52 protein-coding genes are annotated in these 57,671 nt (G+C 43.1%); 26 read left to right on the top strand and 26 right to left on the bottom strand.

Going from position 1 to position 57,671, the window contains the following annotated elements:
* Nucleotides 1-531: 531 nt before the first annotated feature.
* The 5 genes from Vgang_RS12260 to Vgang_RS12240 form a co-directional block, all read right to left on the bottom strand.
* Nucleotides 532-1,113, bottom strand: coding sequence for an AAA family ATPase (locus tag Vgang_RS12260; protein ID WP_105901142.1), 582 nt, complete (start codon nt 1,111-1,113; stop codon nt 532-534).
* A gap of 3 nt (nt 1,114-1,116) precedes the next feature.
* The gene (locus Vgang_RS12255; RefSeq protein ID WP_211293958.1) at nt 1,117-3,987 is read right to left on the bottom strand and encodes an alkaline phosphatase family protein; all 2,871 of its coding nucleotides are present in this window, start codon (nt 3,985-3,987) and stop codon (nt 1,117-1,119) included.
* A 221-nt stretch (nt 3,988-4,208) separates the two neighbouring features.
* On the bottom strand, nt 4,209-5,342 hold the full coding sequence (gene gcvT, locus Vgang_RS12250) for a glycine cleavage system aminomethyltransferase GcvT (RefSeq protein WP_105901140.1): 1,134 nt from the start codon (nt 5,340-5,342) through the stop codon (nt 4,209-4,211).
* Between the two features lie 42 nt (nt 5,343-5,384).
* Entirely contained in the window at nt 5,385-6,746 is a 1,362-nt protein-coding gene (locus Vgang_RS12245; RefSeq protein ID WP_105901139.1) for an alanine/glycine:cation symporter family protein, read from the bottom strand.
* Nucleotides 6,747-6,985: 239 nt separating this feature from the next.
* On the bottom strand, nt 6,986-7,591 hold the full coding sequence (locus Vgang_RS12240; RefSeq protein ID WP_105901784.1) for a helix-turn-helix domain-containing protein: 606 nt from the start codon (nt 7,589-7,591) through the stop codon (nt 6,986-6,988).
* 466 nt (nt 7,592-8,057) lie between these two features.
* Between Vgang_RS12240 and gcvH the strand changes: the two genes are divergently transcribed.
* Nucleotides 8,058-8,438 carry a glycine cleavage system protein GcvH gene (gene gcvH / locus Vgang_RS12235; RefSeq protein WP_105901138.1) on the top strand — a complete coding sequence of 127 codons (381 nt, stop codon included), beginning with the start codon at nt 8,058-8,060 and terminating at the stop codon, nt 8,436-8,438.
* 169 nt (nt 8,439-8,607) lie between these two features.
* A complete protein-coding gene (gene gcvP / locus Vgang_RS12230) occupies nt 8,608-11,487 on the top strand; it encodes an aminomethyl-transferring glycine dehydrogenase (protein ID WP_105901137.1) in 2,880 nt (959 codons plus the stop codon).
* A gap of 110 nt (nt 11,488-11,597) precedes the next feature.
* On the opposite strand, the gene Vgang_RS12225 is transcribed toward gcvP, so the two are convergent.
* The 6 genes from Vgang_RS12225 to Vgang_RS12200 all read right to left on the bottom strand — a co-directional run bounded on the left by Vgang_RS12225 (nt 11,598) and on the right by Vgang_RS12200 (nt 15,820).
* Nucleotides 11,598-12,464: a patatin-like phospholipase family protein gene (locus Vgang_RS12225; protein ID WP_105901136.1), complete on the bottom strand. Its 867-nt coding sequence runs from the start codon at nt 12,462-12,464 to the stop codon at nt 11,598-11,600.
* 249 nt (nt 12,465-12,713) lie between these two features.
* Nucleotides 12,714-13,097 (bottom strand): cytochrome b562, encoded by a 384-nt coding sequence (locus Vgang_RS12220; RefSeq protein ID WP_105901135.1) that lies wholly within the window; start codon nt 13,095-13,097, stop codon nt 12,714-12,716.
* Between the two features lie 202 nt (nt 13,098-13,299).
* On the bottom strand, nt 13,300-13,731 hold the full coding sequence (locus Vgang_RS12215) for a GNAT family N-acetyltransferase (RefSeq protein ID WP_105901134.1): 432 nt from the start codon (nt 13,729-13,731) through the stop codon (nt 13,300-13,302).
* Nucleotides 13,728-14,267, bottom strand: coding sequence for a DUF2937 family protein (locus Vgang_RS12210; RefSeq protein ID WP_105901133.1), 540 nt, complete (start codon nt 14,265-14,267; stop codon nt 13,728-13,730). Before Vgang_RS12210 ends, Vgang_RS12215 begins: the two co-directional genes overlap by 4 nt.
* Nucleotides 14,268-14,289: 22 nt before the next feature.
* Nucleotides 14,290-14,784, bottom strand: a complete 495-nt coding sequence (locus tag Vgang_RS12205; protein ID WP_105901132.1) for a GNAT family N-acetyltransferase — start codon at nt 14,782-14,784, stop codon at nt 14,290-14,292.
* A gap of 247 nt (nt 14,785-15,031) precedes the next feature.
* Entirely contained in the window at nt 15,032-15,820 is a 789-nt protein-coding gene (locus Vgang_RS12200; RefSeq protein WP_105901783.1) for a MetQ/NlpA family ABC transporter substrate-binding protein, read from the bottom strand.
* 281 nt (nt 15,821-16,101) lie between these two features.
* Here Vgang_RS12200 and Vgang_RS12195 point away from each other — a divergent pair, with 281 nt between their 5' ends.
* From Vgang_RS12195 to Vgang_RS12180, 4 genes are all read left to right on the top strand, one after another.
* Complete coding sequence (locus tag Vgang_RS12195; protein WP_105901131.1) at nt 16,102-16,371, top strand: hypothetical protein; 270 nt, start codon at nt 16,102-16,104, stop codon at nt 16,369-16,371.
* Between the two features lie 420 nt (nt 16,372-16,791).
* Nucleotides 16,792-17,814, top strand: a complete 1,023-nt coding sequence (locus tag Vgang_RS12190) for a TRAP transporter substrate-binding protein (protein WP_105901130.1) — start codon at nt 16,792-16,794, stop codon at nt 17,812-17,814.
* 183 nt (nt 17,815-17,997) lie between these two features.
* Nucleotides 17,998-18,573, top strand: a complete 576-nt coding sequence (locus tag Vgang_RS12185) for a TRAP transporter small permease (RefSeq protein ID WP_105901129.1) — start codon at nt 17,998-18,000, stop codon at nt 18,571-18,573.
* 13 nt (nt 18,574-18,586) lie between these two features.
* Nucleotides 18,587-19,873, top strand: a complete 1,287-nt coding sequence (locus Vgang_RS12180) for a TRAP transporter large permease (protein WP_105901128.1) — start codon at nt 18,587-18,589, stop codon at nt 19,871-19,873.
* A 170-nt stretch (nt 19,874-20,043) separates the two neighbouring features.
* Here the strand turns inward: Vgang_RS12180 and Vgang_RS12175 are convergent, their stop codons facing one another.
* Nucleotides 20,044-20,472, bottom strand: a complete 429-nt coding sequence (locus Vgang_RS12175; protein ID WP_105901127.1) for an organic hydroperoxide resistance protein — start codon at nt 20,470-20,472, stop codon at nt 20,044-20,046.
* Nucleotides 20,473-20,607: 135 nt separating this feature from the next.
* Between Vgang_RS12175 and Vgang_RS12170 the strand changes: the two genes are divergently transcribed.
* The 5 genes from Vgang_RS12170 to vctC all read left to right on the top strand — a co-directional run bounded on the left by Vgang_RS12170 (nt 20,608) and on the right by vctC (nt 24,855).
* A complete protein-coding gene (locus tag Vgang_RS12170) occupies nt 20,608-21,042 on the top strand; it encodes a MarR family winged helix-turn-helix transcriptional regulator (RefSeq protein WP_245879871.1) in 435 nt (144 codons plus the stop codon).
* A 101-nt stretch (nt 21,043-21,143) separates the two neighbouring features.
* The gene (locus Vgang_RS12165) at nt 21,144-22,106 is read left to right on the top strand and encodes a siderophore ABC transporter substrate-binding protein (RefSeq protein ID WP_281256440.1); all 963 of its coding nucleotides are present in this window, start codon (nt 21,144-21,146) and stop codon (nt 22,104-22,106) included.
* A 16-nt stretch (nt 22,107-22,122) separates the two neighbouring features.
* Entirely contained in the window at nt 22,123-23,061 is a 939-nt protein-coding gene (gene vctD, locus Vgang_RS12160; RefSeq protein ID WP_105901125.1) for an iron chelate uptake ABC transporter permease subunit VctD, read from the top strand.
* 79 nt (nt 23,062-23,140) lie between these two features.
* Nucleotides 23,141-24,094, top strand: a complete 954-nt coding sequence (locus tag Vgang_RS12155) for an iron chelate uptake ABC transporter family permease subunit (RefSeq protein WP_105901781.1) — start codon at nt 23,141-23,143, stop codon at nt 24,092-24,094.
* A gap of 2 nt (nt 24,095-24,096) precedes the next feature.
* On the top strand, nt 24,097-24,855 hold the full coding sequence (vctC, locus tag Vgang_RS12150; RefSeq protein ID WP_105901124.1) for an iron chelate ABC transporter ATP-binding protein VctC: 759 nt from the start codon (nt 24,097-24,099) through the stop codon (nt 24,853-24,855).
* On the opposite strand, the gene Vgang_RS12145 is transcribed toward vctC, so the two are convergent.
* On the bottom strand, nt 24,792-25,790 hold the full coding sequence (locus tag Vgang_RS12145; protein WP_170066812.1) for a LysR family transcriptional regulator: 999 nt from the start codon (nt 25,788-25,790) through the stop codon (nt 24,792-24,794). The two genes, vctC and Vgang_RS12145, sit on opposite strands and share 64 nt — an antisense overlap.
* Nucleotides 25,791-25,902: 112 nt before the next feature.
* Here Vgang_RS12145 and Vgang_RS12140 point away from each other — a divergent pair, with 112 nt between their 5' ends.
* The 8 genes from Vgang_RS12140 to Vgang_RS12105 all read left to right on the top strand — a co-directional run bounded on the left by Vgang_RS12140 (nt 25,903) and on the right by Vgang_RS12105 (nt 35,530).
* Nucleotides 25,903-27,846 carry a ligand-gated channel protein gene (locus Vgang_RS12140; protein ID WP_105901122.1) on the top strand — a complete coding sequence of 648 codons (1,944 nt, stop codon included), beginning with the start codon at nt 25,903-25,905 and terminating at the stop codon, nt 27,844-27,846.
* Nucleotides 27,847-28,127: 281 nt separating this feature from the next.
* Nucleotides 28,128-28,730: a transcriptional regulator BetI gene (gene betI / locus Vgang_RS12135; protein WP_105901121.1), complete on the top strand. Its 603-nt coding sequence runs from the start codon at nt 28,128-28,130 to the stop codon at nt 28,728-28,730.
* Between the two features lie 21 nt (nt 28,731-28,751).
* Entirely contained in the window at nt 28,752-30,212 is a 1,461-nt protein-coding gene (gene betB, locus Vgang_RS12130; RefSeq protein WP_105901120.1) for a betaine-aldehyde dehydrogenase, read from the top strand.
* 88 nt (nt 30,213-30,300) lie between these two features.
* Nucleotides 30,301-32,001 (top strand): choline dehydrogenase, encoded by a 1,701-nt coding sequence (gene betA, locus Vgang_RS12125; RefSeq protein ID WP_105901119.1) that lies wholly within the window; start codon nt 30,301-30,303, stop codon nt 31,999-32,001.
* A 50-nt stretch (nt 32,002-32,051) separates the two neighbouring features.
* Nucleotides 32,052-32,999 (top strand): choline ABC transporter substrate-binding protein, encoded by a 948-nt coding sequence (locus Vgang_RS12120; protein ID WP_105901118.1) that lies wholly within the window; start codon nt 32,052-32,054, stop codon nt 32,997-32,999.
* Between the two features lie 73 nt (nt 33,000-33,072).
* Nucleotides 33,073-33,918 carry a choline ABC transporter permease subunit gene (gene choW, locus Vgang_RS12115; RefSeq protein WP_105901117.1) on the top strand — a complete coding sequence of 282 codons (846 nt, stop codon included), beginning with the start codon at nt 33,073-33,075 and terminating at the stop codon, nt 33,916-33,918.
* A 2-nt stretch (nt 33,919-33,920) separates the two neighbouring features.
* Nucleotides 33,921-35,132, top strand: a complete 1,212-nt coding sequence (choV, locus tag Vgang_RS12110) for a choline ABC transporter ATP-binding protein (protein WP_105901116.1) — start codon at nt 33,921-33,923, stop codon at nt 35,130-35,132.
* A gap of 149 nt (nt 35,133-35,281) precedes the next feature.
* Entirely contained in the window at nt 35,282-35,530 is a 249-nt protein-coding gene (locus Vgang_RS12105) for a hypothetical protein (RefSeq protein ID WP_105901115.1), read from the top strand.
* A gap of 70 nt (nt 35,531-35,600) precedes the next feature.
* Here the strand turns inward: Vgang_RS12105 and Vgang_RS12100 are convergent, their stop codons facing one another.
* Together Vgang_RS12100 and Vgang_RS12095 are read right to left on the bottom strand one after the other, a co-directional pair.
* Nucleotides 35,601-36,782, bottom strand: a complete 1,182-nt coding sequence (locus Vgang_RS12100; protein ID WP_105901114.1) for a dienelactone hydrolase family protein — start codon at nt 36,780-36,782, stop codon at nt 35,601-35,603.
* Between the two features lie 201 nt (nt 36,783-36,983).
* Nucleotides 36,984-38,600 (bottom strand): ABC transporter substrate-binding protein, encoded by a 1,617-nt coding sequence (locus tag Vgang_RS12095; RefSeq protein WP_105901113.1) that lies wholly within the window; start codon nt 38,598-38,600, stop codon nt 36,984-36,986.
* Between the two features lie 172 nt (nt 38,601-38,772).
* On the opposite strand from Vgang_RS12095, the gene mpaA reads away from it, so the two are divergent.
* A complete protein-coding gene (gene mpaA, locus Vgang_RS12090; RefSeq protein ID WP_105901112.1) occupies nt 38,773-39,489 on the top strand; it encodes a murein tripeptide amidase MpaA in 717 nt (238 codons plus the stop codon).
* On the opposite strand, the gene dgcA is transcribed toward mpaA, so the two are convergent.
* From dgcA to Vgang_RS12075, 3 genes are all read right to left on the bottom strand, one after another.
* Nucleotides 39,473-40,444, bottom strand: coding sequence for an N-acetyl-D-Glu racemase DgcA (gene dgcA / locus Vgang_RS12085; protein WP_105901111.1), 972 nt, complete (start codon nt 40,442-40,444; stop codon nt 39,473-39,475). The two genes, mpaA and dgcA, sit on opposite strands and share 17 nt — an antisense overlap.
* A gap of 35 nt (nt 40,445-40,479) precedes the next feature.
* Entirely contained in the window at nt 40,480-41,103 is a 624-nt protein-coding gene (locus tag Vgang_RS12080; protein ID WP_105901110.1) for a YdcF family protein, read from the bottom strand.
* A 130-nt stretch (nt 41,104-41,233) separates the two neighbouring features.
* Complete coding sequence (locus Vgang_RS12075; protein WP_105901109.1) at nt 41,234-41,458, bottom strand: hypothetical protein; 225 nt, start codon at nt 41,456-41,458, stop codon at nt 41,234-41,236.
* 349 nt (nt 41,459-41,807) lie between these two features.
* Between Vgang_RS12075 and gltS the strand changes: the two genes are divergently transcribed.
* The 3 genes from gltS (at nt 41,808) to Vgang_RS12060 (ending at nt 45,436) form a co-directional block, all read left to right on the top strand.
* The gene (gltS, locus tag Vgang_RS12070) at nt 41,808-43,031 is read left to right on the top strand and encodes a sodium/glutamate symporter (protein WP_105901108.1); all 1,224 of its coding nucleotides are present in this window, start codon (nt 41,808-41,810) and stop codon (nt 43,029-43,031) included.
* Nucleotides 43,032-43,100: 69 nt separating this feature from the next.
* Nucleotides 43,101-44,498, top strand: coding sequence for an MDR family MFS transporter (locus Vgang_RS12065; protein WP_105901107.1), 1,398 nt, complete (start codon nt 43,101-43,103; stop codon nt 44,496-44,498).
* Nucleotides 44,499-44,530: 32 nt separating this feature from the next.
* A complete protein-coding gene (locus Vgang_RS12060) occupies nt 44,531-45,436 on the top strand; it encodes a 1,4-dihydroxy-2-naphthoyl-CoA synthase (protein WP_105901106.1) in 906 nt (301 codons plus the stop codon).
* Between the two features lie 134 nt (nt 45,437-45,570).
* Here Vgang_RS12060 and Vgang_RS12055 read toward each other — a convergent pair whose 3' ends face one another.
* The 4 genes from Vgang_RS12055 to Vgang_RS12040 all read right to left on the bottom strand — a co-directional run bounded on the left by Vgang_RS12055 (nt 45,571) and on the right by Vgang_RS12040 (nt 49,643).
* Nucleotides 45,571-46,548, bottom strand: a complete 978-nt coding sequence (locus Vgang_RS12055; RefSeq protein ID WP_105901105.1) for an ArsA family ATPase — start codon at nt 46,546-46,548, stop codon at nt 45,571-45,573.
* A 9-nt stretch (nt 46,549-46,557) separates the two neighbouring features.
* Nucleotides 46,558-46,821, bottom strand: a complete 264-nt coding sequence (locus tag Vgang_RS12050; RefSeq protein WP_105901104.1) for a cory-CC-star protein — start codon at nt 46,819-46,821, stop codon at nt 46,558-46,560.
* 1 nt (nt 46,822) lies between these two features.
* The gene (locus Vgang_RS12045) at nt 46,823-48,502 is read right to left on the bottom strand and encodes a carbon starvation CstA family protein (protein ID WP_105901103.1); all 1,680 of its coding nucleotides are present in this window, start codon (nt 48,500-48,502) and stop codon (nt 46,823-46,825) included.
* A 253-nt stretch (nt 48,503-48,755) separates the two neighbouring features.
* The gene (locus Vgang_RS12040) at nt 48,756-49,643 is read right to left on the bottom strand and encodes a helix-turn-helix transcriptional regulator (protein ID WP_105901102.1); all 888 of its coding nucleotides are present in this window, start codon (nt 49,641-49,643) and stop codon (nt 48,756-48,758) included.
* Nucleotides 49,644-49,705: 62 nt separating this feature from the next.
* Here Vgang_RS12040 and Vgang_RS12035 point away from each other — a divergent pair, with 62 nt between their 5' ends.
* Together Vgang_RS12035 and Vgang_RS12030 are read left to right on the top strand one after the other, a co-directional pair.
* Entirely contained in the window at nt 49,706-51,100 is a 1,395-nt protein-coding gene (locus Vgang_RS12035) for an MATE family efflux transporter (RefSeq protein WP_105901101.1), read from the top strand.
* A 144-nt stretch (nt 51,101-51,244) separates the two neighbouring features.
* Complete coding sequence (locus Vgang_RS12030) at nt 51,245-51,541, top strand: hypothetical protein (RefSeq protein ID WP_157945993.1); 297 nt, start codon at nt 51,245-51,247, stop codon at nt 51,539-51,541.
* 95 nt (nt 51,542-51,636) lie between these two features.
* On the opposite strand, the gene Vgang_RS12025 is transcribed toward Vgang_RS12030, so the two are convergent.
* The 3 genes from Vgang_RS12025 to Vgang_RS12015 all read right to left on the bottom strand — a co-directional run bounded on the left by Vgang_RS12025 (nt 51,637) and on the right by Vgang_RS12015 (nt 53,041).
* A complete protein-coding gene (locus Vgang_RS12025) occupies nt 51,637-52,359 on the bottom strand; it encodes a YebC/PmpR family DNA-binding transcriptional regulator (protein WP_105901099.1) in 723 nt (240 codons plus the stop codon).
* A 111-nt stretch (nt 52,360-52,470) separates the two neighbouring features.
* Nucleotides 52,471-52,680 carry a DUF3283 family protein gene (locus Vgang_RS12020; RefSeq protein ID WP_105901098.1) on the bottom strand — a complete coding sequence of 70 codons (210 nt, stop codon included), beginning with the start codon at nt 52,678-52,680 and terminating at the stop codon, nt 52,471-52,473.
* Between the two features lie 163 nt (nt 52,681-52,843).
* Complete coding sequence (locus Vgang_RS12015) at nt 52,844-53,041, bottom strand: hypothetical protein (protein WP_105901097.1); 198 nt, start codon at nt 53,039-53,041, stop codon at nt 52,844-52,846.
* A gap of 672 nt (nt 53,042-53,713) precedes the next feature.
* Between Vgang_RS12015 and Vgang_RS12010 the strand changes: the two genes are divergently transcribed.
* Complete coding sequence (locus tag Vgang_RS12010; RefSeq protein WP_105901096.1) at nt 53,714-54,151, top strand: hypothetical protein; 438 nt, start codon at nt 53,714-53,716, stop codon at nt 54,149-54,151.
* An 89-nt stretch (nt 54,152-54,240) separates the two neighbouring features.
* On the opposite strand, the gene Vgang_RS12005 is transcribed toward Vgang_RS12010, so the two are convergent.
* Nucleotides 54,241-56,217 carry a replication initiator protein RctB domain-containing protein gene (locus Vgang_RS12005; RefSeq protein ID WP_105901095.1) on the bottom strand — a complete coding sequence of 659 codons (1,977 nt, stop codon included), beginning with the start codon at nt 56,215-56,217 and terminating at the stop codon, nt 54,241-54,243.
* Nucleotides 56,218-57,671: the final 1,454 nt, after the last annotated feature.

Genomic DNA, 57,671 nt, shown 5'->3' with positions numbered 1-57,671 from the left:
ATTGCTTCCATGATGGAGGTCGACATCACTCCTTACAAAACATTTGCCGACATTAAGAGCCGCCAATATTGTGAGCTTATTACCACCATCGAACGAAAATATATGTCTTTCAGAGCCCTTACTTGGCATTCCGTATACCCCATCTACTTTGCTTAGAACATGTTAATGTTAGCCATTAGGAAAAATAGGTCAGTCTGTCGACAGTACTTCGCTGATGCTCCTAGCTCAAAATCATTTTGGGGCAAAAACAAGTTACCCACATCAACCCTCCCCAGCCCTCCCTTGGCTTTAAATATTACTGCCAAGTTATTTTCACTGGCAAAGGGAGGAAGTTGTTCGAACGCGCTTTCTGTTTAGCCGCATGTATTGAAAAGGCAGCAGTTCAAGGTTTTCTATATTCAGAGCGTGGTCAGTAAATTCCTGCTCTCGCCTTGGCTCGGCGGGAATGACGGCTAATAATATGCGGTGAATTTTGGATAAGCATTGAAACTAAATGCGGCAAAGTTCAGCTCTTCCCCTTGATAGATGAAGTCACTTGGCAGAAGAAGTCGATATAAGGGGAAGTTGGATGGGGTTCGTTACTCGAGCCAAAACAAACTGCACCCTATCTTGAACGGAAGCCTTCGGTACTTCCACCAAGTCATAACCGAGTTCTTGATACACTTGCTTCATCATTTCATAGGTAGCGATTGCTGTCGAAAAATCTTGTTTTCTTTCACTATCATTCACATAAATTTCCTGCCATGGCGGGAAGATGAAAACTTGCTTTGCATAACGATATGTTTTGCAGCAATGCATAAGTTCAGCGGAAATTGGCAAGCTCTCGAGTTTTGAATAACCGTAACTATCCATTATGCCGCGGTCAAAAAACACGGGCTCATTTAGGTGTGAATAATGCTGATACAGACGTTTATCTTCCTCTAGCATCGCGTCTCTAAATTTCACTTTATCCACCCAAGGTAAGGCTTCGCCGCCGTCCGCCATTTGCTGCTTGATCACAGCGCGCCCCGATTCTGGCGCACAAACATACCCTAAGCGTTTAAGCTCACTGATCACCGATGATTTGCCCGAACCTGGCCCACCCGTGAATACATAATAAAATAACGAGGACATAATTTAATCACTTTGTAATTGATTCAAAACAGAAGGATATCCCCAACCATTTTTACCTACCTCGACTTTCTCTCCGGTGAGATATTGATATAACGTCGGCGCTAAAGAACCATTATCGACCGTACCTAGTCGCGTTTTAGGTGCGATTGGTTCACCCCAAAATCCCACAAAGGCATCTTTTTCTAAATAGGTTTCGCCAGCATGACGCCCTGGCACTAAGGTGTTATAACCAAAGCCATTTTTAGGAAATAAGTTCACGGTGCCAGCGCGATCATCTTCGTATAAATGCACCAGTTGCATCACCGAATCGGGCCTTGGCGTCATCGAGGTCAGCTCTCGCCATTCAGATGCGCGGCAAGCCTGAGCTTGAGATTGATCAGATAGACATTGATTCAACAGCTGATCTTTACGCTGTTGTTGTTTGGAAGATAAAGGAGGTTGGTAAGGGTTGGTTTGAGCTACCGATAATAATTCAGGTTGCCCTTTGCCATCAACCGCTTGGTAGAAAATTTTATCGCCTTGTCGACGGATCACTTCATGACGCAACTGACCATGACGATAACCAACAACCCGTACCGCGCACGATTCAGGCGTACAATCGGTTTCTCTCACCACAAGATAATCCAGTGACTCTTGTAAGCGAGATGCGATTTCATCAACCATATCAATGTTCTTTCCACCGGCTAAAGGCACAAAGTCGGTGAGTTCTTGGTAGACAGGCTGTACTTTCCAGCCCCGTTTGGAGTTAAAAAAGTCCATCATATAATTACCACCAGCGGTCGAGGCAATCACCACATCAGCGCCTTTGTTACTCGGGTAGTTCAGCGCATTGGTGATTTTCGGCCCTTCCCCTTCATCAGAAGAAATCTTCAAAATGTTAAGTTTGATGCCTTGTTGTTTCAATAGATCAAAGACGGCATGTTCGGGACTAATGGTGTGATAAACCGGTGAAAGGCCATGATCGCCCGCCATGCCCCACAAGGTTTGAGGGTAAATTCCTGCTTGACGATAGGTGTCATCGAGCTTACTTAACCAAAAATCTAAGCGATTGAGCTCACCAGTCGGATTAATGATTTCATCACCAAATGGACCTTTAAAATGGGCAAAGTGATCCGGCCACGGGTTATACATGAGTAGGTAGTCTGGCATGGCTTGTTCATTTAATTGAGCCAGTTCCTCAATATGCTTATCAATCACTTGCTCTTGCGTCAGCTTAGTTAATAAACGCCATGAGCTGAGTGCTTGATAGGCTTGCACTTCCTCAATCAACTGCTGGCGTTTTTCACCCACTTGCGGCTCAACTTTCGCGCGTTTTTGTAATTCAAGTAAGCAACGTTGTTCGCCAAAATCACGAATCGCTTCCCCTAAGCCTAGATTGACTAAGGCATCAAAACTGAGCTGCGCATTCCAGTCATATTGCGCATTGCAATTGATGGTTTTTAAATAGCTCAAACGATCAAACATGGTTTTCATGCCTCGCGCTTGAGTTAATGATTCAAGTTGGAGCGCGTCATTGCCAAAGAAATAATAGGCGCGGTCTTGAGTACGATCGACAAAATGAAAGTTCGGTATCCCCGTTCCTCCCGGCCCAGAAACCGCAGCACCGGTTTTAGCAATTGGAAGATTTCGAACGCTAATAGTGGGCGTTGATGATAAGCCGCCAATGGCAATGCCATTACCATGCTGCGCATAGAGTTGTTTGAAAAATGGTAGATAGTGAGGATTGGGCTCACCTTGCTTAAGTAACACATCAAGAAATTGCTGCTTTGGAAGATGCTCGGGTTCACCGTATTGCTGGCGTAATTTCATGCTCGTCAACAGGTTATCTTCTTTCGCCACTTGACGCAGATACGGACTGTTCGGCGCTTGTACTAACCCTTCCATTAAACCTTGGCTTAATCCATCGACCACAATTTGTACCGCTCGCGGGCGCTGTTGTCGTGATTGTAAATAATCGATCAGTTGTTGCGGATCCTCATCGAGCTTTTGTTGCATCCATTTCGAAAAGGTTTCAGCTCTTTGTGTTGGTTGCACATATTGACGATAAGCCTTTAATACATTCATGCGCACGAAATCAATTAAAGTGATGGTCAGCGCTTGCGCTTTGTTATTCACTTTGTCGCGGTTTTGCGGTTGCCCATCCTCAATAATGGCATCCATCGCCGCTTTCATATCACCCGCAGGCATGGTTTGGGCGTACTTGGTGAGTTCAGACATAATCAAAGCTTGCACGTGTTCAATCGTGGCTTGATCTTTCTTGGACGTGGTGAGGTATTGATAATGATCGGGCAGATTTCGTGCTAACTCCCATTCATCGTTATTGAATAGCTCATCATAAATACTGACCAACATGGCGAAAAACTGGCGATTCATTGCAAAGCCTTCGCGTCTTTCAACTTCTGAATCTTTTGGCGCTTCTATATCTTTCTGTTCGATTGGTTCAAAGTCGAGTAACGAGTGCTGCCATTGCTTAAGCTGCTCTGGCGTGAAGTTTTGCGTTAGGTATTGTTTAAATTGGTCGCTATTGTCGGATTGAGTGTATTGATCATAAAACACATACAAAAAGTGCCCAAGAGTGATGCTATAAAAGGGATTAGAAAGGCGAGCGATCACTCTGTTTTTGGTTTTGGCATCGAGCGGCAACGTTAAAATGTACGCATCTAAACTCATACCTGCGATGGTAAATACCGCCACATCTCGGCTCAATTCGGTGGTGGTGGTGAAATGCTCAAGGATATTGTTTTTGATCACAGCACCGCTGTAATAAATCGGTGCAATAACCGGTATTTTAGCAATGCTCTCTGCTTGCACGCTCGGCGATGACATTCCATAACATCCGGCTAAGAGCGCCAGATAATTAAATTTCTTTTGCATCCTTTCGTTCATCCCTTTTCTTCACTTTTATCTTCACTAAAAACCACGCTTTATCATGACACTCTAAAATGAAACAAGCTGCCTAGGTTTTATAATACCGCTCTACATTTAAGCAAAAAAATGAAACTCTATAAAAAAGCCAGTGAACCTCTTATTAATTTAAGGTCACTGGCTTAGGTTTCATTATTTATCTAACTTGACCCGACAGGGTAAATTATCAATTACACACCACGATAATAACGTTGCGGTACAAACGGCATTTTTTCGACCGTCATTGGCAATTTTTTACCACGGACATCGGCGAAAATTTCCGTGCCAATCGCGGCGAACTCAGTCGCCACATAGGCCATGGAAACGGGTTTACCCGCCGTTGGGCCAGCTGTGCCACTAGTAACAATGCCGATTTCGTTATCGTTGGCATCAAACAGTTTGCAGCCTTCACGCACCGGCGCTTTGGTTTGCCCCACTAAGCCAACACGCTTACGCACCACATCTTTGGTTTCGATTTGCTTTAAGATGATGTCGGCACCAGGGAAGCCACCAGCACGCTCACCATCTGCACGACGCGGTTTGCTGATCGCCCACAACAGGCTCGCTTCCACTGGCGTGGTGGTGGTATCAAGATCATGACCATATAAACACAAGCCACATTCTAAACGCAATGAATCACGTGCGCCCAAACCAATCCATTCCACTTCTTCACACGCGGTGAGCTTGTTAGCAAGTACCGCAGCGTGTTGATTAGGAACCGAAATTTCATAGCCATCTTCACCTGTGTAACCCGAGCGGCTGACAATGCATTCAATGCCATCAATGTCGATCACTTGCACGTCCATAAACAGCATCTCTGCCACTTGTGATTGGAAACGCGCTAACACCTCAGCGGCTTTTGGGCCTTGCAAGGCGAGCAAAGCGCGATCGTCAATCACTTCAAGCTCAACACCTTGTGGTAAGTTAGCTTGCAAATGTGCAATGTCTTGCGCCTTACAAGCGGCGTTGACCACCACAAACAAATGATCACCTAGGTTGGCGACCATAAGATCGTCCATGATGCCGCCTTGCTCGTTAGTAAAGAACGCATAACGCTGCTTGCCTGATGGCAGATCAATAATATCGACTGGCACTAATGCCTCTAATGCTGCCGCCGCACCTTCACCTTTTAGGCGCAGTTGCCCCATGTGTGAAACATCAAAAAGACCGGCTGCATCACGGGTATGCAAGTGCTCTTTTTTCACGCCAAGTGGATACTGAACTGGCATGTTATAACCAGCGAATGGCACCATTTTTGCGCCCGCTTGTACATGAACATCATACAGCGGGGTATTAAGCAAAGGTTGAGTCGATTGTTCTGTCATTTATCCTCCATCAGGCTCGCGCCTATACAACAGAAATAAGCACTATTCCGTTGTTTCTTTGATTGTGACGTCTTTTCCTGAGAAATAGTCACGGGTTAGTTTGAACACTACAGGGCTGAGTAATACCAAGGCAATCAAGTTAGGAATCGCCATCATGGCATTCATGGTATCGGCCAGTAGCCAAATAAAGTTAAGTGAACTCATTGCACCAACAGGCACAGCAAGCACCCACACAATGCGGAACGGTTTAATCGCTTTGGCACCGAATAGGAACTGAACACATTTTTCGCAGTAGAAGCTCCAGCCCAAAATAGTGGTGAAAGCAAAAATCGCCAGTGCAATCGCGACGATGATGTGGCCGAATGAGAAGGTGCTGGAGAATGCGCTTGATGTTAATGTCGCTCCCGTTTCACCAGATACCCATTCGCCTGACAAGATAATGGCAAAACCGGTTATTGAACACACGATGATGGTGTCAATAAACGTACCTAGCATGGCGACCAGGCCTTGTTTCACTGGGTTTTTCGTTTTTGCTGCTGCGTGCGCAATCGGCGCAGAACCAAGACCAGCTTCGTTCGAGAACACACCACGCGCCACACCAAAACGAATCGCTGCCCACACTGCTGCCCCCGCAAAACCACCTTGCGCCGCGACTGGGCTAAATGCACTTTCGAAGATCAAAGCAAAGGCGGCTGGGATTTCAGTGATATTAGCCAATACCACACCTAAACCGGCAACAATGTAAAATACCGCCATGAATGGCACCAACTTACCCGCGACATCGGAAATACGTTTAATACCACCGACCAGTACCAGGCCAACCAGAATCATCAATACAATTCCTGTGACAACCGGTGAAATGCCAAAGTTACTGTTTAGCGCATCGGCGACTGAGTTTGCTTGCACCCCATTACCAATACCGAAGCCGGCAATCGCACCGAAAATGGCAAATAACGTCCCTAGCCAAGCCCACTTTTTCGATAGGCCGTTTTTGATGTAATACATTGGGCCGCCAACGTAGTTACCGTTTTCATCTTTTTCACGGTAAGTCACGGCGCACACAGCTTCTGAATACTTAGTCGCCATGCCCACTAATGCGGTGCACCACATCCAAAATAGTGCACCCGGGCCACCTAACGCGATCGCGGTTGCAACACCGGCGATGTTACCTGTACCGATTGTGGCTGAAAGTGAGGTCATCAATGCGTTAAAAGGCGTAATGTCACCTTCTGAAGAACTGCTGCGCCCGCTCCACAATAATTTGAACCCTTGCGGCAGTTTCAAAATTGGCATGAATCTCAAACCGAGCATCAAAAATAGCCCGACACCTAAGATCATCACCAACATTGGGACGCCCCAAACCACCCCATTAATCGCTGAAACAAAATTGGTTAATGCTTCCATATATGAAGTCCTTTTCCTTTGTCATTATGATTTCTCTTCAACCATGTTAAGAGCTTGAGGCTTACCCTAGCCAAAACATGAATAGAACCAGACACATGCAAAAACTACTCCATGAAGCATGTTCTGAATAACTTCATCATAAGCATGAAAAAGCATCACACCTAGTTACAATTGCAAAAATGTGAAAAAAGCCTCGTTTCAATAACAAATTAATAACAATTCTGTTTTTAAATAGTGGATTATTTTGCTGTAACCCATAAAATCAGAGCATCTTCCTCACTAACAGAGATCAACGTGTGACCCATGCTGGCATCGTAGTACACGCTATCTCCTTCTTTCAGCTCCACCGGTTGATAAAACTCAGAATAAAATCGAACCTTACCTTCCAACACAAGTAAAAATTCTTCCCCATCGTGGCGAATCCATTCTTGGTAATCATCAAAACTGCGCGAACGAATTCGGCTTTTAAACGGCACCATCTTTTTATTCGATAGCTGGGTTGCTAGCAGTTCGTGCTCATACGTTGTGGTCGGGTGCGGTTTGCCTTCTCCTGCGCGGGTAATATCACGACGCCCAACTGCACTGGCTTGCTTAGGTGGCTCAAAAATTTGAGGAATAGGCATATCTAAGCCAGTGGCAAGCTTCTGCAGGGCTTGGAAAGTGGGCGAAATCTGCTCATTTTCGATTTTAGATAAGGTAGAACGCGCCAAGCCTGTACGCTTACTGGCTTCTTCCAGCGTTAACCCCATCTGCAAACGGATGTCTTTTAAACGCTGACCGAGATTGAGTGGCGTGAGCGATTGATCTGCGTCTTCCGTTTGAAAACTGATGGATTGCGTTGGTATAAATTGATTCTCTGCGCTCACTGGTAGATTCCTTTCGTCCTGATCCCTGATGATTGTTGCTCTTTTATTGGATGATTGTCGTTTCCATACTCAAACCATCAAGCAAACGTTTGCTATTGCATATTACCGATTCAAAAAGGCAGATTAAAGGGAAACCATTTCCTAAAAGGTGCGGTAGATAACAAAAATGGAAATCTTGTTTCTTATAGGAAACTTTTGGTTGAATAATCAACTTATGAAAAGTATGTTATGAGAATCTTATTAAGGTGTGTCGTGGGGCATCTCATTTCACACCGAGCCTAATGTTTACCAGCCTATTGATGGCAGCGGCAAATGTTAGAGCGATTCTTTTGTATTTCACACTCAATGACTAAACTGGAAAATGCTTTCGTTTTTCAACATAAAGGCAAACGATTGCGTAATAACTCATTGATTAACAAACTTTCTCTTTTTAGGAGTAAACAGAATGGACATGACTCTAAAATTTACTGAAAGCCACGAGTGGGTTCGTGACAATGGTGATGGCACTGTGACCATTGGTATTTCTGAGCACGCACAAGAAATGCTAGGCGATGTAGTGTTTGTTGACCTACCAGAAGTCGGCGACACCATTGATGCAGGCGACAGCTTTTCACTGGTTGAGTCAGTAAAAGCAGCGTCAGACATTTATGCTCCGGTCACTGGCGAAATTGTTGAAATCAACGAAGAGCTTGAAGACAGCCCTGAACTCATCAACAGCGAGTCATACGAAGGCGGTTGGATTGTGAAAGTGAAACTCGACGATCCATCTGAACTGGATAATCTACAAGATGCGGAAGAGTATCTTGCGAGTATTGAAGAAGACTAAAAACGTTACTCGTCGCTAGGTCGCTACGCTTCTGCTTCTCGTCACTCGAAAAAGACGGATCTTCTAGTCAATCAATCGTATCGGGAAACGAGCAGCGTAGCGCCCGAGAACCTATCACCGCCTACAAAGTCAGCCATTCGCTGGCTTTTCATTTAGTTCAGGTAACACTATGACCAATCTAATCAATGAGTTAAGCAACAATCAAGAATTTATTGGCCGCCACAATGGCCCGAGCCACGCCGATCAACAAGCGATGCTCGACATCATCAACGAGCTCAGCGACAGCAAAGCCACCAGCCTTGATGATCTTATTGCTCAAACTGTTCCAGCTAAAATTCGCTTAGATAATGCTATGGCACTGGATGCACCAATGAGCGAAGCGGATATGCTGGCTAAAATGAAAACTTTCGCCAACATGAACACGGTGCAACGCACTTTCATTGGCCAAGGTTACTACAACACTTTCACGCCAAACGTCATCTTACGCAATGTGCTAGAAAACCCAGGTTGGTACACCGCTTACACGCCTTATCAGCCAGAGATCTCACAAGGTCGTTTGGAATCATTGTTGAACTATCAACAAATGGTGATTGACCTAACGGGCATGGACATTGCGAACGCTTCTCTTCTAGATGAAGCAACGGCGGCCGGTGAAGCGATGACGCTGTGTCAACGTGCAGGCAAAAGCAAAAGTAACGTATTCTTTGTTGCTGACGATGTACACCCACAAACCATTGAAGTGGTCAAAACACGCGCAGAATTTATCGGTTTTGAAGTGATCGTCGGCGATATCGACAGCTTGCCGCAACAAGACGTGTTTGGCGCTCTATTGCAATACCCAAGCACGACCGGTGAAGTGCGTGATTTAACTGATATCATCGCGGCGGCTCAAGCCAATAAAACACTGGTGACGGTGGCAACCGACCTACTTGCTTCTACCCTACTAAAACCAGCTGGAGAAATGGGCGCAGATGTCGTGATTGGCTCGGCGCAACGTTTCGGCGTACCTATGGGTTACGGTGGCCCACACGCGGCATTTATGGCAACGCGAGACAAACACAAGCGTACTATGCCAGGTCGCGTGATTGGCGTGTCGGTTGATAGCAAAGGCAACCAAGCACTGCGCATGGCGATGCAAACTCGTGAGCAACATATTCGCCGCGAAAAAGCGACCTCGAACATTTGTACCGCCCAGGCGCTACTTGCCAACATGGCATCTTTCTACGCGGTGTATCACGGCGCAGAAGGCTTACGCACCATTGCTCGTCGTACTCATCACTTTACCGCTATTTTGGCAGCAGGCTTAAAATCCGCCGGTCACAAGTTAGTACATGATACGTTCTTCGATACCATCAGCATTGATAGCCAAGAGCAAACCGAACGTTTATACCAAGCGGCTCAACAAGCTGGCATCAACCTACGCAAACTGCCGTCACAAATTGGTATCAGCCTAGATGAAACTACGAAGGCTGAAGACATCGAAGCGCTGTTTGCCGTGTTCTCTGTTGAAGGTAATGTCGATACTTATTCAAACGACATCGCAGCCAACGAATTTGCCGCAATTCCTGTGACTTGCCAACGCAGCTCTGAGTTTTTAACTCATCCAGTATTCAATACGTATCGTAGCGAAACTCAAATGATGCGTTATTTGAAAAAGCTGGAAAACAAAGATTTCTCATTAACGCACGGCATGATCCCGCTGGGCAGCTGTACCATGAAGCTCAACGCCGCTGCGGAGATGATCCCAGTGACTTGGCCAGAATTTGGTTCCATCCACCCATTCGCACCAATGGAGCAAGCCGCAGGCTACAGCGCACTGGCGGATTCATTGAAAAAACAATTGTGTGAAATCACCGGCTACGATGAATTTTCATTACAACCTAACTCAGGTGCATCCGGTGAGTACGCAGGATTAATCGCGATTCAACGTTACCACCAAAGCCGTGGCGAAGGTCACCGTAATGTGTGTTTGATCCCAAGCTCTGCGCACGGCACTAACCCTGCGACAGCCTCTATGGTGTCCATGAAAGTCGTTGTGGTGATGTGTGATGAATACGGCAATATCGACTTACAAGATCTGGCCGCGAAAATCGACAAGCACCACAGCAACCTGTCTAGCATTATGATCACCTACCCATCGACTCACGGTGTCTATGAAGAGCAAGTGCAAAAAGTGTGTGACATGGTGCATGCCGCTGGCGGTCAAGTTTACCTCGATGGCGCAAACATGAACGCGCAAGTTGGCTTAACTAACCCAGGCGTGATTGGCGGTGATGTATCACACTTAAACCTACACAAAACGTTCTGTATTCCACACGGCGGTGGTGGCCCAGGCATGGGTCCTATCGGGGTGAAATCGCACCTTGCGCCTTTCCTACCAGGCCATATTGAAAATGGTGTAGAAGGTAATGACTATGCGGTTTCTGCTGCCGATCTTGGTAGTGCCTCGATTCTGCCTATCTCTTGGGCTTACATCACTATGATGGGTGGCCAAGGACTGACTGAAGCGACCAAAGTTGCTATTCTAAACGCCAACTACATCATGGAACGCTTACGTCCGCACTACCCGGTACTTTACCGTGGTCACAATGGTCGTGTGGCGCATGAATGTATTATCGACATTCGCCCACTCAAAGAGGCGACAGGCATCAGCGAAGAAGACATTGCCAAGCGTTTAATGGACTACGGTTTCCACGCGCCAACCATGTCATTCCCAGTTGCTGGCACGCTGATGGTGGAACCAACCGAATCAGAAGATAAAGCCGAACTGGATCGCTTCTGTGACGCAATGATCGCGATTCGCCAAGAGATGGACAAAGTACAGCAAGGTGAATGGCCGCTCGACAACAACCCACTGGTCAACGCGCCACACACTCAAGTCGATTTGATGAGTGAAACATGGGATCGCCCATACACTCGCGAAGAGGCTTGCTTCCCATCGACACAAGCGAAAGCCGCTAAATACTGGCCAACCGTCAACCGTGTCGATAACGTCTACGGTGACCGTAACCTAGTATGTTCTTGCCCAAGTATTGAGAATTATCAGTAAGGGTTAGAAAGCTGAAATGAGAAAGCGAGCTCTGTAAGGGGCTCGCTTTTTTGTTTATAAAATGAAAACACGCTAAAAAGGAAACTAAAGAGGCTTTAAGTCTTCTAATCTTAAACTTTCATATTCTCGGATCTTTTCATATTTATCGAGCGATGAGTAAGATGCAGTAATCCTGATTTTAATCCCATCTTATAACCGCTTTCTAATATCTGCTTCTTCATCGTCAAACGCTTTACTGAAAAACTTGGAGGTGGCGCAATTACTCTTATTACAGCGTCGTCAGGGAAATTACGAATAAAATCAAGAGTTCTATTATAGTTCCTCGCTCTTAACAGCATTGAGCGGGCAATATGAGGATGACGCGCAAATAGCTTCTTAGTAAACCACTTTACTTTAGGAGGGTGCATTTCATAACTCAGTGGGTGAGACAAAATAACAGTAATATCTCGAGCACCACGGCGATAAGCTTCAATAACAGGAATGGAATCAGACACTCCACCATCGGTATAGCATTCACCAGAGAAACAAGGCGTTTGTTTATAGGCTATCGGTAAAGCTGCCGTAGCCTCTAAGATTTTAACTTGATTATCTTCTGTCAATTGATAGTAATCGGCTCGTCCTGTTTCAATATTGGTTGCAGCGGCAAAAAAAGGCGTTTGGTTGAAAGTTTTGTGGCTATCAATAGGAAACTGGTGGTTAGACTCATCAATCAACCACTTTACATCCACTAAGCTTCCTCCTTTAAGAAAACGAAGTGGATCAAAGAACTCTCGTCGAGTCGCTAACTCGGTGATCACACGGAAACTGCGCTCAGGTTGTTGTGCTAAATAGCCAACTAAATTCGATGCACCTGCCGATACACCAATAACAAAATCAAAGGGATTATAGTCATGGGCTAAAAAGCTATCGAGAACACCACTTGCGAAAATCCCTCTCATCGCCCCGCCTTCAACCACCAATGCTTTTTTCATCACCATATCCTCACAAAACCAATCATAGATAAACACCTATTTCTGTTATCTACTCAGAATTTTACGGTAATGCTCATTATGTAACAGAATATTTTACAGATATCACCAATAGGTAAAATCTATTGAACCTTGTTTATCATTCTCAGTGTCTCTTTTCCGATCACAACAAATAACTTATTAATAGCCAGGTGAAACAAAAAACGAGCCCCATCGTGCTCGTTTTGATAAAAATAATCAGATACCTAAACAGGCTAATCAACCAAACAACTTACTCCAAATGCTTGGATTGCGTTTGTCGTGGTACTCCTTGCGTAAATCATCCACCTGGCGTAACTCTTGCTTGGCTTCATCAAAATTACCGGCCTCTAAACTGCTTTCGACGCTATCAAGCGTAACGGTGAGTTTGTTAAAGCCTTCTAAGTACACGCCTTGCTTTTCTGGTGGATAAGAACCTTGCTTGGCGTTATTCACTAACTCTTTAAGTTTGACCACAGGCTCTTTCATTTCGTCAATTGTTTGAGCTTCAGCGGCCTGTTTAAATTCCAACTTCATCTCTTTCATGGTGGCTTTAAGATCAGAGCCTGCCGCATACACATTGGCAGTAACCAATAAGGCAATCAGGGGAATGATTTTTTTCATAGCAAAACGTACCTGTCTGTTAAGTGATAATCGCAGTGTAACCAAGGCGATTAAGAAGCCAAAATAGAACTTGTATTGAGTTGTTACAAGAAACTAGTGCTGCTTTACCGCTATTCGCCTCAAAATATGAGGCAAATAACCACTCCATTCAACTCACAAAATGAAGCGAATAGCCTTACTTATCACCTCACTAACTAACACCTTAATCCAGCTCTTTGTGAAATAAGATCTTACCATCACTTTGTGACTCATCTTGTTCATCGCCGATTATTTGATAACCACTCGATATCAACAAGCGCAGCATATTGGGATAACGGTTCATGGATTTCACTTGAATGCTGGTATAGCCGGATTGCTTAGCCCACGCTTCTTGATATAGACGCAATGCAGTGGCGATACCTTGTTGGCGATATTGTGGCAGCACGCCGCCCAGCCAACTGTAAAATTCGCGCTCATTGAGCTGATAACCCAATTTATAGCCGGCTAATGCTCCATCCACTTTGGCGATAAGAATCAAGTGAGGAAGATCAGATAAACGCTGAGTCAGTTTTTGCTGCGTGTTTCTACCATCAAACTCAGGCATTTGAGTATCGATGGCTAAGACATCATTAATGCTGCCAATTTCAATTTTCATGCATGCCTTCTTTTACTCTTGCGGATGAACGCCCGACGCCATAGAGCAATGGCGACAAATAAGGTGAATTCGAGCAAGGCTAAAAGCAGTAAGCCACAGCAGAGCCCAACCACGATGGCACTGACATTAAGCACCACTTGATAATCATAATTAGCCCAAACTTGAGCGCGAATTTCGTCAATTGGAGAGGTCAAGACATGGACATAAGGACTATAAAATGTTTGGTGAAAAGATTGCTGAGCATTCACTAACTGTTGATTGCGCGCAACCAAAACCTCAATGCTTTGTCCACCTGATACCATAACGGGGTCATTTTTTTGGGCATAGTGCGCAATCAGTTTATCTAAATCGCCATGAAAGTATTTATCAGCATCATCTTGAAATTGAGCGACGTTGCGAGACGATTCCGCCACACGTGCATCCAAATTATGCCCATATTGCTCGACAAAGCTAGGTACTTGGACACCAATTAACAACCCGATTAACAAAATGCTCAGTTTTAAATAGTCGCCCAACTTGGTTATTAACATCATCATGTCTGTTATCCACCTAATTCAATCAAACACCATTTAGTGCAAGCAGCATAATATGCTGCGGCCCAACTGGCCCACCGTGATACAAATTTTGGGTATCTTCAAAACCACTTTTTAAATAGCACTGATAGGCAGCCGTATTACGACAATTAACAGTGAGGTATGCACTTACTTTGTATGTATCTCCTGAAGATAGATAGTTTTCAGATAAATAGCTTGGCAAAGTAAGCAAAGCCTTTTTCGCGATACCTTGACCTTGAAAACTCTGATCGATTAATAAGGACCGAATACCAATAGATTGAGGTGGGCAAAAATCATAATGCTGCCCAAAGTCGGTATCGAGAATAAAAAAGCCTACCACTTGCTCATCGAACATAATCAAATGCGGATGCTCATGCGCTTGTAAACGGGTAATCACTTGAGCAACATTATCAATGATAAACTCGCTTTGCTCAGGCTTTACTGATAACTGCGCGACTTGCTCTGAGTAATGCTGCTGATACTGTTCAATGCTAACCATAACGTCCTAGTTTATGTTGATATCCCACATCCAAGTTAACTAAGCAAAACTGATTCGTCTATCGCTGGCTTGCCAATTTAAGAGTTTATTAGTCAGATTAAGAGCTTCTAGGCAGATTGAAATCAGCCCATAGTTAATAAAAGTGGACAATAAAAAACACTAAAAAACAAAACGGGCACCTTAAAATAAGGTACCCGTGGTTATATGAACCGTTAGATAAATGACTTGATGAGCTCAAGCAAAACGCTTAAAACGCTGGCTCAATCGTGCCATTAAACGTTTTATCGATAAAATCTGTCACCGCTGGTGAATGGTAGATAGCCGCAATCTTTTTATAGGTTTCGTTATCTTTATCTTGAGCTCGCGCGGCGATCACCATCACTGCTAATTTCGCATCTTTAGGCTCAAGAAAGATACCTTGTTTTTTCGGATCTAGGCCAGATGACATCACGTAATTCATCGTGATCACAGAAGCCGCTGCATCACTTAATGTACGTGGTAATTGCGCAGCGTCCATTTCAATAAATTGCAGATTTTTTGGGTTATCGATGACATCAAAAACGGTCACTTTATCACCTAAACCCGGCTTTAACTTAATCACACCCGCCTCTTCAAGAAGAAGTAGTCCACGTCCACCATTGGTTGGATCGTTTGGGATAGTGATAGTTGACCCATCAGGAATATCAGCAACAGATTGATATTTATCCGAATAAATACCCATGCGCATTAAGATTGAACGGCCAATAGAAACCAACTGCTTGTCATGATTAGCGTTGTAGTTGTCTAAGAAAGGTTGATGCTGATAACTATTAAGATCAATGGTGCCATCAGCCAACGCCGCATTCGGTGTGATGTAATCCGAAAAAGTCACCACTTCAATATGCAAACCTTGCTTGGCCGCCTCATCTGCGACCGCTTCTACCACTTGTGCGTGTGGCCCTGCTGTTGCCCCAATTTTAATCACTGCATCTTCTTTATCATTACAAGCGGTTAAGCCTAGTAACAGAGGCAAAGCGAAAAGTAACTTAATGATCATATTGCTTGTTTTCTTAATAAATTTCTTCTTAATACACGGTTTCATAATATCCCTCTTATAAATTAGCCGTATAGACATCTATAAAAGACAATACAGGGAAATTGACAATAAAGATAATCACTTAAAATTCGGTGTCTATAACTGTTGGTTATAAAAGAGTGAGTTATAAAAGAATCGGCTGTAAAAACATCAAACATATACCTCTAAGGAAGAATACAGCCCGCAGGTATCATGATATAAATTAACCGTATTAAATAAATGGATTTAGGGATAACAAGCTCATGAAACCCACCCGAACTCAAGCGATGCAACAAATTATCGATGAAGCAAAAGCGACTTTTCCACTTTATGAACAAGACACCTTTGTATGCGGAACAGAAGGGAACTGTATTGGTTGCCCAAAGAAATTAATGGAATTAGTCGATTCCGAATTATCGTACTGGGAAAGTGCGTTGAAACGAGGAGTCACACCTCAATTTGATGAAATCCGCCGCTTCGGGAAGCTATGTAAAAATGTAAAACGTGGCTTAATTCGTAATAAAATCCTATAAACATTCTCTTCTATTTACCGCCATCCATTCCATCCTCTCGACTTGTAATTTATCTGTAGTGTTCTAATGTTTATATAGTAAAAAAGCATATATGAAGTTGACGAGAGAGCGAATTTTCTTCATTTTTACACTAATGCAAACAAAATCCAGCCATAAAAATACATTGAACTCTAAATAAATGGCATGAAAAATGTAAAAATTCATGCCAAATTGGATTCTTATTTTTGTGACAAAGATCAATATATAGGCGTATAGCGAACACAATGAAGTGATCCAGATCACACACAAATAATACCCGCACTTTATTCATGTGTTTTAACGAAATGGGATGTGAAAACATGAATAGGTCAATCTAATTAATAGGTTTATGCAATTAATAGCAAAACATTAATTATGAAATCACCAAGGAAAGGAGAAACAATGTTTACTCGAACTAGCCTAAAAAAACTCGCCACACTGTCATGTGTCGCTGCCAGTATTGGGTTTTCAAGCTTCGCTAGCGCCGATACTTGGCGATATGCCCATGAAGAATATGAAAATGATGTGCAAGATGTATATGCACAGCAATTCAAAAAGTACATCGAAGATAATTCAGATCATACCCTTCAAGTATACCGTTTCGGTGAGCTAGGTGAATCTGATGACATTATGGAGCAAACCCAGAACGGTATCTTACAATTCGTGAACCAATCACCGGGTTTTACTGGCTCACTGATTCCAGAGGCACAAATTTTCTTTATTCCTTATCTGATGCCAACTGATATCCAAGATGTGATTAAGTTTTTCGACACCAGTAAAGCCATTAATGAGGATTTTCCTAAGCTCTACGCACAACAAGGTTTAGAGCTTCTGAAAATGTACCCTGAAGGTGAAATGGTACTGACGACTGATGAACCAGTGACCTCGCCAGAAGAATTAAAAGGTAAGAAAATTCGTGTCATGACCAACCCACTGTTGTCTTCAACCTATGAAGCTTTTGGGGCAACACCAACACCATTACCGTGGGGGGAAGTCTATGGCGCCCTACAAACCAATATGATCCAAGGTCAAGAAAACCCGATTTTCTGGATTGAATCTGGTCATTTATATGAAGTATCACCGAACCTTATCTTCACTCACCATGGTTGGTTTACTACCGCTTCAATGGCCAACAAGAAATTCTACGATGGTTTGCCAGATGAAGATAAAGAGCTGATCCATAAAGCGGCTGATTATGCTTACGATGCCACCATTAAGCACATTACTGGCTTGGCCGAAAAATCGCTGGAAAAAATCCAAGCAAGCAGCGACAAAGTGACGGTCACTCGCTTAACGGATGAGCAAATAGCGAAATTTAAAGCGAAAGCGCCTCAAGTGGAGAAAACCTTCATTGAAATGACTGGCGACAGTGGTAAAGCCTTACTCGACCAATTTAAGGCTGACTTAAAAGCTTCACAAAAATAATCAATGTAGGACTGAGGCACGCTTATCCAACTGATTGAATGTGTAGCAACGCTTGCCCCAGCAGTTTAAGTATTAAGCACTTAAATATTAGGAACTTAAATACTAGCTTGTTGGGGCTACTGAGCCATTTGCCAGCGATTCAACCAATGGGATACACGGTGCCCTTTATTGAGGGAAGCTCCCATGCCCAACTCCGATAGATTAGACTATCATTCAGAACTCCCCGGTGTACTAGGCACCATCGATAACTTTTTCAGTAAAGTAGAAGCCATTATGCTCGCAACAGGCGTGTTATTAATGGCTTTAAATACCTGTATCAATGTGGTAGCTCGTTTTGTCTTTGGTGAAGGCTTGTTCTTTGCTGGCGAAATCAACCGTATTCTTATCATTCTTATCACCTTTGCCGGTATTGGATTTGCCGCACGTCTTGGCCGTCATATTCGCATGTCTGCCTTTTTCGATATGCTGCCGGCTAAAGGGAGAAAGTGGGTAATGATTGTTGTCTCCATCATCACCGCTCTTATCATGCTCGCGTTAGCTTATTTTTCTTTCCAATACATCACTTCAGTGTATGAACGTGGCCGAATTTTACCCGCGTTAGGCTTCGAAATTTGGTGGATTTATATCTGGGTACCGCTCGGATTTGCTATTACCGCACTGCAATACTTTCTGACGGCCTATAAAAACCTCATCAGTGATGACGTTTACCTCTCCAGTGGTGTTGTCGATGGCTACACCGATCACGAACACGATATCTAAAAGGCATTGATTTATGGCTATGACTTTAATGCTGATCATGCTGGTGCTACTGCTGATCGGTTTTCCTATGATGATCCCGTTAACTGCCGCCGCACTAACTGGGTTTTACATGATGTTTGGCGGCATGAGTCAAATGGATACCTTTATCCAACAAGTATTAGGTGGGATTCGCCCGTCTTCACTCATTGCCGTGCCAATGTTTATCCTCGCCGCCGATATTATGACGCGTGGACAATCAGCAAACCGCTTAATCAATATGGTGATGACTTTTATCGGCCACATCAAAGGTGGGCTGGCAATCAGTACCGCCACCTCCTGTACTTTATTTGGCGCGGTATCTGGCTCAACTCAGGCAACCGTAGTCGCAGTTGGTTCTGCGCTACGTCCAAAATTGCTTAAAGCCGGTTACAGTGATTCTTTTTCATTAGCTCTGATTATTAACGCCAGTGATATCGCGTTTTTGATCCCACCAAGCATCGGCATGATTATTTATGGCGTGATTTCAGAAACTTCGATTGCTGAACTTTTCATTGCCGGTATTGGCCCAGGCTTGTTGATCTTAGTGATGTTTTCACTCTACTGCCTAATTTATGCCACGGTAAAAAATGTCCCGACTGAAGAAAAAGCCTCATGGTCAGAACGATTTGAAGCCTCTAAGCGTGCTCTTTGGCCTTTGATGTTCCCTGTCATTATTGTTGGCGGTATTTATGGCGGTATTTTCAGCCCAACCGAAGCTGCTGCGGTGTGCGTGCTGTATGCCATTATCTTAGAATTCATCATCTTCCGTTCATTAACTTCAGAAGATATTTATGTGATCGCGAAATCAACTGGCTTGATCACGGCGGTGGTATTTATCCTAGTGGGTGTCGGTAATGGTTTTTCTTGGATTATCTCTTTTGCCCAAGTACCACAAACCATTTTAGATGCGATTGGTATTGATGAAATGGGGCCGCTCGGTGTGTTAACTGCAATTTCTGTGGCGTTCTTTGTCGCATGTATGTTCGTTGACCCGATTGTGGTGATTCTCGTCTTAACCCCAATCTTTGCCCCTGCCATTGAAGCGACAGGCTTAGATCCCGTACATGTCGGTATCATCATTACCTTGCAAGTGGCTATTGGTTCGGCAACGCCACCCTTTGGCTGTGACATATTTACCGCCATCGCGATCTTTAAACGCCCTTATTGGGAAGTGGTAAGAGGCACAGGACCCTTTATTTTGATCTTGCTGAGTGCCGCAGCGCTTTTGATCTTCTTCCCTGATATTGCTTTATTCTTACGTGATATTGCTTTTGCAGAATAAGGCATTGGCAGAATAACTGCTTTAAGGAATACCTTGTCTGAATAACAATTGGGTAATATTGAATCAAATGATTTAAAAAATAAACACATACGATAAAAAACAGCCCTCAGTTCAAATGAAGTGAGGGCTGTTTGGAGTTTAGCTAGTTAGAAAATCGAACCGAATTTTAATTAAGCAACCGTCAGCTCAATCGCAATATTACCGCGAGTAGCGTTTGAATATGGGCAAACTTCGTGCGCTTTATTAACAAGATCTTGCGCGGTTGCCTTGTCTAAATCACCCACATTCACTTCTAATTTAACGGCAATACCAAAACCGCCTTCAATTGGGCCAATAGAGACTTCAGAGTTAATATGTGTGTCTGCGGGTAATGCTACTTTAGCTTGACCCGCAACTAATTTAAGTGCGCCAATAAAACAGGCTGCATAACCGGCTGCAAATAGTTGCTCAGGGTTAGTACCTTGACCATCATCCCCCCCCAAGCCTTTTGGTGTAGAAAGTTTCACATCCAAACGACCATCATCTGATTTAGCAGAACCTTCACGTCCACCTGTTGCGGTTGCTTTTGCTGTATACGCGACACTTTGTAATGTTTTCATTCTTCACTCCTAGTTGAACTTCATATTTAGTTTGCATGCAAAATATTAGTTCAGGAAAATGATAATTGCAAATAGTTTGCATACAAAATAAAATATACACACAAAGTTAGTGGAAAATAATGTGAATAGAAAATAATGATGAAACACCCTCAACTCAAACTTGATAACCAGATTTGTCATCGACTGTATATGGCGTCGAACGGCATTACCCGAAGCTATCGAGAAGCTCTCGATCGATTAAATCTCACCTACCCTCAATACGTTGTGATGATGGCGCTGTGGGAAAAAGACGAAATAACTATAGCAGAACTGGTGGAAAAAACGGCGATAGATGGCAGCGCCATGACGCAAATCCTCAAGAAGATGAGTGATAAACAACTACTGAATATCATCAAAGATAAGCACGATGGCCGTAAGCGTGTCATTAAACTGCTCACTCAAGGTAAAGACATGCAAACGGATGCCGCTTGTATTCCAGAGCAAATTCGTTGCCAATTTCCGAGCTTAAATACAGATGAAGCTCAACAACTTACCGCGTTACTCGATAAAGTTATTCAAGACTTAAATTAGCGGCAAACTTTAACTAACTTTACATTCCGGCTATTGATTTATTGATTTTGCTCGATATAGTAACCGAAATGATAACAATTATCGATTGCAAGGATTAAGGAATGAAATCAGTAAGAAAAATGGCGCTTGTGGTTTCTGGGTTACTCGCTACCTCAGTATTAAGTGCTCTGCCTGCTAGTGCAAAAACCATCACTCTCGATCATATAATGGGTTCAACCACACTAGAAACTGAACCAGAGCGTGTAGTCGTGATCGGCATGGGTGCACTTGATGCTGTTGATGCACTTGGCATTAAGCTGGTTGCGGTTTCAAAAGGTGTGACCTTCCCTGACTATTTAGCCAAATACGATGGCAAAGATTACGCTTCTGCCGGCACCATTTTTGAACCTAATTTCGAATCCATTTATACCCAGAAGCCTGATCTGATTATCGTTGGTCCTCGCAGCTCTAAACAATTTAAAGAGCTGTCAAAAATTGCCCCTACTTTCGTTTTTGCCGTTGAAAATGGCACTGACTATTGGAAAAGCACACAAACACTTTGGCATGACTTAGGTGAAATTTTCGAAAAGCAAGATATGGTCAATGCTAAGATCGATAACCTCAACCAACGTTTTGCGGCAATCAAAAACTACAACCAGCAACATGACATGGACGCACTGATGTTAATGAGTTCTGGCGGTAACATTGCCTCGTTTGGTGAAGGTTCTCGTTTTTCTGTTCTATTCCAAGATTTTGGCTTTAAACCTAGCCTTGAAGTCAAAAACGCGAATGCTGCTAAAAAGAGCAAGTCAGAAAAAACAGGTGGCCACGGTCAACTGGTTTCTTATGAATTGGTTAGCCAAGAAAACCCGTCAACACTACTTATACTAGACCGCGATAAATTGGTGAATAAAGGTAAAAGCACCACTCGCCAAGATTTTGATAATGACTTAGTAAAATCAACTAACGCATACAAAAACAACCGCGTGATCTACCTTGATATCCCAGCTTGGTACGTTGCAAGCTCGGGTATTACCGCCACAGAAACCATGGTGAGCGACATCGAATCCCTCACTAAAAACTAATCACTCTGAGGTTGCTGTGACTAAATTGCTGTTTATTTTAGTCTGCCTAAGTATTGCTTCATTGTTTGTTGGGGTGGGTAACGTATCGGTTGCCCACCTTTTTGCAGGTGATGCCAGTGCTTGGCAATTATTTATTTCTAGCCGTATTCCTCGTTTACTGGCTATTTTATTGGCCGGTGGTGGGTTAAGTATTGCGGGCCTTATTATGCAACAAATCAGCCAAAACCGATTTGCGGCCCCTTCCACATCAGGCACGATTGAGTGCGCCATGCTCGGCTTTGTGCTGAGTTTAGTTATTTTTGGCAACGGTGATCAATTGTGGCTCATTTTTGCGACCTCAATGGCGGGTACCCTATTCTTTGTGCAGTTGATTCAGCGCATTCAGTTTAAGAATGCGGTATTCGTTCCTCTGATTGGCATCATTTTTGGCAATATCATCTCTTCCGTCGCCACTTTTATTGCTTACAAATACGACGCACTACAGAACTTATCTAGCTGGGCTGTCGCTAATTTCGCGACCATTCTATCCGGTAACTTTGAGCTACTTTATATTGCGCTACCAATGGCGATTTTTAGCTATCTCTACGCCACCCGAATTTCCGCAGTCGGTATGGGCAAAGACTTTGCCATTAATCTTGGCCTCAATTACCAACAGGTTATGACTATCGGGGTAGCGCTCGTCTCTATCATGTCGGCAACCGTGGTCATGATTGTCGGCCAATTGCCATTTTTGGGATTGATTGTTCCAAATTTGGTCAACCGCTTTTATGGTGACAATTTACGCAAGAACATTCCCCGTACTGCTATTTTAGGCGCCATCTTTGTATTGGCATGCGATGTGGTTGGACGGATTCTTATCTTCCCTTATGAAATCCCAATTTCAATGGTGATCAGCCTACTTGGCGGCAGCGTGTTTATTTTGCTGGTATTAAAGGGGATGAAAAATGAGCAGTAATAGATCGATGAAAAGCCATTTTTTGACCAAGCACCTTTCACTCAAAGCGATGTTTACAAAAGCGACGTCGACAAAAGCCATGTTTACCGATAAATCCAAAATATGGCTATTACTGATCATAAGTGTCGTGATGGCGGCGTTGTTTATCGGCTACGGCTTAAACGCCGATAACTATGAATACTTTTTATCTCGACGTATTCCTAAAGTGCTTTCGATGGTAATTGCAGGATTTGCCATTGGCTTGTCTTCTTTTTGTTTTCAAACCATCACCAATAATCGGATATTGACGCCAAGTATTATGGGGTTTGACTCCCTTTATATGCTCATCCAAGTTTTGGTTGTGACTGTATTTGGTGGGCTTAGTGTGATGATGACCAATTCTGTACTGAACTTTTCCATTTCAGTCGTGTTAATGATGGCATTTTCATTGGTGCTGTTTTTACTGTATTTCCGTTATTCCGCCAGTAACATCATTTCCCTATTATTACTCGGTGTGATTTTCGGACAATTATTCCAGAGTGGCTCATCATTCTTAACCATGCTTATGGACCCCGATGAGTTTGCTAGCGTTCAATCCAACATGTTTGCCAGTTTTAATAACATTCATGTCGAACTGGTCTACTGGACACTTCCTGCTTTAGCCATCGTTACCACCTGGTTATTTAAATTGCATCGAACTTTAGATGTTTATCTATTAGACCGGGATAACGCCACCAGCTTAGGTGTCGATATTAAACGTACCACTCGTACGATTTTATTACTCTCATCGGTACTGATAGCCATTTCCACCGCGCTCATCGGCCCCATTATGTTCTTTGGTTTATTGATCACAAATCTCACCCGAGAATGGTTGCGAACCTACCAACATAAGTACTTACTTACTGCCTGTGGCTTGATGTCTGTAGCAACCTTGCTGACTGGACAATGGGTAGTTGAAAAAGCCTTTGGTTTTGAAACCACCCTTAGTGTCATCATTAATTTTGTCGGTGGTCTGTATTTCTTATATTTATTACTACGCAACAAAGTGGTGTAAGCATGATCGAATTAAAACAATTAACAAAATATTTTGGCGAACATCCTGTTGTACAAAATGCCAGTGCCGAGTTTGAAAAAGGCAAAGTCACCGCCATTATCGGCCCGAATGGAGCAGGAAAAAGCACCTTACTCTCGATGGCAGGCCGTTTATTAAGACGAGATCAGGGCGAAGTTTGGATTGAGGGCAAAGAGCTAGTGGAATGGGACACCAAAGCATTAGCAAAACGTTTATCCGTTCTTAGACAAGCTAATACCGTATCACTACGCTTTACCGTACGTGAGCTGATTTCTTTTGGCCGCTTTCCTTACTGCCAAGGCAATTTAAAAGCCGAAGATAATCAAGTGATTGATACTGCCATTGAATACCTAGATTTAGGCAAGATCCAGTATCAATATCTCGATGAACTCAGTGGTGGACAAAGACAACTCGCCTTTATTGCTATGGTAATGGCGCAAGATACTGACTATGTATTTTTAGATGAACCGCTCAATAACTTGGACATCAAGCACTCGTTGCAGATCATGGCTACCATCCGCCGTCTCGCTCATGAACTGAACAAAGCCGTAGTGATTGTGATCCATGACATCAATTTTGCTTCTTGTTACGCCGACACCATCATCGCACTCAAAAAAGGTGAAATCGTGGCAAAAGGCGCAACCGCACAAGTCATAGACGCCCAAGTACTCTCAGAGATTTATGAAACCCCATTCAATGTCATCGAAGTCGATGGCAAACGCATGTGTTTGTATTTCTCTTGATTTGAGTCGCTTCGTGTTGCCTTATTATTAAAAGGCTCCAACCACTCTTTAGGTGTATTATCATTTAAGGCTTTTATCAAAGTTTGAACCCTCAATGGCAATACACCTGCCGCAAAGTAACAGACTATCGGTCTTGCCGCGCTGTACCAATCAGTCAAGCAAGGCTCAATATTGCCTGGATGAGCGCGTAAATAATTATTTGCCGTCCAAGTTGGAAGTAACCCAATACCACTTCCACTCGATATCGACTCCAGTTGCATCATAAGATTGTCACTGGTTAACCGGCTTATTGGCGGCATAACGACGCAATGTTCTTGCCCATTTGATAAACAAATACTGTGGCTCTGCTCAGGTTCATAAGGCAACCATTGATGCAGATTCAACTGCTGAGGATGGGTGAGTTTTTCATGCTGCTTGAGATATTCTGGAGAGGCATACAGTCCGAATTGCCAATATCCAAGCGTTTTTTTACGCCAGGTTCCGGTTAATTTCTTCTCACCAATGGATAACACAATATCCGGCTCTTGCTGCAAATACTCATCACGATACTCTGTCAGTAAACGTATATTGACCTGAGAATGTTGCTCTAGAAAACGTTGCAATTCTTTACGTAACCAGCCTCGAACTAGGCTTTGTGGCGCCAGAATCGTCACTTCGCCACTGACACTTTGCTTTAACGATTGCAGCGCATTTTGCGACTCTTCCGCCATCATCAATAAACGTTCGCAATAATCTGCAAACACTTCACCTGCTCTTGTGAGCATCAAACGTGATCCCTGTTTAATAAACAAAGACTGTCCAAGCTCCGACTCTAGTTGCGCCAAACGGCGACTTAAGGTGGATTTTGGTTGATTTAACGCCTTAGCTGCAGCCGTCACACTGTGATAACGACTTAACGCCGCAAAAGCTCGAATGCCTTGTAGTTCAGTTTTCATCTCAATCCCATTATTGGAACGCCCTGTTCCACTCATTGATCTATTCAATAACCCACAATATCGCAATAATCGCTAATGAATTTAAGAATCATTATCATTTAAAGGAATAATAATGTCTAGCTACCGTTTACCGCTCTCTACTTTGGCGGGTTCTATTTTATTGGCCACAAGCGCACACGCTGCGCCCTCATCAGAATCAACAGAAACCATGGTTGTTACGGCTTCAGGCTATGAACAAACCCAAATGAAAGCCCCTGCGAGTATCAGTGTGATCTCGCGAGATGAGCTTGATAGTAAATATTATCGAGATGTAACAGACGCACTGAAAAGTGTCCCCGGCGTTACCGTGACCGGTGGCGGCGATAACAAAGACATCAGTATCCGCGGTATGGGCTCTCAGTACACGTTGATTTTGGTCGATGGTAAACGTCAATCTTCACGTCAAACTCGTCCAAACAGTGACGGCCCAGGTATTGAAGCAGGTTGGTTACCTCCTTTAGAAGCGATTGAGCGTATTGAGGTCATCCGAGGCCCGATGTCGACGCTTTATGGCTCAGATGCGATTGGTGGTGTGATCAACATTATCACTCGTAAAGATAGCCAACAGTGGCATGGTAATGTGCAACTTGGCACTACAATTCAGGAAGACCGTGATTCAGGAGACGAGCGCAGTGCAAACTTCTTTGTAACAGGTCCTCTAACAAAAAAGCTGACCGCGCAATTTAACGGACAAACCACGGTTCGTGATGAAGATAACATCGTGAACGGCTATGAAGATAAAGAGCTCAACAGCTTCAACTCTAAACTGATTTATCACCTTAATGACGACCATGAACTCTCATTAGAAGCAGGCATCAGTGAACAATCTCGTGCTGGCACAGTCGGAAAATCAGTTGCAACGGAAGGTTGTCGTGGTGGATGTGAAGATTCTTTAGATGAGTACAAACGCACCAACTATGCAATTGCACACGAAGGTAACTGGGGCGTAATAGGCACGTCAAATACGTACCTACAGTATGAAGATTCAGAAAACAAAACCCGTGAAATGGAAAGCATGAACACGGTATTCAAAACTAGCCTTGTCACCCCTATTTATTCTCATACTTTGACATCAGGTTTTGAATACACATACGAAAAACTAGAAGATTACACTTCTAACAGTGCTTCCGATTTAACTGAGCTTGATAATTACCGTTATGCCTTCTTCTTAGAAGATGAATGGGCAATTGTCGATTCATTTAGCTTAACCGTCGGCGCGCGTTTAGATGACGATGAAAACTACGGTACACACGTCAGCCCACGTGCATACGGTGTGTGGAGCATTACACCAAACTGGGTATTAAAAGGTGGTGTATCAACCGGTTATCGCGCCCCAACTTTACGTGAAACTTCTGCGGATTGGGCTCAAGGTAGCCGAGGTGGTGATATTTATGGCGACCCGGATCTAAAACCAGAAACCTCAGTAAACCAAGAAATTAGCTTAAACTATCAGGCTGATTTTGGCTTAACTTCATCCGTCACTGTTTTCCATAACGACTTTAAAGATAAAATTACTCGTGTCGCCTGCCCAAGTTGTGGCCCAATCAATAGCAGCGGTAACGTCGCAACTAAACGCACAAACGTAGATAAGGCCGAGACACAAGGGGTGGAATTTGCTCTAGGTACGCCACTAGGTGACAGCTTATTCTGGAATGCTAGCTATACCTTTAATGACTCTGAGCAAAAATCAGGCGAATACAAAGGTCAACCTTTAGTTCAATTGCCGAAACACTTATTCAGTACCGATCTTTCATGGCAAGCCACAGCAGACTTAGAAGCTTGGACACAAGTCACTTATCGTGGTGAAGAAATGAACCCGACAACAGGCCCATCCTCTAGCAGCCTAATCGCACCGTCTTACACCTTCTGGGATATGGGTGTGAGTTATCAGTTAACCAGCAACGTTTCGGTTAATGCCGCGGTTTACAACTTGCTCGATGAAGAAGTGACCTATGAAGAATACGGTTATGTCGAAGACGGCCGCCGTTACTGGGTCGGCATGAATGTAGGCTTTTAATCACGCCGATTCACCTTCAAGTTAATCTCAACAATGCCAACCAGCCCTATCTGGTTGGCATTTTTTCGCTTACACCACCTCAAATAACTCATTACATCCGTAACTAAATTCATTCAATTAAAACCCCTTCAATAATCATAACCAACTGATAAACAATACAATATTATTAAACCATTTCAACACCACTACAAAAAAGCCACTCAATTAATTTGAACTCTAAACATTAAGCATGTAACATTATTGTTAATTAACCGTTCAATAAAAAATAAATGGGTTCAAAAATGCCGAAAGTTGGAATGCCAGATATTAGAAAACCTCAGCTTGTCAAAGCCACAATGGCGGTGATTGAAAGAGTCGGATTACACAGCGCGAGCATTTCACTCATCAGTAAAGAAGCAGGGGTGTCAACGGGCATCATTAACCATTATTTCGGTGGCAAACATGGGCTATTAGAAGAAACCATGCGAGCCATTCTCAGAGAGCTATCAAACACGGTAAAAATCGAACTCAGTGGGTTACCAAAAAACGCCCATCAACAGCGTATTATTGGAATAGTTAATGCCAACTTTGAAGGCTTTCAGGCTGAAAATAAAGTAGCAAAAACCTGGTTGGCATTTTGGTCTTATTCTATGCATGACGCCCAATTGAAAAGGCTTCAGCGCGTGAATGAACAGCGTTTGCTTTCCCATTTAAGAATCGAATTAAAAGCGCTTTTACCTACAGAGCAAGCCCACTTAGTCGCCCACGGAATTGCCTCTTTAATTGATGGTATTTGGTTACGTGGCACCTTAAATCCAGAGGGAATTGATGCAGAGAAAGCACGCCAAATAATCAATGATTACCTCAATACTCAGCTTGCTTTCTATCAACAATCTTCACTTTAAAAGACATTATTAGGTTTTTATATGACAACGGAAACTTTGTACATTCACGGTCAATTAACCGCCGCAACTTCAGGTGAAACTTTCAACACTATTAACCCAGCTAACGGCGAAACCATTGACGAAATTGGTCAAGCGTCACAAGCAGATCTCAACAAAGCCATCGAGTCAGCAAAACAAGGATTTGAAGTATGGTCTAAAATGAGCGCAGTTGAACGTAGTCGCATTTTATTAAAAGCGGTTGAAATACTTAGAGCACGAAACGATGAGCTGGCGGCTTTAGAAGTGGCAGATACCGGTAAACCACTACAAGAAGCTTTGGAAGTTGATATTACAACCGGTGCTGATGTCATTGAATACTACGCCAATCTCATACCGAGCTTGCAAGGCACTCAGCAACCACTCAGTGAAGAGCAATTTTTCTATACACGACGTGAACCATTAGGTATTTGTGCCGGTATTGGCGCTTGGAACTACCCTATTCAAATTGCGATGTGGAAATCAGCACCAGCTTTAGCCGCAGGTAATGTCATGATTTTCAAACCATCGGAAGAAACCCCACTTTCAGCCCTCAAACTCGCAGAGATATTTACGCAAGCAGGGGTTCCAGATGGCGTATTCAATGTTATTCAAGGTGACTACCGAGTTGGGCAAATGCTCACTGCTCACCCTGATATTGCCAAGGTCTCTTTCACTGGTGAGTCAGGAACCGGCAAAGCCGTAATGGGAGACAGTGCCAAAACCTTGAAATCCGTCACCATGGAACTAGGTGGTAAATCTCCTTTAGTGATCTTTGATGATGCCAAACTAGATCAAGCGGTATCTGCAGCTATGGTCGCCAATTTTTATACTCAGGGTGAAGTATGTACTCATGGTACCCGAGTTTTTGTTCATGAGACCATTTATCAAGCATTCATTAACCAATTAAAAGCCCGAACTGAAAAAATGATCATTGGCGATCCTATGGATATCAACACCCAAGTTGGCGCTCTGATCTCTAAACCACATTTAGATAAAGTTTTAGGTGCAATAGAAACCGCCAAAAACAGCGGTGCCAGATTACTTACAGGTGGTTATCAAGTTACAGATGGTGAATTGAGTAAAGGGAATTTTGTTGCACCGACGGTATTTGTTGATTGTGAAGATCACATGACACACGTTAAACAAGAAATCTTTGGCCCTGTAATGTCTGTGCTGCCTTTTAAAAATGAAGATGAAGTGATAGCACGAGCGAATGCCACAGATTATGGCTTAGCGGCAGGCGTATTCACTCAAGATCTTGCACGCGCTCATCGCGTCATCCACCAGCTACAAGCCGGTATTTGCTGGATAAATACGTGGGGAGACTCACCCGCTGAAATGCCTGTCGGTGGCTATAAACACTCAGGCATTGGTCGCGAAAATGGCACCGAAACGTTATTGAGTTATACACAAACCAAGAGTGTATTTGTGCATCTCGGTGACTTCGAAAGCCCATATCAATAAGTCGTCGATGTATTTCATCACTCAGTGAGACGGCCTCGCTGAGTGATTGTATCGACACTTTCTTAACAACAAGCGGAGAATCTCTCTTATGGAAAAACGCTACGATTATATTATCGTCGGCGCGGGTTCGGCCGGCTGTGTATTAGCCGATCGACTCAGCGAATCTGGTGAACATAACGTTTTATTATTAGAAGCTGGTGGTAGCGATAAAAGTATTTTTATACAAATGCCGACCGCGCTTTCTTACCCAATGAATAGTGATAAGTATGCTTGGCAATTTGAAACCAAAGCAGAAAAAGGCTTAGATGGCAGGCAATTACATTGTCCTCGCGGAAAAGTCCTCGGCGGCAGCTCATCCATTAACGGTATGGTTTATGTCCGTGGTCATGCTTGCGATTTTGATCAATGGGAAGAATCTGGCGCACAAGGCTGGAATTACCAAAACTGTTTACCTTATTTCCGTAAAGCTGAAAGCTGGATCTACGGTGGTAATGAATACCGAGGTGATCATGGCCCTGTTGGCACATGTAATGGTAATAACATGGAGCGTAATCCTTTATATCAAGCCTTTATTGATGCAGGAAAAGAAGCCGGCTATCCAGAAACGCAAGACTACAATGCCTATCAACAAGAAGGCTTTGGTCCCATGCACATGACGGTTGATGGCGGCGTGCGAGCTTCGACCTCTAATGCTTACCTACGTCGCGCACTGAAACGTCCGAATCTCACCTTACTAACTGGAATTGTGGCTCGTAAAATCTTATTAGAAGATAAAACAGCCCGTGGAATTGAGTTCGAAAAGTCAGGTGAAATCACTCAGGTTTATGCCAGTAAAGAAGTCATTTCTTGTGCCGGTTCGATTGGTTCTGTGCAATTACTGCAATTATCCGGTATTGGTTCTCGCGACACACTAAAAAACGCTGGCGTAGAGTTAACACACGAATTATCAGGTGTCGGCGAAAATCTGCAAGACCATTTAGAAGTGTATTTCCAATATGAGTGTAAGCAACCCATCACATTAAACAGCAAGCTAGGTCTAATCAGTAAAGGCTTGATCGGGGCTGAATGGGTTTTAAAACGCACAGGGCTAGGCGCAACCAACCACTTTGAATCTTGTGCCTTCATACGTTCAAGAGAAGGATTGAAGTGGCCGAATATTCAATATCACTTCTTACCTGCTGCTATGCGTTACGATGGCCGAGCCGCATTCGATGGCCATGGTTTCCAAGTCCACGTCGGGCCGAATAAACCTGAAAGCCGTGGTCAAGTTCGGATTGAGTCTAACGATCCACATGCCAAACCACGTATTGAGTTTAATTACATTTCAACCGAGCAAGACCGTCAAGATTGGCGTGATTGTATTCGTCTCACGCGTGAAATTTTAGCTCAACCAGCCATGGACGACTTCCGAGGCAGAGAAATTCAACCCGGCCTTGAAGTGGAATCCGATCAAGCCATAGATCAATGGGTAAAAGAAAACGTTGAAAGTGCCTACCACCCATCTTGTACCTGCAAAATGGGGGCAAATGATGATCCAATGGCAGTCGTCGATAAAGAATGTCGCGTGTTGGGTATTAACAAACTACGTGTCATTGACTCCTCAGTTTTCCCTGTTATTCCAAATGGAAACTTAAACGCGCCAACCATCATGGTAGCCGAGAGAGCTGCCGATATGATTCTGGGTCGACCTTTGCTTTCGTCCGCTGATGTCCCGGTTTGGATTGCGCCAGACTGGCAACACACCCAGCGAGGTGAGAAACCGGTACGACCTTTAATTCCCACTAAATAATCAAGACCACAAAAAACGATAAAACAAGTAACTAATTACAAGGAATGATTATGTCACTTAAAAAAACTGCACTATACGCATTAGGACTCACCAGCCTAACCACTTTTAATGCTTACGCCGCCAATCAGTGTGAAACGGTTCGATTCTCTGATGTTGGTTGGACCGATATCACGGCCACCACTGCGGTTACAACTCAATTATTGCAAGGCATGGGATACCAAACTGAAACGGAATTACTCTCCGTACCCGTGACCTATTCTTCAATGGCCAATGGTGATATCGATGTCTTTCTCGGTAACTGGATGCCAACCATGGAAAATGACATCAAAAAATACCGTGAATCAGGCAAGGTTGAAACCGTTCGAGCTAACCTAGAAGGAGCTAAATATACTTTAGCTGTCCCTAAATATGTTTACGATGCAGGAGTCAAAACTTTTGCTGATATCGCTAAAAATGCGGATAAATTTAACGATCGAATTTATGGGATTGAACCTGGAAACGATGGCAATCGCTTACTACAAAGCATGATCGATCAAGATGCCTTTGGACTGAAAGATTTCCGACTCGTAGAGTCCAGTGAAGCTGGGATGGTCTCACAAGTCACTCGAGCGGTACGCCGTAATCAATGGATCGTTTATCTTGGCTGGGCGCCGCACCCAATGAACAGCAAAATCGATATGGAATACCTCGCGGGTGGCGATGACTTCTTCGGCCCTAACTATGGTGGCGCCAACGTCTACACTAACGTACGTAAAAATTATCTATCTCAATGCCCAAATGTCGGCGTACTCTTAAATAATCTCAAATTCAGTTTAGATATGGAAAACCAGATCATGAATGCCATCAGCAACCGAAACAAAAAGCCCAATACGGCTGCGCGTGAATGGCTGAGTCAACATCCAGAGCAAATCAAAACATGGCTGAAAAATGTCAAAACATTGGATGGTGAACCGGCGGCTCTTGCTGTCATTACCTACCTCAAACAGTCAGCTCAATAATCAGAAAACGAACAACTACTCTTTGAACTTTAAATGGACTGGCGGGTGCAAACTCGCCAGATAAGGCAATACTGTGAATTTTATTACTGATCATAAAATCCCACTCGGACATTGGATGGAAATGGTTGTCGATTGGCTAACACTCAATGCCGCGACTCTTTTCGATACCATTTCATTCTTTCTTGAAACTATCATCATGAGTTTAGTGAACGTTTTTCAATGGCTACCACCAGCCGTTCCAATTATTATCACCGCAGCACTCGCTTGGTATTTACACCGTAAATTATCCTTAGTCCTGTTCATCATCGCCTCTTTGTTATTGATATTAAACATGGGCTATTGGCAAGAAATGCTGGAAACCTTTGTTCTTGTTTTTGCAGCGACAACGATTTCCGTATTAATTGGCGTCCCTCTAGGCATCATGGCGGCGCACCGTCCTTGGTTGTACACGTTATTGCGCCCAATCTTAGATTTAATGCAAACCGTTCCAACCTTTGTCTACTTGATCCCAACATTAGTGTTATTTGGATTAGGGATAGTACCTGGGCTGATTTCTACCATTATTTTTGCTATCGCCGCCCCCATTCGTTTGACCTATCTAGGCATCATTAAAGTGCCAGAAGAATTAGTGGAAGCGGGTAAAGCATTTGGCGCGAGTAAAACCAAGCTTTTGTTTAAAGTTGAATTACCAGCAGCTCTGCCAAGTATTATGGCTGGGGTGACGCAATGTATCATGTTGTCACTCTCTATGGTTGTTGTCGCGGCACTTGTCGGTGCTGATGGCTTAGGTAAACCCGTGATCCGAGCATTAAACACGGTAAATATTTCTCAAGGATTCGAAGCGGGTCTGGCCATTGTTTTGGTTGCCATCATTCTTGACCGTTTATGCAAAGCACCAAACCAAGCAAAAGAGGGATAATCATGAACGCAATTACTATAAAAGACCTTGATGTGATCTTTGGTGACAACCCTAGTAAAGCCATCGAATTACTCGAACAAGGTGAATCTCGACAAAATATAATAGATCAAACGGGCCAAGTCGTGGGTGTTGATGGTGTCAATATTAGCGTCAAAGAAGGCGAAATTTGTGTACTGATGGGCCTTTCTGGCTCGGGAAAATCAAGCTTATTACGTGCGATCAATGGATTGAATACCATTTCTCGTGGTTCACTAGAAATTAAAGATGGTGATAGCCTGGTTGATCTTGCCAATTGCAATGAATCAACCCTACGCCATTTACGCACGCATAGAGTTTCGATGGTATTCCAAAAATTCGCTTTAATGCCTTGGCTAACAGTGCTAGATAACGTTGCTTTTGGTTTGGAAATGAAAGGCATGAGTAAAGCCAAGCGACGCAGCAAAGCATTAGAACAGCTAGAAATGGTTGGCCTAGCAGAATGGGCAGATAAACATCCCCATGAGTTATCCGGTGGTATGCAACAACGAGTCGGTCTTGCTCGAGCTTTTGCCATGGATACCGATGTCTTGTTAATGGACGAACCTTTCTCAGCTTTAGATCCACTCATCCGAGCGCAACTACAAGATGAGTTACTCGAACTACAAACTAAGCTCAACAAAACGATTGTCTTTGTTAGCCACGATTTAGATGAAGCGCTAAAAATCGGTAACAATATTGCCATCATGGAGTCTGGTCGTTTAATCCAACACGGCACACCAGAAGAAATTGTTTTGGCACCTAAAACCCAATACGTTAAAGATTTTGTAGCACATACCAACCCACTCAACGTGCTGAAAGGTCGCTCTTTAATGCAACCGATTGAAGATCTAACGACAGAGAACCATCGTATTCAGCTGTGCTCCTCGAATGACATCTGGATCCAAAGCCCCACTTCAGACGATCAACTAGAAAATCTAAACATCAGCAGTGTGGATCCTCTCGTATTAGTTCAATGGGAAGAAATACAAAACTTAGACGCTATTCAGCCTAATATGCTGATAGTCGCAAGCCCTGAGATAAGTATGCGTGATGCCATTGAACTCAAAAACCGAACTTGTCATCCAGTTTTAATGGCAGAACATGGACAACTCATTGGTGTTTTAAATGACGGCGATTTCTACAACGCATTGTTGGGTAATTATCAAAGCTTCGAGCAAAGTTCAAATGCAGCCTAACCTTTCTCTACTTAGCTAATCTCTACCCAGCTAAATAAACACGAAACAAAGCCATGCCAACCGGCCCTATCCGGTTGGCATTTTTTGTCTCTTTGTTATCCTAGGGGCTGTTGACCCTAAGCCACAAATGTTCAATGAGATAAAATTTTATGATTAATGATAATGACGTCATCGAAACCCTAGAAGAATTAGAAGCCTTTTTACTGCTGGTCGAAAATGGTGGATTGGGTTTAATCAACGTCACTGGTGTCGCATTAGCCACCAACAACAGCAATGGTCGCCCATTCATCGCGGTATTAGATGACAAACATCAGCTATTACTTGGACGTTGGGTAACACAAGAGGTATTTGATAATGGTAAAGACTTGGTTCGCAGAGGACCGAAGAAAACGCATTAATCAGCGGCACTCTCATCACAAAAAATAAGGCAGAATTTCTCTGCCTTAATCATTTCATTTCGAGTTTAAATCAGCGTTGAAATTGTTGATCTAACCAATCAAATGCTTGTTGTTGCATATCCCAAGTAAAAGTATGACCTTTATCTGGCCAAATTTTGGTGGTCAACTTGTCACTCGCTTGATTGGCATCCCAAACCGAATGCATGGTTTTAAAAGCATCATTGACTGAATCGATTGGGAATAGAGAATCCTGACCACCAGCGTAAACCAACATAGGTTTCGGCGCACTTAACGCGGCAATATCAGGATAGTCAAGATAACGAGAGATGTAAGGATGTAACATTGAAAACGCCGACTGGCCTTTAAGCTGATTATTGCCCGGCACCATCAAACCTTGCATTGTTCCCATCCAACAATCAACAATACTGGCTGTAATTGAATCTGAAAGAGCGGCAACTTGCCAGGAACGAAATGCTCCCATCGAAAATCCAACCGCAGCTACCCGCTTTTTATCTACTCTAGGTTGGCTTGCTAGAAAATCAGCGGCTCTAGCATCTTCTAAAGCAATAATTCCGGCAAACGATGAACCTAAATTAAATAAGTTAGAAGCTAAAGCTTGCTGAGAGTTAGTTTCAAAACCTTCAACAGAACGATCTCCCCAACCTAACGCATCAATCGATAAAACCACATAGCCGCGTTTGGCTAATTCATCGCCAGGAAAGTGTCCAGAGAAGAATTTATCGCCCCAGGCTTGAGAGGATTTAAGCCTTTTATCATCGTCCCAAGTCTGTACAAATTTCTCTTTACCAATATCAAATTTACTGCCGTGATCGTGTAGAAATAATGCCGCTGGAAACGGCCCATCGCCTTTTGGTTCTAGTAAAAAAGCCATCACTCGACTTTCATTACTAATATTGAAAACCACTTTCTTCGCCATATAAGAGCCACGATCTACTGCATCAATAACCACTGGATTGAAAGGCGTGTTATCTTGATATGGGAAAATAATTTCTCGCGCTTTGGCAAGGCCTTGGGCTTTCCACTCTTGTGGCGTTAGCTGATTTTTCTGCCAACCTAGACTAAATTCCATCCTATCTTTTAGCTTTTGATAAAAAATAGGAAAGCTTCGTTGTGGGCTATCAATCGCTTGTTTTTGATAATCAGGCCCGTTGGGCGCAGCGTAACTAGTCGCTGTCCCTATCAATAATGATACTGTTAATAATCTAGCTAATTGTTCTTTTATTAATCTCATCACTCCCTCGAATAAGCAAAACAAAACAGCATTTTAAAATAACAATTTAATAAACGATTTATCGTTAGTAATGTCACAAGTATTGATTGAATGAATTGTTTGCTGTCGAGGCTAAGAAATAGAAACAATAGAAAAATAGCAGCAATAAAAAAGCCTGATACACTCACATGCATCAGGCTTACGATAAAGTTACTTAAGCAATTACTTCACAAAATACAAATCTTTCGAATAAATGCGCCCTTCTGCGTTATGCATTGGGTAACCACCCAGTTTCGGGTTCACTAATCGCGACTGCATGAAATAGTAAATTGGCACCAGTGGCATATCTTGAGCTAGGATATGTTCGGCTTGGTCATAAAATTGATTACGCTGCTTTAAATCCACCGCGGCTTGGGCTTTGGCAAGCACTTCATCGTATTTTGGATTTGAATACGATGGGAAGTTCTTGTCATTACCAGAAGTCAGTAACGTTAAGAAAGTCGAGGCTTCGTTGTAATCACCACACCAAGATGCACGCATGATATCGAAATTACGTTCTTGACGTGCCGCAAGGTAAGATTTCCACTCTTGATTATCCAGCGTCACTTCCATACCTAAATTCTTTTTCAGCATAGAGGCAATCGCCACGGCAATCGCTTTATGGTTTTCGCTGGTATTGTAAAGTAAAGTCGCTTTAAGCGGATGATCATGATCGTATCCCACTTCTTTGAGTAATTTCGCCGCTTCTTGATCGCGTTGTTGTTGTGTCCATTTTGCGTATTCAGGCTGCGTAGCTTTGAAGTTAGCCACATCTCGGTGCGCAAAGGTATAAGCCGGTACGTTCCCTTTGGTTACGCCATTAGCAATCACATCACGCATAATGGTGTAAGAAATGGCTTTACGCACACGCGCATCATCAAATGGCTTACGCTGAGTATTCAAAGCATAGTAATAAGTACACAGCAGAGGCGTCACTTTAAACGCATCCAGATTTTCTTGTTTTAGCTTATCCGCCATCGCTACTGGCACATCCGAAGTAATATCCACTTCGCCTGTCATATAACGATTCATGGCCGAGGTTTGGCTCTCAAATGGAATGTAGGTTACTTTGTTGATCACGGTATCTTTGTTATCCCAATAATTCGGGTTACGCTCCATTTCTAGGCGCTCGTTAATCACCCAGTTTGTCAGCTTATACGCGCCGTTCGATACCATGTTTTCCGGCTTAGTCCAGTTGTCACCAAACTTCTCCACCGCTTTTTGATTAATAGGCATCATCACGGTGTGTGCTGTCATCGCCACAAAGTAAGGCACAGGTTTATCTAGTTGGAACTGTAAGGTGTGGGCATCTAGCGCTTTAACGCCAAGACTATCCACTGGTTTTTTCCCATCAATAATGGCTTCGGCATTGTTAATACCGGTCAATTTCAAATACCAAGCATTGGGGGAAGCAAACTTAGGATCGACTGCGGTGTGCAAACTATAAACAAAATCTTGCGCGGTGACAGGCTCGCCATTTGACCATTTAGCATCTTTACGTAAGTGGAAGGTGTAAGTTTGATTGTCTTTCGTTTCCCAACTTTCCGCCACACCAGGCACCACGCTGCCATCTTGATTCTGGATCACAAGACCTTCAAACAAATCACGCAAAATGTGCATTTCAGGAATGCCTTCCGCTTTTAACGGATTTAACGTTGGTGCTTCGGCATCGTTACCACGAACTAACTCCTGTTTGTCGGCAAGAACAACGCCTGCAGGAACCTGTGCAGCAAAAGATAAAGCAGGAAAAAGAGTAGCAGAAAGCGTTAAAGCAATAATTGAAGGTTTTAACGACGGCATAAGACTTCCTTGTTATTGATAAAGTGCTATGTAAATGAATAGGCATAACTATAGCGCTATGCAAGCAATCAACCCACTATTAATTGGGGTACTTTTCAATATAAACTTTAACTCACAACACGATTCGGTAATACTTCTCAGATTAGGAAATAAATTAGATTAGGAAGATCGTATGGCTGTCATTCTTCGCCCTCAAACACAACGCGCCCGATTTCAACACCAACCTATTGTGTACGGACACTCTGTATTGGGTTCTCCTCTACTTTATTTTCCTGCGCAGATTCAAACTAACGAGACAGGCTTAATCATTGCAGGCACGCATGGTGATGAAACCGCATCCATTGTGAGCTTATCTTGCGCATTGCGTTCAATCGACGCCGGCCAATTACGTCATCATGTCATCTTAAGTATGAACCCCGATGGCAACCAACTTGGCACACGAGCTAATGCCAATGGTGTGGATTTGAATCGAAATTTTGCCAGCAATAATTGGCAAGATGGTGGAACGGTGTATCGCTGGAGCACACACTCACCAGAACGCGATGTTGAAGTCGCTACGGGAAAGACAGGCAATTCTGAGCCAGAAACAGCGGCATTGTGCAAATTAATTGAGAGCTTACAACCGGCTTGGGTGACTTCATTTCATGAACCGTTAGCCTGTATAGATGACCCTAGCTTTTCACCACTGGCGCAGTGGCTTTCCGATAAAATGAAGCTACCTATGGTGCAAGATGTCGGCTACGACACCCCGGGATCTTTTGGCTCTTGGTGCGCCGAACGTGATTTATTGTGCGTCACCGCAGAGTTACCGCCCGTTTCTGCAGATTATGCCTGTGAACATTATTTAAATGTGCTGGTGGAGTTGTTGACAACTACCCCCACAACCTAGGTGACATCACTTTCATTGTCGAAACATCAAATTCAAAACCGGGGTTGTGGTCTTCAGCGAGTAACAGTGGGCCATCTAGATCGACCACATCCGCCTGTTGTGCAACGACAAATGCCGGTGCCATACCCAGTGAAGAACCGACCATACAACCAACCATAACTTTCATGCCTTGTACGAGTGCGGCTTGTTTTAATGCGAGCGCTTCGGTTAGGCCACCGGTTTTATCAAGCTTAATATTAATCATGTCATAACGGCCAACTAGCTTAGATAAACTCTCGACTCCGTGACAAGATTCATCTGCGCAGAGAAGGATGGGGCGTTCAATACCATCAAGCCAATGATCTTTATCTGATGGGAAAGGTTGTTCGATCATCGCAATATTCAACTCGACCAATTTAGGGATCATCTGATGGTATAAATCAATATCCCAACCTTCATTGGCATCGACAATAATTTGAGCATGGGGAGCGTTATGACGAACCGCGGCCACACGAGCAATATCACCCTCTCCCGCTAATTTAAGTTTTAATACAGGACGGTGAGCATGCTTTTGTGCCGCTATTCCCATCTTTTCAGGGGTATCTAGCGATAAAGTAAACGCCGTCGTTAAGTCTTGTGGCTGAGTATTCAATAATTGCCAAATAGTTTTATTTTGCTGTTTACAGTGTAAATCCCACCACGCGCAGTCAAGTGCGTTTCTGGCTGCGCCGGCTGGTAGAAGCTGCTGAATGATATCTTGCGTTGCATTATCAAGATGAGATCGAACCGATTCTAAATCTTGCAGCACTTGCTCTATCGATTCACCGTATCGTGCGTATGGCACACACTCGCCACGACCAACATAACCATTTTGTTCTAATGTCACCACCACAACATCCGCATGAGTTTTAGAGCCTCGTGAAATGGTAAATGCGCCAGCAATGGGCCAGGATTGAGTGGTAAGTGTGAGTTTCATGTTATACATCCTTAAGGCTTGTTGATCTTTCGTGGTTAAATTGAGGCATGCTCATCATAACCGATACGATGTAAGGCCATATAAGCCTCTTCAACGGATTGAGGAATGTTTTGAGCGGCAAAAAAGCCTTGCGTTGGGTAATGCTGCAAACGAGGAATTTCTCCCACCATCAAATTAATCACCTCTGACGATGGATGAAGCGCACTGCAATAATCTAGGAAATCCAATTGAGGAGAAGTGACTTGCGCCTGCTCACATGTTGCTAAAGCACGACGTTCCATATAGGGCTTTTGCACTAAAGTAACGCTACTGATTTGAATGGATTTCTCATTAAGGAGTTGCTGAGTAAAACGAAAGTTTTCACCGGTATTGGTCGATTTATTTTCAAGCAAAATCGCATCACGAGGCACTCCCGCATCCATGACGACTTTGGCGAACGTTTCCGCTTCAGTTTGCTCAAAAAGACCATCGGTCATTCGGCCGCTGCCACCGGAAAGAATAATTAGAGGCGCAATCCCTTGATGATACAGTTCAGCAGCACGCTCACCGACTCGTAGATCGGAACTGCCTAACAGCAACAAAGCATCCGTTTTTTGCAAAGGTTGATTAAGTTGTAAATACTGCCAAAGCGTTAAAGCATGATCATAGTAACGAGTCATTGTGTACTCCATTGGATTGAGCATATGAATGACTTACTGTACTTGAGTTTTACATTCGGGGTAAGTATTAGAAAATGAAAAGACGCTTTTCACCATTGACCAGCACGATATTTATACTCACCTTGCCGAATTAATGAGCGGATTCTTGAGAAAACACCGCAGTTTGATGGTTGCAATCACGACATAAACACACACGGTCCATTTTGTGGTAATGTACGCCGCTAAAAAGTTGGTTCATCAACTCGTTGAATTTCTGGAATTTGTTCTTTAGTGACACATCATCTTCCGCACGTTTGCGTAACACCGCTTTATGTTGTGTATCGCGGCAGCATGATTGACAGAATAGAACAGGCATAACAATCTCCAATAATTTAACGAATGAATAAAAATGACATGATTATATGAAATACTAAATGGTAGACTTAACAAGTCGTCATAAAATTGAAAATTTCTTGTCAATAATTCAATCAATATCAAATTATGTCTACATACTAGACCAACACCTTTAGCAAAATGCCCCATCGCTTCACAAGTCAGCCGAGGTAATGCCTCAGTTTCAACGGATGATCAGACTCAACAAGGCGAAGTCTTGGTGCAACTAAATATATGGCGCAACTAATAAATGCAGCAATTGGTACGTATTTTTTAGCTATGCTCAATAACAAGGTCTATTTTCACTCCCGTTCTAATTTTTGAGGCAGTATATGAATACCGTTTATCCTGTGGATTCTATCGAGTCTTTTTTACTCGCGATTTTCGTGCTCCTACTCGGCCACTTTATCAATAGCAAAGTGCCATTCTTATCCAAATACAAAGTGCCAGAACCCATTGTCGGCGGGTTAGTGGTCGCTGTTATCAGTACCATTTTGCATTATAATCACATCACTTTTGAGTTTGATTTGCCGCTTGAACACACCTTGATGTTACTCTTTTTTACCACCGTTGGCTTATCAGCAAGTTACACCCAATTACTGAAAGGCGGTAAAAAGGTCTTTATATTCTTAGGGGTTGCTTCTGTGTACATCATCATACAGAACGCCGTGGGTGTCGGCCTGGCTGAAATATTAGGTCTTAATCCTTTACTCGGCTTAGTGGCAGGCTCAATTACCTTGTCTGGCGGACACGGAACAGGTGCCGCGTGGGCCAGCACGTTCCAAAACACGTATGGGCTGAATACGTTAGAATTTGCCATGGCGGCAGCAACCTTTGGTTTGATCGTTGGCGGTATTATTGGTGGCCCTGTGGCGCAACGTCGCATTCAAAAACACAACTTAATTTCGGAATATGGCGCAGGAGATAAGCACCATGATAGCTTCCCTGATGTTGTCACTTACAATGATCGTGAAGAAGACAAAGTCTCTGCTTATCGAGTGATTGAAACCTTGTTTACTATGCTGGTGTGTGTCGTGGGTGCCATTTATATCGAACAATGGTTTAGCACTTTAAATATCAGTTGGCTGAAAATTCCTGACTTTGTTTATGCTTTGTTCTTAGGAGTGATCATCACCAATGTGTTTGAGGTGTCGGGGAAATATAAACTCAACACCGATACTGTTGATATTTTAGGTACAGTGTCTTTGTCGTTATTTTTAGCGATGGCGCTCATGAGTCTGCAACTATGGGAAATTTTCTCATTAGCCATTCCTTTACTGATCATTCTTTGTGTTCAAACAATAATTCTTGGCCTCTTTGCCTATAACATTACTTTCCGAGTGATGGGCTCTAATTATGATGCAGCGGTAATTACAGGGGGTCATTGTGGCTTTGGTTTAGGCGCTACGCCAACTGCGGTGATGAATATGGGATCATTAGTGACTCACTACGGCCCATCTCCACAAGCCTTTATGGTGGTCCCAATTGTCGGTGCATTTTTCATTGATATTGTGAACCTAATTATTATCCAAGGTTACCTATCTTTTATCGGCTAATTGCAGCACATTTATTGGCTAACTTCATACAGAGTTAGCCTTTATTATTTTGATATTTGAGGAAAAGTTGTGACAGAGAAAACGACCGTCTCCCCGCAGAAAATATTCTTGAGTGTCGCGCTAGTTATCGCATTGGGCTCATTAGAAAAAAGCATCGTGACGACTCCGCTTCCTATTATTGGTAATGCACTAAACGCTGGAAATGCGCTTACTTGGGTCGTCACCGCTTACCTACTTGCTGCCACCGCGGTATTACCAGTTTATGGAAAACTCAGTGATATTCTTGGCCGAGTCAAAATGCTCTACATCGGTATCTCATTATTTGTACTGGGATCAGCGGCTTGTGGTTTTGCGCAAGATCTCTCTACCTTAATTATTGCGCGAATTGTGCAGGGTATTGGCGGCGGCGGCTTAATTGCTCTGGCCTTTACCGTGATTGCCGATTGTATTCCTGCGCGAGAGGTCGGGAAATACCAAGGTTTTATTTCCATGGTATACGCCGTTTCGAGCATTGCGGGTCCCTTATTGGGTGGGTACTTTGCAGAACACTTATCTTGGCGCTGGGTGTTTTGGATCAACATTCCATTAGGCCTATTGGCCGTATTTTTAATCCGAAAAAACTTATCTCATTTGAATAAAAAGCGCGATTCAAAATTTGATTGGTTTGGCGCCATGCTATTGATGCTCAGCTCCACCAGCCTGCTTTTACTGCTTTCCCCTGAAGCGGAGTTACCAAGTTTATGGACGGGAGGCGCATTTATTGCTTCTATTCTATTGCTGATTTTGGTCGAGCGTCGAGTGTCTGATCCTATGCTACCAGCTAGGCTGGCTAAATTGCCCAACTACCTAGTGTGTATATTACTCATCTTATGCTCTCAGCTGTTAATGTTTGCCATCTTGGTCTATTTACCGATGCAAATGCAGTGGCAAATGGGCTTCTCAGCCTCTACAAGCGGCGAAATCATGGTGATCTTTATGTTCAGTGTCACCGCTGGGGCTTACTGTGGTGGTAAATTGGTCAATAAATCAGGTGAAACCAAACGCTATGCTATTTTTGGCTTCTTATTAGCCGCATTAAGCTTTGCGCTTATTCAGCAGCACGTCTACCCAGCGATTTCACTAGGTTTAGCCGGGCTAGGGATTGGCTTCACTTTGCCTTCTGTAGGGGTCATGGTTCAAAACGTCCTACCAGCTAAAGACAGAGGCATCGGCATGTCGCTGTTTAACTTTGGACGAGAACTGGGCGGTGCCGTTGGGGTGGCAGCCTGTTCAAGCGTGTTCCAATTTAGCCTAAGTAAGCAAGGTGTCGAACCGCAAGCCAGTTTGGCCAATTACAGCCATGCCGTATTGGCTTCTGGTTTTAGCTCGATCTATTTATTAATGGCAATCATGGCGCTAGTCGCTATGTTTATAACTCTGATTGCGCTAAAAAAACAAACGTTAGCGACAGAAATCAAACACGATTAATACGAATAAATTCAAAATAAAGGTCCGTGATCATGACTAACAAGGTATCCGATATTTTTCATCCTGAAGATTGGCAAGAAGTTGAAGGTTTCAATTTCGAAGACATTACTTACCACCGCGCTGTCGATGCTGGTGTGGTTCGTATTGCCTTCAACCGCCCTGAATGTCGCAATGCATTTCGCCCTAAAACCGTAGATGAATTGTATTGCGCATTAGAACACGCACGTATGTGGAGCGATGTGGGCTGCGTGTTGATTACAGGTAATGGCCCAAGTGCACGCGATGGTGGCTGGGCATTTTGCTCAGGTGGCGATCAACGTATTCGTGGTAAAGATGGCTATAAGTATGAAGGTATGCCTCAAGATCAAATCGACCCTGCCAAACTTGGCCGCTTGCATATTTTAGAAGTACAACGTCTGATCCGCTTTATGCCCAAAGCCGTGATTGCTGTCGTACCAGGTTGGGCTGCAGGTGGCGGCCATTCACTGCATGTGGTTTGTGATTTAACTCTCGCGTCAAAAGAGCACGCCGTATTTAAACAAACCGATCTCGACGTAGCGAGCTTTGATTCAGGCTACGGCTCCGCTTATCTTGCTAAAATGGTCGGTCAAAAGAAAGCCCGCGAAATTTTCTTCTTAGGGTTAGATTACAGCGCCCAAGATGCGTTTGAAATGGGTATGGTCAATAAAGTCGTACCACACGCTGAGCTAGAAAAAGAAGCTTTAGAATGGGGCAAAATCATTTGTCAGAAATCACCAACCGCACTACGCATGATGAAGTTTGGTTTGAACTTAACGGACGATGGCATGGTTGGGCAACAAATCTTTGCTGGCGAAGCAACACGCCTTGCATACGGCACCGATGAGGCCAAAGAAGGTCGAGATTCTTTCTTGGAAAAACGCCCTAAAGATTTCTCTAAGTTCCCGTATCACTATTAATTTCTAGTTTCTAGTTTCTAGTTTCTAGTTTCTAGTTTCTAGATAAAAAATAATAACAAAAGCGCCGAATGTGGCGCTTTTGTTTTATGCATAAATCAGTATTTAATGAGTAAGTTTACATTGCTCTGTAAACATTAAGCTAACGCCAAAAACTTCTGCAGTTTTTCTTCACCGACAATCTGTTCTGATTGTAGATAAATATGATGTTTTGGCACATTAATATCGCGCTCGACCTCCACCAGCACTTCTTGCTGTAATTGATAGCGCTGCAACCAAAATGGATGTTCACACAATTGCTCATCAATGACTTGATTGACCACCACCCCTGCGCAATTCAGATTCACTTTTTCAAATTGCTCAAGCGTTCTGACCGTTTCGTACAAGGGCAGTTTTTCAGGGATCATAACCAAAACAATAGCCGTAAAATCCACATCGTGAATACGATCTCGAGCGTGTTTGAACAAGTGTTTACGCTTTTCTAATAATCGTAACGCTTGCTGCCAAGGCGCTTGTTTATCTTGATTAAATGGATTTGCCGTTTGGTTTTCAGCGCGCTGCCAAAAACTTTGTGCCGCTTCTTTGTGTTTTTGCTGTTTCTTTTGCTGAGCAATCAAGCCATCGGTCCACGCCGACATCATTTCAGGCAAAACCAGCAAGCGCAATGTGTGCCCCGTTGGCGCAGTATCGAAGATCAAACGATCAAAGCCCATCTCTTCAAAACGCATCAAATAATCACACATGGTTTCCAGCAATGCGGCTTCTTGTCCGCCTGGGGCATCTTTCGCGAGTTCTAACTGTTGCTGCATCCTTGGACGCATATCAGGCTTAGTATAATGCGCAACCTGGTGAGCAATATTGTTAAAGTGCTTTTCACTGATGGCTTCAATATCAAGTTCCAGAGCCGACAAATTAGGCGCAACTAAATGAATATCACCACAGAGCTTTCTCCCTAATGCATCTCCGAGGCTATGTGCAGGGTCGGTAGAAATCACTAACACTTTCAAACCTTGCGCGGCTAACTGATGCGCTAAACTGGCTGCAGTGGTGGTTTTTCCTACCCCACCCTTTCCTCCAACAAAGATAACTTTCTTGGTTGAGAGTATCTCTAACATCCACTACCTCTAACAACATCCAAAGTGATCAATCGGCGATTTTTCCATGCCCATGCGAATATGCCACTCATGAAACGCTTCCAAAAAGAAAGGTTGTAATTCCATGGTATAAAAACTCACGGGGTTATCCATCCCTAAGCTTTCAGCAAAAATCAGCAACATGAAAAAATCTTCTTCGTCTTTATAGGCTCGAGTTAAACTTCGTCTATAAGGGGCATGATAAAACTCATCAAGCCCCTTTGAGAAAGCCTCAAACCGTGCTTTCCAGTCCATATTACGACTCTTCTTTCACCGCTTTATTGCCCCAGTTTTCTTTTAGGGCTTTAAAGCATTCTAAGCACACTAAAATGGTCGCGATTAAAATCACCACGTCCAAACCAAGTAACAAATAATCGCCTTTCAAGTAGAACGCTTTCAAGTTCACAAGCAATGCGATCAAGGTCATCAACAATAAGAAGATCATTGGTATTAAGGTGTAATAAACCGCACGCCCTTTCTTCAACAACATCACTGAAATGATCAATAAGGTTAAGCCCGCCATGAGCTGGTTCGTAGTACCAAACAAAGGCCAAATCAATAAGCCGCCTGAACCATCAGAACCTTGTCCGAAAGTTAATAGAAGACACGCCGCCACCGCAAAACTGGTCGCGATAAAGCCCTTTTTCATCGGTTGGATGTTATACATTTCGCCCCACTCTTGGAAAATGTAGCGAAGTAAACGTACACCCGTATCCATGGTTGTACCGGCAAACAACGCCACCATTACCGCAAGAATAGTTTGAGAAATGGTTGGAGAGATGCCAACACCTAGGTTAAGAATCGTAGCGCCACCTTTAACAAAAGCGCCCGCACCACCTTGTCCATAGCTTTGGTAGATTTCTTTCCAAGCATCTAAAGAGGCGAAACCTGCACATACCGCAATAATCGTTGCAAGAGCCAGCATGCCCTCACCCATCGCACCAAGATAACCGACAAAACGCACATCTTTTTCTTTATCGATTTGTTTAGAAGTGGTACCCGATGACACAAGGCCGTGGAAACCAGAAATCGCACCACAAGCAATAGTGACGAACAGTAATGGAATAATAGAAGGCGTATCAGCAGGCACATCATCATTAAGCATTGGCGCAACCATGTCAGGCTGCAGCATTAACACTGACGCGTACAAAATGGCCAAGCCAATAAACAATTGTAGACCGTTGATATAATCACGCGGTTGCAATAGCACCCAAACAGGCAACATCGACGCGATAAAGGCATATACGTACAGAATTAAGATCCAAGTCGTTTTTGCTGGCAGGCCAAAGAAAGCGCCATCTGGGATCACAATCGGGGTTAACGTGCCAATATAGATCAAGCTATATAAAGCCACTACGCCAACAATCGATACCCACACTAACGACATTTTATAGCGATAGATACATTGGCCAATCACCGCAGCGACGACTAATGCTCCCCAAACCGGCACTACGGCGGTTGGGTTAGAAATCATCAAACCTGCAATGACCACACCGAATGCGGTGTTCACCATCATAAGCAATAAGAACACCACAATCATCAACACAGATTTGGCTCGGTTACCGACGACCGCACCAGCTACCGCACCCATGGATTGACCACGGTTTCGCACACTGGCCCATATCGCAGCCATATCGTGTACACCGGCAAGGAAAACCGTACCTAATACCACCCAAATAAACGCAGGCAACCAACCCCAAATAACCGCAATCGCAGGGCCAACAATCGGAGCCGCACCCGCAACAGAAGTAAAGTGGTGTCCCCATAATACGTATTTATTGGTCGGTACATAATCGACCCCATCTTGAAACTCATGTGCGGGGGTTTTGAAGTCATCAGACAGCTTTAATATATGTTTGGCTACATAGAGGGAATAAAACCGGTATCCGGTAAACATGGCAGCGAGTCCCACTACCATTAGTATCAGGGCGTTCATAAATAGCTCCTTCTATTTCTCGTCTTAATTTCGCATTTTGGAAGATCGCAGCAATAGAAGGCCAAATGTATGAAAAAAGATGCCAATATCACTACGATAAAGACTCAATACAACACAATTTGAGTGGTTTTTATTTTGTATTTCACTCATTAGATTAGTGAAAACAGAGCGTTATGCACTAAGTATTTATTGCTATAGTGATATAAGTAACAAAATGTTGAAGGCTTTATAAACAAATGAGAGCTAGGCTGTTTTACCCACAATGGCAGCGGCGATATTCTCTTGGTGACATCCCATAAACTTTACGGAAACGATGAGTGAAATTATAAGGGTCAGGATAGCCAAGTCGGTGAGCGATCATAGTGATAGACCAATCACGATGTTGAAGAAGATCGAGGGCTTTTTCCATACGTAGCTGAATCAATTTTTGGCTTGGTGAACATTGGTAAAGTTGCTTTGAGACTCGGTTTAGCTGTTCTTCGCTTAAAAAACTACGTTGTGCGATTTCCTTGACCGTCCAAGGCAAATGCAACTGAGCTTCCACCTGATTAAACACGCTATGAACCCGCATTGAAGTATTGGTCGGTACGATTTCTGTCGACCCAAGAAGCCCTCGTGCTAGTTCCGTCAGCAATAATTGCCGAAACGTCGCGCGCCCATGAATTTCATGATGGGTTAAATTAAGCAGTGACCATACAGACTCACATAAATGGGTAGGTTCAACTCTTTGTTTACTCTCGGCAATCGATGACCACTTTTCACTGGGCGGTAATAAGATCCAAGCCATCTTCCAATATTCGTTATCGGCCAATTCAAAGCGAAATGGCACACCTTGAGGTAATACTGTCACACTGTTCGGTCGAATATCGGTGATGAAATCGCGCGTGGTTAAACGCCCTCCCCCTTCTAACGTAAACAAAAGAGTATGAATTTCAGGCTCTTTTCGCTCCACAGCATAACCTTGAGAAAAATCCCCCAGCCCTGCCATTGAAATTTCTTCAGCCACCAATTCTGGGATTTCAGATTTTACAATAAAGCGCTCTTTGCACGCTTCGGCCAAATACACTTCGTCTTGCCATTGTCTCTCAGGCAAGTCTTTTTTTATGACGGATTTGCACAGGTTTTTTGAGGTTTCAAACATGTTGCTTTACCTAAAGCTCTTTTATATTGCGTTTTTAAAAGGCTGTTGACGAGGAGCGAGCCATGTCCATTCAATCACACACAGAGCGGCAAACCAATCAAAACTCAGCCACATTACCACAAGGTTTGTTTTCTCGTGTGATCAAACTCGCGTTTCCTGTCGCCCTACAAAGCGCTTTGGTTGCCATCTTAGCCTTAGCCGATGTGTTAATGGTGAGTGATTTTGGGCAAACCGCAACGGCGGCGGTAGGTATCGCTTCACGCTGGCACTTTGTCGCTATCATGATCATGGCGGCGCTTGGTACGGCAACAGGCACCCTGGTCTCACAATATTGGGGACGAGATGACAAAGATACCGCTAAAACCGTCACCATGCAGTCTTTAAAATTTGGTTCCATCATCATGGTGCCTGTCACGATTTTAATGGTCGGCTTCGGCGCACAAATTATGCGTCTACAAACGGATGATATGTTAGTTATCCAGCAAGGTGCCGATTACCTTTTGTATAGTTTGCCTCTCTTGATGCTGACGCATTGGGTGATCACCGCCGAAGCCAGCTTACGTTCCAGTGGTAATGCTTTCTTGCCATTAGTACTAGCCGCGATCACCATTGCTATCAATATCGGACTCAACTTCTGGCTAATTCATGGTGGCTTAGGTGTACCTGCGCTGGGCGTGGCTGGCGCTGCTCTTTCCACTACCATTGCGCGTGTCATTCAAGTGCTATTGATCTATTTTGTGCTGAAGTACCAACAACATTGGCTTATCACGAGCCAAGCTCAGGCCAACAATTCTCGTTTATGGCAATCGTATAAACGTCTTGCCATTCCCAATGCGTGCAATGCAGTTTTGTGGGCATTTGGCACCCTCACCTACCAAATGATTTACGGTCATATGGGCACAACCGAATTAGCGGTATACAGCATGATTGGGCCGTTTGAAGGATTGTGTTACGCGATTTTCATGGGGATCTCGGTTGCCTGTTCGGTTTTACTGGGTCAATCATTAGGACGTGATGAATATGAACAGGCACGCGCTATGTCGAAGTTTTTTATAAAATGCATCCTAGCGATGGGGCTAGTTGCTTGCAGCATTTTATTTCTACAACGTGAAAACGTCATTGCTTTCCTAGACCTAGACAGCCCAAATTATTCCGGTATTGCGGATCCAGCGTTTATTGTGATGAGCTTTGCTATCATCATTCGAATGCTCAATATGCTGATCATCAATGGCATCCTCAGAGCCGGGGGAGAGAACCATTTTTGTTTACGCATGGATTTCATTGCCATGTGGATGGTAGGTTTGCCACTGACGGCCTACGGCGCGTTTATTGCAGATTTAAGTTTTGCCTGGGTCTACTTATTGATGATGTCTGAAGAAATCGTCAAATTAGGGTTGTGTTTTAGTCGCTATCTGAAAAGGAAGTGGCTCAATAATCTCACCATTCAAGCGGCCTAATAGCGTTGAACTCAATGAAAAAGCGCAAAGCAAACATTGAGTTCAATCGCAAAAGTCATCTCAGTCACACAATAGCACTTGGATTTACAGTCAAGCTAGCGCATCGTAGTGGTCATTAATTCACCACAACAGCACAAAATCAAAATGAAGAAGATTGCTTTTGCTGTCTTAGTTGGGTTGGCAATTTGGCAGTTTTTCTCTCAGTCAGCGCCACAAACTCCAACCGATTATAAACCTCAAATCGCTGCATTTTTTAATATGGATGGCACGCCATCAACAGCGTCGAAAAAAAATACCCAACAAGGCTTTGCTTGTGATAGTCGTCAATTATGTAGCGAGATGTCAACTCAAGCGGAAGCGGCATTTTTTTATCAACATTGCCCGAATCAACAATTGCAAGTTGATCCTGATGGTACGCCTTGCGGTAAGTTTTTTGAGTGACATTCTTATCTTCTTCATTCACTCTCACTTATCTTTGAGGCATAAAAAAACGCCGAGTATCGAACTCGGCGTTTTTCTAATAAGATAACTCAGATTTATTCTGGCAATTCAGCGTTGTGGTAAACCTGCTGAACATCATCACAGTCATCAAGCATATCCAAGAATTTTTGGAATTTCTCGACGTCTTCACCCGAGATTTCGGTGTGAGTTTGAGGAACAAACGTAATTTCTTCCACATCGATAGTTAAATCTGGGTACTCTTCATTTAACGCGGTTTTCGCTTTGAAGAATTCAGTATGAGGAGCAAATACGGTAATGACGCCATCTTCCAGTTCAATGTCAGTCACATCGACATCTTGCATCATCAATGCTTCTAATACCGCTTCTTCGTCTTCACCTTTGAATTGGAACACTGCTTGGTGATCAAACATGTGAGCAACCGTACCTGGGCTACCGATTTTTGCACCTGTTTTCACAAAGCACTGGCGTACGTCTTGGAATGTGCGGTTACCGTTGTCGGTTAAGCAGTCAACGATAACGCTCGCTCCGCCAGGAGAAAAACCTTCGTAACGTGCTGGTTGGAAGTCTTCACCACCGCCACCTGATGCTTTGTCTAAGGCGTTTTTAATAACGTGAGCTGGTACGTTATCTCGCTTCGCTTTAGTAATAAGGTGCTTCAGTGTTAAGTTCATATCCGGATCAACGCCGCCGTTTTTCGCGGCTACGTACAGTTCTTTACCGTATTTAGAATAAACTTTAATTTTTGCGCCAGCTGTTTTAGCCATTGAGGCTTTGCGCACTTCAAAACTTCTTCCCATCGGAATGTTCTCTCTGGTTCTAATTTAACGCGTAATATTGCTCATAAGAGTTTGCGTATTGATATCACTTCGTCGTACTCGAAGTCCATCTAATCTCTTATGAAGACAGATTCAGGCTACGCCCATAATCCGTTTGTATTTTTGGACTGCTTGCTCATAGAACAGACGTTCATTTTCATCACGAATCTTTTGTGCTTCATTCACCAACAGTTCAGGACCGGCTTTCGCTTGCTTAAGTTGCCAAACGGCATACGAAGCCTGTTTGTCTAGTTCAATTTTATTTTTTTCTGCTGGGGGCAATAAAGATAAATTTACAGACATTAATTTAGCCTATACTCAAGAGTCGTCAACCGTGGAAATATACCATAGCAACGGAGAAATGATAGGGAGTTTACAGTGTAAATTAGCAAATTGCGGCAAAATACAGGACGAAAGATTCATCCTGTATTTATCAAGAATCAGTAACGAGATTTTGAGCGCTCAATCAATGCAGTAGGCCAAGTTCGCGTGCTTCTTCGAGCGTTAAACCACTTTCTCTGATTTCACGTAACATCTCAATACGACGACGCGCTTCGGCACTTTTCATTTGCTTAGGCGTTGCACGAGTATTGGATTCGTCTTTTTGCTCCCAATGGGTGGCGATGTCAGTCATGTCGTCATGATCAATAGAGTTAATCGACATAAAAACCTCCAGAAATTCTTGCAGAAACAGTATGGATATTAAGCAAGCTTAACTCCAGTTGTTAAGTAAATAAAATACATAGTGTGACTAAACTCAGAGTTCAGAAACAAGTTAGGAATTCCCCTATATTTACCACTTTTGTTTCAGGTCAACTGGGTGTAGCGTCAAAGATCTCGCCTCACTCAACTCAGTGGCATAACCCACTGCATAAGGCTTTCAGACCTCCATCAATATACCCAAGTAACCTCAAGATGCGAGTTTCAGCAAGATTAAAACAAGTTTTAGGCAAGGCAAATTGAATATGATCATAGTGATTCTATCTCTATTTAATTTAACACAGCATAAAGCTTGTTTTAACTTGCCCTTTGGGAGCTTCATCCAAGCCCTTAGTCTGCTTCAGATTTACTTAAAAGGTGCTTACATTCCGCATAAATCTTCTTTGCCTAAGAACTTGGATGATAGCTCTGAAATCTGCATCTTGAGGTCACTTGGGTATAGTAATAAATAGCAGACAAGCGCATTTTAGGTAAATTTTTTTTTCAGGCAAGATAGTCGCGATGAAATTTTTTTCTTGAAGTGATAAAAATTGGATCAAGTGCAGCCTGTAGAGTTGATGACTACACTAATAGGGTATGTTGCCCTCTAGCCTCTCATCAATATGGAGTCGTCATTATGCAACTCGATACATGGTTATTTCGTCTGCGACAGCAAAACACTCAGGCCAACAGCATGTCTGAACTTGTTAAACTCATCCACCAACCGCCTTACTGTATTTGGAAGCAATATCAATTCAAAACCATTTCTGCTTGGTTAGAGGGATGTTTGAAGTTATCAAGTTACTTTGATGAGCTTGGTCATAGCGAGCAAGCCTATCAATACATACAACTGGCTTATGCCCGCATTCAAAGTATGACAGCGGATCCACATGCAGATTTAGAATTAAGATATTGGGGAGCGGCGTATTTGGATCAACTTACCGTTGCAATGATCGAATTTTGTCAAAGTCATCAAGGATGGGGAAACGAATGCTATCAAGCGATTGAACTGCATATCGCATTTATGACGCCGTTAGGAGAGCTCAATATGCGAGAACGGCCGCGTCCTACATAAAAGAATTACTCAGATCAATATTTCCTTGATCATCGTTTCGAAAGCATGACCAATTGTCTTGATCATGCTTTCGATATTAAAGTGTAAATCTATGAAACATTAGCCATTTCATCAAGAGCACGCATCACGGTTTCATCCAAATGCCCTTCAAAGACTTGCTTACAGACTTTACGCCTTACCGCTAAGCCAGCAATCAGCTTCTCCATAGAGAGATGTTTAGACTTGGTTTCCTGATTAAATAATTCAATCGTTTTACTCAAAGTTTCATAAGGCAATACGGAATCCCCAACTCTTAGCCAATCAAGCTTGCTAACAAGCTCATCACACTCTTCTTTAATCGAAGCAATTGGATGTCCGGTCATAGCAGAAAGAGCCGTTACACTGCGTTCTAGCGCCTCTGGTGAGGTATATTTAGATAAAGTTATGGTTAACTCATCGGCATTGATCTCAACCAGATGCTTTTTGAGTTTGACACGGCGGCCTAAACGACCTCGTGGAGACGGATCTTTTCGCTGGATCGGCTCGAACTCGCCATCGATCACTTCCGCTAATTCTTGCAGCTTCTGCTTGGAAACCAATTCATGTCGTAATGGGTTCGGTAAAGTCGGTGCCATATTTCTTTTGCCCGCGTTCGTGGTTCGAGCGCGAGAAAAACGCAGAACTTCTTCCGCATCGCAACGAATATCGATTTGATAATCCTGAACTTTACCTTTATCCATTAAAGTCGTAATTGTCAGGTGATAGCCCCATAAATTAACGGCAAAAAGATCTTCCGTCGCTTTGCCTTCCGATAATTTGCGTAATTCACGGATCAAGTCCATCGAAAAACGACGCCATTCGATGTTACGTGCCAGTTTTTGATTGATCTCACTAAGCAGCATAGATTCCGTTAAACGACGTACTAAGCGGCTACGGAAGAAGGTGTATAGCTGAAAGACTAAGGTATGCTGTTTCAGAATTTCAGGCGGGAACAGGAAAAAATAATCTTTCGTTAGTAATTCTTCGAAAAATGACGGTTCCCAAACCAAAATATACAGGTTTGGTTTGATCCTAATTTCACCAGTTGAACTTTCAGTTGGCGCTTCATCAGATGCGGTAATGGTACGTGCAATAAAACGAAAACGATCACTTTTAAAGCCTTCTGGCATATTTTCACTTAACCAACGTCCAGTCAGTTCGTGCAATTGAAAGTCTGTAAACTCGATACGGTCAATACTATCTCGAATGGAATCACGAGCAGGGCCACTGTCTTTTTTACCTCGCAAAGAAAGAATATCCGTAATGTATAACGGTGTTTTATTTGGCATTTGCTTGGCATTGATGTGGTAATCATCTTGGTGATAATCATGGTATTGCACCGTTAAGGTAAACAGCGCAAACAAAGTCATTAGATCATCAACCGTCATAATATTTTTGGACGATCGTGTTTCAATAATGGCACGAGTTCCAGAAATAGAAACCATTGATTTTTGATAGTTTTTTCGTGTTCTAGGTGGCGCTAATGCTTGATCTATGATGCCAGCCCAATTGGTTGGGGAAACAACAAATTGATCGGCTTCATCACGCATAGCCGGTGGCGTATACAGACCGTGCTCATTTAAAAGTTGACGGTTAACTTGAGTTTGAGCTAAAGCTTTAGAGCGTTTTTGTTTTTCAGTTTGACGAGAAGAATCCGTTTTTAAGCTGGTGGAACCAAGCACTGAAATTAATTGATTAGGATTAACAAAGGAATGAAGCATGGTTTTGCCTGCTAAACCTTCTTCAAACCTGACAGGTGTTTGGCTAAACAAACCTATTGATACCGCAGCTCTTAATCTTTGCTGAATGGCCGCTCGAGTTAATTGGCCATCAGTCGCTTCAATTAACTCAGTGGTAGAAACCAACCCATCTTTACTCGATAAACCACGCAAAGAAATTAAATTCAGTAATTCAACAATACTTTTAGTGACACCTTTAAAATGTTGATATTGCTCTATCCAATCGATGGTATGTTCAGATATTGCAAATAAATGGCCATCTTTGTGGTTTCTTGGCAGTTTGATCAAGATTTTTTCAGGGCTTGGCATGTCAATTCCATTTGTCATTGGATGTAAATGTCACATAGTTCCAAGAGAATAAAGAAAAAAGATCCAAAAAGAAAGAAAAAATTAGATCTTTAAATAAAACTGATCTTTTTGTTTTATTGATCTTAAATGTTTATATGATCTATTGATCTGGCGGCTTTTTTGCTTGTAGGTTTATGAATTATAAGGAGATAAATTTTTACGCTTAGAAAGCATGATCATGTAAACGCTAGAACCATGATCAACATAGCCATGAAAGCATGATCAATTTCTTCTAGAAGCATGATCATTAAATTCATGAAACATGATCAACGCAATCATGAAAAGATGATCATTGGTGATTGACATGTTATCCACAGACGATGAGGTTAATGCTTGATAAAACATGCGTATTCGGCTGTGGAAAGATGATCAAGAGCGAGCACTAGGTTATTTATCCTAACGAGAAAATTGATTCAGCTGAAGCATGATCAAGCTACTTTTCTGAGTTTCATGCTTTGTAATCGGTTTATTTATGCTGTTCAATTTACAACAACTGTAATCTAGCCAAGGCTTTTCATGCTTCCGTGGCTTATTAATACTTGATCATTGATCCGAAAGTGATCTTTTCATCGTAATGTCTATCAGACACTTTTTTCCATGATCATGCTTCCTAATTTTGTTTTATTTACAGTGTATGAATGGTGATTTCTACTTTTTTGATGTATTTCGACTCCATTTTGAATTGTGTTGTCTTTTTGTGAATTTACTCACGTTCGTTCCTCATATCTGGGAAAGATGATCAAGGCAGTTTGGTTATCGTTTCACTCTTTTCTCGCTGTTTAATCAATAAATTTCAACCTGATTTGACGCTGTGATATCTTCTCTTTTGCTTGTATGAAAACGTGGTTTCTATGGGGTCTAACTTTATTACCTTATTAGACGTACGCGCTCTTTTGTTTAGTTTCGAATAAATATTTCAATGGCGGGCATTTAGGTTGGATTCATTGGTGATTCTCTGCTCTTTTCTTACTCCCCTACCCTGCTTCACCAACTCGTTCTGCCTTTTGAGTATATTTTTAATTTTGTCACTTGTTTTTAGTTCAGCTCTCTATCTTTATTCATTTATAGCTTTACTCATATCAAGCTTTATTAAGGTTCATTCATATTATCTAAAAAACTTAAAATTGATTTAGCAATGACCGTAATTTATGCATTTTGATTAATCGTTCCGTCTTTTATGAAGGTTTTACTATTTACAATGTAAATTAGTGACGTGGTAACACTTTAAATCTGGGAGAGTTTAGAGGTATTTGTTGGTAATAAAAAACATGCTCATAATCACAGTTATGAGCGAAATTGCAGTTAATTAACTAAAATGGACAATTTTTACAATATTATTAAATGTGCAGCGAATCATTGTTTAATGTGTTTTTTGCTGTACAATAATTTTCAATTCAAGTTAATTGGACGAACTG

The organism is Vibrio gangliei, assembly GCF_026001925.1.
Taxonomy (GTDB): domain Bacteria; phylum Pseudomonadota; class Gammaproteobacteria; order Enterobacterales; family Vibrionaceae; genus Vibrio; species Vibrio gangliei.
Note: the sequence above shows the minus strand (reverse complement) of the source record. Positions and strands in the feature narration are given on the sequence as shown.

Bases quoted from the DNA above. Each gene is read 5' to 3' on its own strand.
- Vgang_RS12015 (WP_105901097.1), bottom strand. From the start codon at position 53,041: ATGTCGATTAACTCTATTGATCATGACGACATGACTGACATCGCCACC.
- Vgang_RS12140 (WP_105901122.1), top strand. From the start codon at position 25,903: ATGTCTAGCTACCGTTTACCGCTCTCTACTTTGGCGGGTTCTATTTTA.
- Vgang_RS12060 (WP_105901106.1), top strand. From the start codon at position 44,531: ATGACTAACAAGGTATCCGATATTTTTCATCCTGAAGATTGGCAAGAA.
- betA (WP_105901119.1), top strand. From the start codon at position 30,301: ATGGAAAAACGCTACGATTATATTATCGTCGGCGCGGGTTCGGCCGGC.
- Vgang_RS12020 (WP_105901098.1), bottom strand. From the start codon at position 52,680: ATGTCTGTAAATTTATCTTTATTGCCCCCAGCAGAAAAAAATAAAATT.
- Vgang_RS12195 (WP_105901131.1), top strand. From the start codon at position 16,102: ATGAAACCCACCCGAACTCAAGCGATGCAACAAATTATCGATGAAGCA.
- Vgang_RS12170 (WP_245879871.1), top strand. From the start codon at position 20,608: ATGATGAAACACCCTCAACTCAAACTTGATAACCAGATTTGTCATCGA.
- gcvP (WP_105901137.1), top strand. From the start codon at position 8,608: ATGACCAATCTAATCAATGAGTTAAGCAACAATCAAGAATTTATTGGC.
- gltS (WP_105901108.1), top strand. From the start codon at position 41,808: ATGAATACCGTTTATCCTGTGGATTCTATCGAGTCTTTTTTACTCGCG.
- Vgang_RS12030 (WP_157945993.1), top strand. From the start codon at position 51,245: ATGAAGAAGATTGCTTTTGCTGTCTTAGTTGGGTTGGCAATTTGGCAG.
- Vgang_RS12200 (WP_105901783.1), bottom strand. From the start codon at position 15,820: ATGATCATTAAGTTACTTTTCGCTTTGCCTCTGTTACTAGGCTTAACC.
- Vgang_RS12155 (WP_105901781.1), top strand. From the start codon at position 23,141: ATGTTTACCGATAAATCCAAAATATGGCTATTACTGATCATAAGTGTC.
- Vgang_RS12180 (WP_105901128.1), top strand. From the start codon at position 18,587: ATGGCTATGACTTTAATGCTGATCATGCTGGTGCTACTGCTGATCGGT.
- betI (WP_105901121.1), top strand. From the start codon at position 28,128: ATGCCGAAAGTTGGAATGCCAGATATTAGAAAACCTCAGCTTGTCAAA.
- Vgang_RS12025 (WP_105901099.1), bottom strand. From the start codon at position 52,359: ATGGGAAGAAGTTTTGAAGTGCGCAAAGCCTCAATGGCTAAAACAGCT.
- Vgang_RS12105 (WP_105901115.1), top strand. From the start codon at position 35,282: ATGATTAATGATAATGACGTCATCGAAACCCTAGAAGAATTAGAAGCC.
- Vgang_RS12055 (WP_105901105.1), bottom strand. From the start codon at position 46,548: ATGTTAGAGATACTCTCAACCAAGAAAGTTATCTTTGTTGGAGGAAAG.
- Vgang_RS12190 (WP_105901130.1), top strand. From the start codon at position 16,792: ATGTTTACTCGAACTAGCCTAAAAAAACTCGCCACACTGTCATGTGTC.
- Vgang_RS12095 (WP_105901113.1), bottom strand. From the start codon at position 38,600: ATGCCGTCGTTAAAACCTTCAATTATTGCTTTAACGCTTTCTGCTACT.
- Vgang_RS12005 (WP_105901095.1), bottom strand. From the start codon at position 56,217: ATGCCAAGCCCTGAAAAAATCTTGATCAAACTGCCAAGAAACCACAAA.
- gcvT (WP_105901140.1), bottom strand. From the start codon at position 5,342: ATGACAGAACAATCGACTCAACCTTTGCTTAATACCCCGCTGTATGAT.
- mpaA (WP_105901112.1), top strand. From the start codon at position 38,773: ATGGCTGTCATTCTTCGCCCTCAAACACAACGCGCCCGATTTCAACAC.
- Vgang_RS12225 (WP_105901136.1), bottom strand. From the start codon at position 12,464: ATGGTGATGAAAAAAGCATTGGTGGTTGAAGGCGGGGCGATGAGAGGG.
- Vgang_RS12035 (WP_105901101.1), top strand. From the start codon at position 49,706: ATGTCCATTCAATCACACACAGAGCGGCAAACCAATCAAAACTCAGCC.
- Vgang_RS12185 (WP_105901129.1), top strand. From the start codon at position 17,998: ATGCCCAACTCCGATAGATTAGACTATCATTCAGAACTCCCCGGTGTA.
- Vgang_RS12010 (WP_105901096.1), top strand. From the start codon at position 53,714: ATGCAACTCGATACATGGTTATTTCGTCTGCGACAGCAAAACACTCAG.
- Vgang_RS12075 (WP_105901109.1), bottom strand. From the start codon at position 41,458: ATGCCTGTTCTATTCTGTCAATCATGCTGCCGCGATACACAACATAAA.
- Vgang_RS12100 (WP_105901114.1), bottom strand. From the start codon at position 36,782: ATGAGATTAATAAAAGAACAATTAGCTAGATTATTAACAGTATCATTA.
- vctC (WP_105901124.1), top strand. From the start codon at position 24,097: ATGATCGAATTAAAACAATTAACAAAATATTTTGGCGAACATCCTGTT.
- Vgang_RS12120 (WP_105901118.1), top strand. From the start codon at position 32,052: ATGTCACTTAAAAAAACTGCACTATACGCATTAGGACTCACCAGCCTA.
- Vgang_RS12220 (WP_105901135.1), bottom strand. From the start codon at position 13,097: ATGAAAAAAATCATTCCCCTGATTGCCTTATTGGTTACTGCCAATGTG.
- Vgang_RS12165 (WP_281256440.1), top strand. From the start codon at position 21,144: ATGAAATCAGTAAGAAAAATGGCGCTTGTGGTTTCTGGGTTACTCGCT.
- choV (WP_105901116.1), top strand. From the start codon at position 33,921: ATGAACGCAATTACTATAAAAGACCTTGATGTGATCTTTGGTGACAAC.
- betB (WP_105901120.1), top strand. From the start codon at position 28,752: ATGACAACGGAAACTTTGTACATTCACGGTCAATTAACCGCCGCAACT.
- Vgang_RS12260 (WP_105901142.1), bottom strand. From the start codon at position 1,113: ATGTCCTCGTTATTTTATTATGTATTCACGGGTGGGCCAGGTTCGGGC.
- Vgang_RS12080 (WP_105901110.1), bottom strand. From the start codon at position 41,103: ATGACTCGTTACTATGATCATGCTTTAACGCTTTGGCAGTATTTACAA.
- Vgang_RS12050 (WP_105901104.1), bottom strand. From the start codon at position 46,821: ATGGACTGGAAAGCACGGTTTGAGGCTTTCTCAAAGGGGCTTGATGAG.
- Vgang_RS12175 (WP_105901127.1), bottom strand. From the start codon at position 20,472: ATGAAAACATTACAAAGTGTCGCGTATACAGCAAAAGCAACCGCAACA.
- Vgang_RS12205 (WP_105901132.1), bottom strand. From the start codon at position 14,784: ATGGTTAGCATTGAACAGTATCAGCAGCATTACTCAGAGCAAGTCGCG.
- Vgang_RS12215 (WP_105901134.1), bottom strand. From the start codon at position 13,731: ATGAAAATTGAAATTGGCAGCATTAATGATGTCTTAGCCATCGATACT.
- gcvH (WP_105901138.1), top strand. From the start codon at position 8,058: ATGGACATGACTCTAAAATTTACTGAAAGCCACGAGTGGGTTCGTGAC.
- Vgang_RS12145 (WP_170066812.1), bottom strand. From the start codon at position 25,790: ATGAAAACTGAACTACAAGGCATTCGAGCTTTTGCGGCGTTAAGTCGT.
- dgcA (WP_105901111.1), bottom strand. From the start codon at position 40,444: ATGAAACTCACACTTACCACTCAATCCTGGCCCATTGCTGGCGCATTT.
- Vgang_RS12255 (WP_211293958.1), bottom strand. From the start codon at position 3,987: ATGCAAAAGAAATTTAATTATCTGGCGCTCTTAGCCGGATGTTATGGA.
- Vgang_RS12210 (WP_105901133.1), bottom strand. From the start codon at position 14,267: ATGATGATGTTAATAACCAAGTTGGGCGACTATTTAAAACTGAGCATT.
- Vgang_RS12245 (WP_105901139.1), bottom strand. From the start codon at position 6,746: ATGGAAGCATTAACCAATTTTGTTTCAGCGATTAATGGGGTGGTTTGG.
- Vgang_RS12045 (WP_105901103.1), bottom strand. From the start codon at position 48,502: ATGAACGCCCTGATACTAATGGTAGTGGGACTCGCTGCCATGTTTACC.
- Vgang_RS12040 (WP_105901102.1), bottom strand. From the start codon at position 49,643: ATGTTTGAAACCTCAAAAAACCTGTGCAAATCCGTCATAAAAAAAGAC.